Origin of the sequence: Dactylosporangium sp. NPDC006015, assembly GCF_040614215.1 — a bacterium.
GTDB classification, from domain to species: Bacteria; Actinomycetota; Actinomycetes; order Mycobacteriales; family Micromonosporaceae; genus Dactylosporangium; species Dactylosporangium maewongense.
This window is the reverse complement of sequence record NZ_JBEXUD010000071.1, coordinates 1-42,463: the sequence shown is the minus strand read 5'-3', so window position 1 is coordinate 42,463 and position 42,463 is coordinate 1. Positions and strand designations below refer to the sequence as shown.

Annotated in this window: 47 protein-coding genes and 1 pseudogene; 24 read left to right on the top strand and 24 right to left on the bottom strand. The window is 73.1% G+C overall.

The genetic code is table 11. The annotated features are described in order from the left end of the window. The first annotated feature begins 100 nt into the window (after positions 1-100). From ABZ321_RS54860 to ABZ321_RS54845, 4 genes are all read left to right on the top strand, one after another. Positions 101-562, top strand: a complete 462-nt coding sequence (locus ABZ321_RS54860; RefSeq protein WP_354904473.1) for a hypothetical protein — start codon at positions 101-103, stop codon at positions 560-562. Between the two features lie 117 nt (positions 563-679). Next, positions 680-1,141, top strand: a complete 462-nt coding sequence (locus ABZ321_RS54855; protein WP_354904481.1) for an HAD domain-containing protein — start codon at positions 680-682, stop codon at positions 1,139-1,141. 126 nt (positions 1,142-1,267) lie between these two features. Beyond that, entirely contained in the window at positions 1,268-1,717 is a 450-nt protein-coding gene (locus ABZ321_RS54850; RefSeq protein ID WP_354904471.1) for a DUF427 domain-containing protein, read from the top strand. A 356-nt stretch (positions 1,718-2,073) separates the two neighbouring features. Beyond that, positions 2,074-4,386 carry an Hsp70 family protein gene (locus ABZ321_RS54845; protein ID WP_354904469.1) on the top strand — a complete coding sequence of 771 codons (2,313 nt, stop codon included), beginning with the start codon at positions 2,074-2,076 and terminating at the stop codon, positions 4,384-4,386. Here ABZ321_RS54845 and ABZ321_RS54840 read toward each other — a convergent pair. The 5 genes from ABZ321_RS54840 to ABZ321_RS54820 all read right to left on the bottom strand — a co-directional run bounded on the left by ABZ321_RS54840 (position 4,383) and on the right by ABZ321_RS54820 (position 7,941). Continuing rightward, the gene (locus ABZ321_RS54840) at positions 4,383-4,724 is read right to left on the bottom strand and encodes a VOC family protein (protein ID WP_354904466.1); all 342 of its coding nucleotides are present in this window, start codon (positions 4,722-4,724) and stop codon (positions 4,383-4,385) included. The two genes, ABZ321_RS54845 and ABZ321_RS54840, sit on opposite strands and share 4 nt — an antisense overlap. Further along, on the bottom strand, positions 4,721-5,011 hold the full coding sequence (locus ABZ321_RS54835; RefSeq protein WP_344499586.1) for a metalloregulator ArsR/SmtB family transcription factor: 291 nt from the start codon (positions 5,009-5,011) through the stop codon (positions 4,721-4,723). Before ABZ321_RS54835 ends, ABZ321_RS54840 begins: the two co-directional genes overlap by 4 nt. 200 nt (positions 5,012-5,211) lie before the next feature. Then, the gene (locus ABZ321_RS54830) at positions 5,212-6,096 is read right to left on the bottom strand and encodes a DUF1996 domain-containing protein (protein WP_354904464.1); all 885 of its coding nucleotides are present in this window, start codon (positions 6,094-6,096) and stop codon (positions 5,212-5,214) included. Positions 6,097-6,205: 109 nt separating this feature from the next. Further along, positions 6,206-7,369, bottom strand: coding sequence for a PLP-dependent aspartate aminotransferase family protein (locus ABZ321_RS54825; protein WP_354904462.1), 1,164 nt, complete (start codon positions 7,367-7,369; stop codon positions 6,206-6,208). Between the two features lie 143 nt (positions 7,370-7,512). After that, on the bottom strand, positions 7,513-7,941 hold the full coding sequence (locus ABZ321_RS54820) for a hypothetical protein (protein ID WP_344499592.1): 429 nt from the start codon (positions 7,939-7,941) through the stop codon (positions 7,513-7,515). 108 nt (positions 7,942-8,049) lie between these two features. On the opposite strand from ABZ321_RS54820, the gene ABZ321_RS54815 reads away from it, so the two are divergent. Together ABZ321_RS54815 and ABZ321_RS54810 are read left to right on the top strand one after the other, a co-directional pair. Then, the gene (locus tag ABZ321_RS54815) at positions 8,050-9,153 is read left to right on the top strand and encodes an acyltransferase (protein WP_354904459.1); all 1,104 of its coding nucleotides are present in this window, start codon (positions 8,050-8,052) and stop codon (positions 9,151-9,153) included. A gap of 37 nt (positions 9,154-9,190) precedes the next feature. Next, entirely contained in the window at positions 9,191-9,799 is a 609-nt protein-coding gene (locus tag ABZ321_RS54810) for a LysM peptidoglycan-binding domain-containing C40 family peptidase (protein ID WP_354904457.1), read from the top strand. 7 nt (positions 9,800-9,806) lie between these two features. Here ABZ321_RS54810 and ABZ321_RS54805 read toward each other — a convergent pair whose 3' ends face one another. Further along, the gene (locus ABZ321_RS54805; protein WP_344499598.1) at positions 9,807-10,160 is read right to left on the bottom strand and encodes a hypothetical protein; all 354 of its coding nucleotides are present in this window, start codon (positions 10,158-10,160) and stop codon (positions 9,807-9,809) included. Between the two features lie 100 nt (positions 10,161-10,260). Beyond that, positions 10,261-10,632, bottom strand: a complete 372-nt coding sequence (locus tag ABZ321_RS54800; protein WP_354904455.1) for a hypothetical protein — start codon at positions 10,630-10,632, stop codon at positions 10,261-10,263. A gap of 127 nt (positions 10,633-10,759) precedes the next feature. Here ABZ321_RS54800 and ABZ321_RS54795 point away from each other — a divergent pair, with 127 nt between their 5' ends. Next, positions 10,760-11,041, top strand: coding sequence for a hypothetical protein (locus ABZ321_RS54795; protein ID WP_354904453.1), 282 nt, complete (start codon positions 10,760-10,762; stop codon positions 11,039-11,041). Here ABZ321_RS54795 and ABZ321_RS54790 read toward each other — a convergent pair. Then, positions 11,038-11,190 carry a hypothetical protein gene (locus ABZ321_RS54790; RefSeq protein WP_354904451.1) on the bottom strand — a complete coding sequence of 51 codons (153 nt, stop codon included), beginning with the start codon at positions 11,188-11,190 and terminating at the stop codon, positions 11,038-11,040. The genes ABZ321_RS54795 and ABZ321_RS54790 overlap by 4 nt on opposite strands. Positions 11,191-11,354: 164 nt before the next feature. Here ABZ321_RS54790 and ABZ321_RS54785 point away from each other — a divergent pair, with 164 nt between their 5' ends. Beyond that, complete coding sequence (locus ABZ321_RS54785) at positions 11,355-11,963, top strand: DNA-binding response regulator (protein ID WP_354904449.1); 609 nt, start codon at positions 11,355-11,357, stop codon at positions 11,961-11,963. A gap of 5 nt (positions 11,964-11,968) precedes the next feature. Here ABZ321_RS54785 and ABZ321_RS54780 read toward each other — a convergent pair whose 3' ends face one another. Together ABZ321_RS54780 and ABZ321_RS54775 are read right to left on the bottom strand one after the other, a co-directional pair. Next, positions 11,969-14,896 carry a TIR domain-containing protein gene (locus ABZ321_RS54780; protein ID WP_354904447.1) on the bottom strand — a complete coding sequence of 976 codons (2,928 nt, stop codon included), beginning with the start codon at positions 14,894-14,896 and terminating at the stop codon, positions 11,969-11,971. Positions 14,897-15,046: 150 nt separating this feature from the next. Next, positions 15,047-15,466 carry a DUF1810 domain-containing protein gene (locus ABZ321_RS54775; RefSeq protein ID WP_344499604.1) on the bottom strand — a complete coding sequence of 140 codons (420 nt, stop codon included), beginning with the start codon at positions 15,464-15,466 and terminating at the stop codon, positions 15,047-15,049. A gap of 55 nt (positions 15,467-15,521) precedes the next feature. Here ABZ321_RS54775 and ABZ321_RS54770 point away from each other — a divergent pair, with 55 nt between their 5' ends. The 5 genes from ABZ321_RS54770 (at position 15,522) to ABZ321_RS54750 (ending at position 18,200) form a co-directional block, all read left to right on the top strand. After that, positions 15,522-16,073, top strand: a complete 552-nt coding sequence (locus ABZ321_RS54770; RefSeq protein ID WP_354904445.1) for a hypothetical protein — start codon at positions 15,522-15,524, stop codon at positions 16,071-16,073. A gap of 275 nt (positions 16,074-16,348) precedes the next feature. Continuing rightward, positions 16,349-17,002 (top strand): SIMPL domain-containing protein, encoded by a 654-nt coding sequence (locus ABZ321_RS54765; protein WP_354904443.1) that lies wholly within the window; start codon positions 16,349-16,351, stop codon positions 17,000-17,002. A 42-nt stretch (positions 17,003-17,044) separates the two neighbouring features. Then, complete coding sequence (locus ABZ321_RS54760) at positions 17,045-17,344, top strand: metalloregulator ArsR/SmtB family transcription factor (protein WP_344499610.1); 300 nt, start codon at positions 17,045-17,047, stop codon at positions 17,342-17,344. Continuing rightward, positions 17,341-17,733: a VOC family protein gene (locus tag ABZ321_RS54755; protein ID WP_354904440.1), complete on the top strand. Its 393-nt coding sequence runs from the start codon at positions 17,341-17,343 to the stop codon at positions 17,731-17,733. The genes ABZ321_RS54760 and ABZ321_RS54755 overlap by 4 nt, the downstream gene beginning before the upstream one ends. A 35-nt stretch (positions 17,734-17,768) precedes the next feature. Beyond that, entirely contained in the window at positions 17,769-18,200 is a 432-nt protein-coding gene (locus ABZ321_RS54750; protein WP_354904437.1) for a cupin domain-containing protein, read from the top strand. A gap of 28 nt (positions 18,201-18,228) precedes the next feature. Here the strand turns inward: ABZ321_RS54750 and ABZ321_RS54745 are convergent, their stop codons facing one another. After that, complete coding sequence (locus ABZ321_RS54745) at positions 18,229-19,125, bottom strand: LysR family transcriptional regulator (protein WP_344499616.1); 897 nt, start codon at positions 19,123-19,125, stop codon at positions 18,229-18,231. Positions 19,126-19,191: 66 nt separating this feature from the next. Between ABZ321_RS54745 and ABZ321_RS54740 the strand changes: the two are divergent. Next, a pseudogene (locus tag ABZ321_RS54740) lies at positions 19,192-19,956 on the top strand (EamA family transporter); the annotation flags it as partial. Between the two features lie 72 nt (positions 19,957-20,028). Here the strand turns inward: ABZ321_RS54740 and ABZ321_RS54735 are convergent. After that, positions 20,029-21,222, bottom strand: a complete 1,194-nt coding sequence (locus tag ABZ321_RS54735; RefSeq protein WP_354904434.1) for a PQQ-binding-like beta-propeller repeat protein — start codon at positions 21,220-21,222, stop codon at positions 20,029-20,031. Between the two features lie 179 nt (positions 21,223-21,401). Between ABZ321_RS54735 and ABZ321_RS54730 the strand changes: the two genes are divergently transcribed. Continuing rightward, positions 21,402-22,046: a TRIC cation channel family protein gene (locus tag ABZ321_RS54730; protein WP_344499620.1), complete on the top strand. Its 645-nt coding sequence runs from the start codon at positions 21,402-21,404 to the stop codon at positions 22,044-22,046. A gap of 16 nt (positions 22,047-22,062) precedes the next feature. On the opposite strand, the gene ABZ321_RS54725 is transcribed toward ABZ321_RS54730, so the two are convergent. From ABZ321_RS54725 to ABZ321_RS54705, 5 genes are all read right to left on the bottom strand, one after another. Then, entirely contained in the window at positions 22,063-22,317 is a 255-nt protein-coding gene (locus tag ABZ321_RS54725; RefSeq protein WP_354904431.1) for a diguanylate cyclase, read from the bottom strand. A 61-nt stretch (positions 22,318-22,378) separates the two neighbouring features. After that, positions 22,379-22,840, bottom strand: a complete 462-nt coding sequence (locus ABZ321_RS54720; protein WP_354904429.1) for a hypothetical protein — start codon at positions 22,838-22,840, stop codon at positions 22,379-22,381. Between the two features lie 9 nt (positions 22,841-22,849). Beyond that, the gene (locus tag ABZ321_RS54715) at positions 22,850-23,800 is read right to left on the bottom strand and encodes a hypothetical protein (protein ID WP_354904426.1); all 951 of its coding nucleotides are present in this window, start codon (positions 23,798-23,800) and stop codon (positions 22,850-22,852) included. A gap of 21 nt (positions 23,801-23,821) precedes the next feature. Beyond that, the gene (locus tag ABZ321_RS54710) at positions 23,822-24,619 is read right to left on the bottom strand and encodes a metallophosphoesterase (protein ID WP_354904424.1); all 798 of its coding nucleotides are present in this window, start codon (positions 24,617-24,619) and stop codon (positions 23,822-23,824) included. Further along, positions 24,616-25,515 (bottom strand): diacylglycerol kinase family protein, encoded by a 900-nt coding sequence (locus ABZ321_RS54705; protein ID WP_354904421.1) that lies wholly within the window; start codon positions 25,513-25,515, stop codon positions 24,616-24,618. Before ABZ321_RS54705 ends, ABZ321_RS54710 begins: the two co-directional genes overlap by 4 nt. Before the next feature lie 162 nt (positions 25,516-25,677). Between ABZ321_RS54705 and ABZ321_RS54700 the strand changes: the two genes are divergently transcribed. From ABZ321_RS54700 to ABZ321_RS54680, 5 genes are all read left to right on the top strand, one after another. After that, positions 25,678-28,947, top strand: a complete 3,270-nt coding sequence (locus ABZ321_RS54700; protein ID WP_354904478.1) for a DUF5127 domain-containing protein — start codon at positions 25,678-25,680, stop codon at positions 28,945-28,947. 4 nt (positions 28,948-28,951) lie between these two features. Then, positions 28,952-30,706: a glycoside hydrolase family 76 protein gene (locus tag ABZ321_RS54695; protein ID WP_354904419.1), complete on the top strand. Its 1,755-nt coding sequence runs from the start codon at positions 28,952-28,954 to the stop codon at positions 30,704-30,706. 122 nt (positions 30,707-30,828) lie between these two features. Continuing rightward, positions 30,829-32,820, top strand: a complete 1,992-nt coding sequence (locus tag ABZ321_RS54690; protein ID WP_354904417.1) for a SpoIIE family protein phosphatase — start codon at positions 30,829-30,831, stop codon at positions 32,818-32,820. 49 nt (positions 32,821-32,869) lie between these two features. Continuing rightward, positions 32,870-33,238: an STAS domain-containing protein gene (locus tag ABZ321_RS54685; protein WP_354904414.1), complete on the top strand. Its 369-nt coding sequence runs from the start codon at positions 32,870-32,872 to the stop codon at positions 33,236-33,238. A 34-nt stretch (positions 33,239-33,272) separates the two neighbouring features. Then, positions 33,273-33,650 (top strand): SgcJ/EcaC family oxidoreductase, encoded by a 378-nt coding sequence (locus tag ABZ321_RS54680; protein ID WP_344499638.1) that lies wholly within the window; start codon positions 33,273-33,275, stop codon positions 33,648-33,650. Here ABZ321_RS54680 and ABZ321_RS54675 read toward each other — a convergent pair. Genes ABZ321_RS54675 through ABZ321_RS54655 form a run of 5 tightly spaced genes read right to left on the bottom strand, consistent with a single transcriptional unit; the run spans position 33,643 to position 38,205 of the window. Next, the gene (locus ABZ321_RS54675; protein ID WP_354904412.1) at positions 33,643-34,524 is read right to left on the bottom strand and encodes an NAD(P)H-binding protein; all 882 of its coding nucleotides are present in this window, start codon (positions 34,522-34,524) and stop codon (positions 33,643-33,645) included. The genes ABZ321_RS54680 and ABZ321_RS54675 overlap by 8 nt on opposite strands. Positions 34,525-34,533: 9 nt before the next feature. Further along, positions 34,534-36,477, bottom strand: coding sequence for a hypothetical protein (locus tag ABZ321_RS54670; protein ID WP_354904410.1), 1,944 nt, complete (start codon positions 36,475-36,477; stop codon positions 34,534-34,536). Positions 36,478-36,486: 9 nt separating this feature from the next. Then, positions 36,487-37,134 carry an ATP-binding cassette domain-containing protein gene (locus tag ABZ321_RS54665; RefSeq protein WP_354904407.1) on the bottom strand — a complete coding sequence of 216 codons (648 nt, stop codon included), beginning with the start codon at positions 37,132-37,134 and terminating at the stop codon, positions 36,487-36,489. Beyond that, positions 37,128-37,664: a PadR family transcriptional regulator gene (locus tag ABZ321_RS54660; RefSeq protein WP_344499646.1), complete on the bottom strand. Its 537-nt coding sequence runs from the start codon at positions 37,662-37,664 to the stop codon at positions 37,128-37,130. Before ABZ321_RS54660 ends, ABZ321_RS54665 begins: the two co-directional genes overlap by 7 nt. A gap of 34 nt (positions 37,665-37,698) precedes the next feature. After that, positions 37,699-38,205, bottom strand: a complete 507-nt coding sequence (locus ABZ321_RS54655; RefSeq protein WP_354904404.1) for a diadenosine tetraphosphate hydrolase — start codon at positions 38,203-38,205, stop codon at positions 37,699-37,701. A gap of 23 nt (positions 38,206-38,228) precedes the next feature. Between ABZ321_RS54655 and ABZ321_RS54650 the strand changes: the two genes are divergently transcribed. Further along, positions 38,229-38,747 carry a hypothetical protein gene (locus tag ABZ321_RS54650; protein ID WP_354904401.1) on the top strand — a complete coding sequence of 173 codons (519 nt, stop codon included), beginning with the start codon at positions 38,229-38,231 and terminating at the stop codon, positions 38,745-38,747. 4 nt (positions 38,748-38,751) lie between these two features. On the opposite strand, the gene ABZ321_RS54645 is transcribed toward ABZ321_RS54650, so the two are convergent. Then, the gene (locus tag ABZ321_RS54645; protein ID WP_344499652.1) at positions 38,752-39,462 is read right to left on the bottom strand and encodes an HD domain-containing protein; all 711 of its coding nucleotides are present in this window, start codon (positions 39,460-39,462) and stop codon (positions 38,752-38,754) included. Positions 39,463-39,536: 74 nt separating this feature from the next. Between ABZ321_RS54645 and ABZ321_RS54640 the strand changes: the two genes are divergently transcribed. Beyond that, positions 39,537-40,460 carry a zinc-binding dehydrogenase gene (locus tag ABZ321_RS54640; RefSeq protein WP_354904476.1) on the top strand — a complete coding sequence of 308 codons (924 nt, stop codon included), beginning with the start codon at positions 39,537-39,539 and terminating at the stop codon, positions 40,458-40,460. On the opposite strand, the gene ABZ321_RS54635 is transcribed toward ABZ321_RS54640, so the two are convergent. Next, a complete protein-coding gene (locus ABZ321_RS54635) occupies positions 40,457-40,801 on the bottom strand; it encodes a helix-turn-helix domain-containing protein (protein WP_344499654.1) in 345 nt (114 codons plus the stop codon). The genes ABZ321_RS54640 and ABZ321_RS54635 overlap by 4 nt on opposite strands. 69 nt (positions 40,802-40,870) lie before the next feature. Here ABZ321_RS54635 and ABZ321_RS54630 point away from each other — a divergent pair, with 69 nt between their 5' ends. Both ABZ321_RS54630 and ABZ321_RS54625 read left to right on the top strand, forming a co-directional pair. Next, positions 40,871-41,347 (top strand): group II truncated hemoglobin, encoded by a 477-nt coding sequence (locus ABZ321_RS54630; protein WP_354904398.1) that lies wholly within the window; start codon positions 40,871-40,873, stop codon positions 41,345-41,347. Between the two features lie 34 nt (positions 41,348-41,381). Next, positions 41,382-42,463, top strand: a 1,082-nt coding sequence (locus ABZ321_RS54625; RefSeq protein ID WP_354904396.1) for an Hsp70 family protein, incomplete at its 3' end; no start/stop codon positions are given.

The window sequence follows — 42,463 nt, the reverse complement described above, 5'->3', positions numbered from 1 at the left end:
GGCCTGCCGATCGCCACCGTGGTCGTCGCGTTGATCACCACACTCGGTGCCGCGGCCCAGCTCAACGACCCCGACGTCCTGGAACGGTTCCGGCGTCGCCGTGCTCGACCCCGGTGGCCGGTGGGCCGCGTTCGCCCACGACCGCACCGTCGAGGTCCACACCGTCGACGACCGCCACCGCCTGGCGGCGCTGACCACCAGCCCCGCGACCCGCCTCGCGTTCAGCCCCGACGGCCAGACCCTGGCGGTCGCCGCGTTCACCGGTGGCGCGGCCGTCGTCGAGCTGTGGGACCCGGCCGCTGGCACGCTCACAGCCACCGCCGGCGACCTCGGCCACACCGCGCGCATCACGTCGCTCCTGTACGACCAGCGCGCCGCACTCATCGCTTCCGGCGACGCAAACGGCCGGGTCGTCCTCCTCGACGCCCGCACCCGCCGGCGGATCGCCACCACCGGCCCGACCGGCGCCCCGATCCAGGCCCTCGCCTTCAGCCCCGACGGCGGCTGGCTCGCCACCGGCGACAGCCGGGGCATGATCCGCCTGCACCCGATCCGCCGCTGAGCGGCAGGTCCTCCGGGTCGAGCTCGAGGATGTCGGCGAGCTGCCGCCGGGCGTGCGCCTCGGCCTCGGCCTCGGTCGAGCCGATCGCCGCGCGGCTACGCTGTCCAGGTGCTGCCGGTGCTGTTCCTCGACGTCGACGGTCCGCTGATCCCGTTCGGCGCGGTCGGCGCGCGCTCCGCCCCGGCGACCGGCGGCGGCAACCCGCTGCTGTCCCGCATCGATCCCGCCCACGGCACCTGGCTCGCGGCGCTGCCGTGCGAGCTGGTCTGGGCGACCACGTGGATGGACGACGCCAACGAGGTCGTCGCGCCGCGGCTCGGCCTGCCCCGGCTGCCGGTCGTGGACTTCCCCGACGAGGACCCGCCGGGCCGGGTGCACTGGAAGACGCCCGGGCTCGTGGCCTTCGCGGCCGGCCGGCCGTTCGCCTGGCTCGACGACGAGATCGGCGCCGCCGACCGGGACTGGGTCGCCGCCCACCACCCCGCCCCGGCCCTGCTGCACGCCGTCGACGCCCGGCACGGCCTCACCCGCGCCGACGTCGATGCCGTGGCGGCGTGGCTCGGGAGCCTCAGCCCGTGAACCGCTCCACGTCGCCCTCCGCCACGGCGTCGTCGGAGGCCTCGGCGTCGACCGACCGCCGCCGGTCGGTCGTCATTCCCGCACGCTACCGGGTTTTCTGTCGTACCCGGGCGGCATGATGGGGGTATGACCGAGTCGGTGTGGGACTATCCACGGCCTCCCCGGGTCGAGCGGACGGCGCGGCACATCGTCGTCCGGCACGCGGGGCAGGTCGTCGCGGACACGCGTGCGGCGCTGAGGGTGCTCGAGACGTCGCATCCGCCGGTGTACTACGTGCCGCCCGCCGACGTGGCGGTGCCCCTCCAGCCGACGCCGCACCAGACGTTCTGCGAGTTCAAGGGCGTCGCCACCTACTGGGACGTCGCGGGGGTGGCCGGCGGCGCATGGTCGTATGAGGAACCGGCGAGCGGATACGAGGCACTGCGGGGCATGCTCGCGTTCTACCCGTCCAGGTTCGACGAGTGCACGGTCGACGGCGAGCGGGTCACACCCCAGCCGGGCGACTTCTACGGCGGCTGGCTCACCAGCGACATCACCGGCCCGATCAAGGGAGGCCCCGGCACGCTCGGCTGGTAGGAGTGCGGTCGAGGGCGGCCCCTGGACGTGACCTCGGGTGATCCGGTGAGGGCAGTTCTCGCGGTGTCCCTTGGGACAGTGCCGCGGCGTCCGGTGGGGGCAGTTTCCGCGGTGTCCCGTGGAGGGCAGTTTTTTCGTGGTGTGCCGTGGGGCGGTCCCGCGGTGTCGGGTGGGGGCACTTTTGGGGGCAGTTTTTCGCGGTGTTCCGTGGGGCGGTTCCGCGGTGTCGGGTGGGGCAGCTTTTCGCCGTGTCCTGCGGGGTGGTTCGCGGTGTCCGGTGGGGGACTGTCCCGCTGCGTCAGGTGGAGGACAGTCCGGCGACCGGCGGGTGGTGGGACCGGTTAGGCTCGCCGACCGTGACAGGTTTCCGGCTCGGGGTCGACTTCGGCACGTCCACGACGATCGCGATGCTGCGGCGGCCCGACGGGCGGGTGCAGCCGTTGCTGTTCGACGGGTCGCCGTTGCTGTCGTCGGCGGTGCTGCTCGGGCCGGACGGGAGGCTGCACACGGGCCGGGACGCCGCGCACCTGGCGCGCAGCGCGCCGGAGCGGCTGGAGCCCAACCCGAAGCGGCGCGTCGACGACACCAGCGTGCTGCTCGGCGACGCGGAGGTCGGGGTCCGGGAGCTCGTGGCGGCAGTGCTGCAACGGGTCGCGACGGAGGCCGCCAGGGTCGCCGGGCCGGTCACGGCCGTCACGCTGACGCACCCCGCCAACTGGGGCGCCGGCCGGCGCGCGGTGCTGGTCGACGCGGCGCGGCAGGTGGGGTTCGCCGACGTGGACCTCGTGGGCGAGCCGGTCGCGGCGGCGACCTACCTGGCCGCCACCCGCGGCGGTGAACTTCCCGTAGGGGCCTGCGTCGTCGTGTACGACCTGGGCGCCGGCACCTGCGACGTCACCGTCCTGCGGCGATCGCCGCACGGCTTCGAACCGGTCGCGTCAGACGGGCTCAACGACGTCGGCGGGCTCGACGTGGACGCCACGGTCGTCGCGTTCCTGGAGGCCACGTACGGCACGCTGTGGTCCGACGCGGCCGGCCGCCGCCAGCTTTGGGACGACGTGCGCTCGGCGAAGGAGATGCTGTCGCGGGCCAGCGGCACGGTCGTCATGGTGCCCGCGCTCGGCAAGGAGGTGCCGCTGGGGCGCGAGCAACTGGAGGGGCTCGCCCGGCCGGTGCTGCGCCAGACGGTCTCGATGACCAGGTCGCTGCTGACCGAGGCGGCCGTGCCGGCGTCGGCGATCGCGGGGCTGTTCCTCGTCGGCGGGTCGAGCCGGATCCCGCTCGTGGCGACCATGCTGCACGAGTCGATCGGGATCGCGCCGATCGTCGCCGAGCAGCCGGAGCTCGTCGTCGCCGAAGGCGCCCTGCACGCGACGGGCAGCCCGGCCGGCGCGGTCCCGGGCTCCCCGGTGTCCGGCCTGCCGGCGACGCCGAACCGGCCAGGTCCGGGCCAGCAGCCGTTCCAGCCGGCGGGGACGCAGCCTACCGGCTCGCCGGCGCACGGTTTCCCGGGAGCGGCGCCGGCCTCGCCCGCACCGGTCGCGTTCCAGCCCGGCCATCAGACCACCGGCGTCCCCGTCTCCGGCACCCCGTTCTCAGCGGCGCCGTTCCCGGCAGGCCCGGCGGCGGGTCCGCCCGCGACAGCCCCGTTCCCAGGACGCCCGACGTCGGGTCCGCCGACGACGGCGCCGTTCCCGGGAGGGCCGACGTCGGGTCCGCCCGCGACGGGGGCGTTCCCGGGGCGCCCGACCTCGGCGCCGCCGACGACGGGGATCTACGACACCGGCGCGTACACGGGTGGGATGCCCGCCGCCGCGTTCCCCGACTCCACCGTCGCCGGCGGCATGCGACCGGCGCCGATGCCGGTGTCCGCCAGCCCGTACGCGTCCGCGCCCACGTCCGCGACGCCCGGCGGGCCGCCGTCGGCGACGCCCACCCCGCTGCCACCGGCGGCGCCCGGGTGGCAGCCGCCGGGTCAGCGGCCGGCCAGCAGCGGCAGCCGGGCCGGCGGGATCGCGGTGGGCCTCGGGCTCATCCTCGTCGTCGTGCTGCTCCTCGGCGGCGGCGTGGTCGCGTACGTGCTGCTCAAGAGCGGCGACAAGAGCGGCGGCGGGCCGGGCGGCACCTCGACGACGGGCGGGCAGGCGAGCGGGCCCGGCAAGTTCCAGATGACGAAGCTGCCCCAGAACATCTGCCCCACCGTCGACCTGGGGCCGATCACCAGCCAGTACGAGGAAGCCGTCGGCGACCCGACGCCGTCGCGCAACCTGAACACGTACGCCGGGACCGCCTCCTGCACGGTGAGCCGGATGCACAAGTCGGGCAATACGGTGACGACGGCGTCGGTGATGGCGATGCCGACCGTCTACAAGGACGTGGCCTCCGGCTCCGCCGCCGCCAAGCAGCTGCGGGACTCCGCCGCGCTCAACGGCACCGTCACCGACGTCCCGGGCGTGGGGGAGCAGGCGTTCACCTACGCCGACCTGCAGCAGCCGGCCGCGCCGACATTCACGCTCGTCGGCGTCGACTCGAACCTGGTCTACACCATCACGCTGGTCGCCAGCACGGGCGGCAAGGCCCTCACCGACGCGCAGGTCCGCGACATGCAGAGCCGCCTGATCCAGGTGGGGAAGGGCACGTTCCCGAAGCTGGTGGCGGCGATCTCCTAAGCCCGGTCCTGGATGAGCGTCACCGGGTTGCCGGACGGGTCGGTGACCTGCGCCTTGACGACCCAGCCGTTGTCGGTCGGCGGCATCGTCACGGCGCCGCCGAGCGCGACGGCCCGCGCGACCGCCGCGTCGAGGTCGGCCACGGCCACGCCCACGGTGACCGAGGGCGTCTCGGCGTCGACGAGCGCGCCGCGAAGACCGCCCTCGCCGGTGCTGACCTGCGCGTACCCGGGCCCGCGCGGGCTGACCTGCCAGCCGAAGAGGCCGGCGTAGAAGCGGTGCTGCGCGCTCTCAGGCGCGGCGCCGTGGATGTCGAAGTGGACGATCGGACTGGTCATGGCTGCTCCATAAGTGCGGCGTTGGGAAAGTCACGCAGCCAGGCGGCGAGGTCGGCCACACGGGCGCGGTCGGTGCTGTACCACCGGAACGTGCCCTCTTTGTGCAGCGTCACCAGCCCGCACTTGCGCAGCACCTTGAGATGCTCCGACACGCTGGCCGCGGCGAGTCCCGACGCGGCCGTGAGCGCCCCCGCCGACTGCCGCTCGTGCCAGCAGTGCCGCAGAATCTCCCGCCGCGCCGGATGGGAGAACGCCCGCAACATCTCATCAGCGTCGTCCTCCGTCACGCCCCGACTATTTCGTGTCAACCCGAAATAGTCAAGCACCCTGCTCCCGCCAGTGTCCTGCCGTCAGCGGAGGAGCCGGGCCTCCGGAGCGACGCCGGGCATGCCGCCCCCGAGCGGCGATGGCGACCGGATTCCCCAAGTCGCCAATGCGTACGTGCCGGATGGGCCCGGAGGCCGGTCGGGCCTCCGGGCCGTCTTCGTCAGGGATTCTTCGGGTCCTCTCCGTAGCCGTTGCACTGGCGCCCGCCGTTGATGCAGTAGGTCACCAGGTACGCCTGCCGTGCCGCGTCCCACCCGTTCATGAAGTCGTAGTGGAACGTGTAGCTGGCCCCCGACGAGTACGCCAGGTTCGACGTGTTACCGCCGGGCAGCTTGTACGGCAGCTTGATCTCCAGCATCGGCAGCGGCACCGGGTGCGTGGCCGGGCACACCCCGCTGACCGGCCACGCCATGTGTGACTTGTGGTCGGCGGTGTCGAGGTGCACGCCGTCCCAGCAGCTCGGCGCGGTCATGCGGACGACGAGCGACGAGCCCGACGGGCAGGACGCGGGGATCTCGTTGCCCTTGTACCCCGGGCACTGCCAGTTGCCGGTGAAGTGCGCCGCGTCCGGGGTGCGGGCGTCGCCGACGAGCAGCTTGAAGCCCGCCGGGAACGGTTTGACGGTGCGGTAGTCCTTGACGTCGGACTTGTAGTACACGGTCGGCTTGTCGGGCAGCACGGGGTTGCCGTTCTGCAGCAGGGTCGGGAACCAGTAGCCGGACGCGTCCTCCTGGTCCTCGCAGGAGGTGGCGCCGCCGACCAGCGACGCCGGGGTCGAGTTGGCGTTCGTGGCGGGGTTGCCGATGAACGAGTGGTTGTGGGAGGCGCCGGCGAGCCCCGGGAACACGATGGGGTCGTCGCCGAGCCGGTGGGTGACGGTGCAGTTGGCGTGCATCTCGTGGTACTGGGCGCGCGGCGGGTCGTCCGCCGCGGCTGCGGTGCCGAGCCCTCCGACGGTGGCGATGACCGTCGCCGCGAGGACGACGGTGAGGATGCGCCGCGCCGGACTTCGCAGGGCACGGGGCAGCATGGACCTGATGCTCATGGCAACTCCTTGGCGGTGGAATCGAGCATCTCCAATGGGGATGAAACCCGACGCTAGCAGCGCGTTCTTCACGCCGACAACCGTTTGCCACCGCTTGCCAGATGGATCATCAGTCCACTGTGGACAGCGCCGCGGCGAGGTCGGCGACGATGTCCTCGGGCTCCTCGAGGCCGACCGACAGCCGCAGCATCGTCGCGTCGACGCCCGACGCTGCGAGCTCCTCGGCGCTCTGGTGCGCGAACACGAGCGACGCCGGGTGCGTGATGAGGGTCTCGGGGCCGCCGAGGCTGACCGCGTTGCGGCAGAGCTTGGTCGCGCGCAGCACCCGTACCGCCGCATCGGCATCCGCCACGGTGAAGGCGAGCATGCCGCCGTGCCCGCGCATCTGCCGGACCGCGAGGTCGTGCTGCGGATGGCTGGGCAGCCCGGGGTGGTGCACGGCCCGCACCGCCGGATGCTCGGCCAGGAACCGCGCGACCGCGATCCCGTTGGCGTTGTGCCGGGCCATCCGCAGCGGGAACGTCTTGAGCCCCCGGGCGAGCAGCCACGCCTCGAACGGATGGCAGACCGGGCCGAGGACCCGCGCGGTCTCCCACGCCTTCGCGATCAGGGCGGCCGACCCGGTGACGACGCCGGCGGTGACGTCGCTGTGCCCGTTGAGGTACTTCGTGGCCGACTGCACGACCAGATCGACCCCGAAGTCGAGGGGCCGGGTGTTGTACGGCGTGGCGAAGGTGTTGTCGGCGATGATGATCGCGTCGGGGGCGGCCGCCCGCACAGCACGCAGGTCGGTCAGGGTCATCGTCGGGTTGCTGGGCGTCTCGACGTAGACGACCCGGGTCTGCTTGCCGGCCGCGGCGGCGAGCTCCTCCTGCGGCACCAGCCGCACCTGCCTGCCGAACGCGGGCAGCATCTCCTGCAACAGCGTCAGCGTGCCGGTGTAGTGGCTCTTCTGGGCCAGGATCTCACCGGGGTCGGCGGCCACCGTGGACAGCAGGGCGGCGCTGACGGCCGCCATGCCGCTGCCGACCAGCAGGGCCGCCTCGGCGCCGTCGAGGTCGGCCAGCATCGCCTCGGCCTCGCGGGCGTTGGGCGAGCCATACCGGGTGTAGTAGCCGGTCGGCGCCACCGCGGCCGCGATCCGCGCGGCCTCGTCGGTGCGGGGCAGCTCATAGGTGCTGGTCTGGTGGATCGGCGTGACCAGCGGCGCCCCGCCCGCCTGCGGTGCGACGTGCGGGTGCAGCAGCCTGGTCATGCTCGCGTGCTTTTCCATGCGTTCAGCCTGGCACGGGCGGGTCGGTCACGGCCTCGGGCCTTGGGCCCGCCGGCGTCTAGGTCTTTGGGCGTGGGTCTCGGGCCCCGGGCCGACACGGCCGGCAAACCCCCGACACGGCCGGCAAGCCCCGGCACCGGTGCTCAGCCGTGCACCCGCCACGGCTCGGCGCGCAGGCCACCCCGCTGGTTGATGCCGTCCTTGATGCGGTTGCCGAGGTCGCCGGAGATGCCGGGCGCGAGATAGGCCGGGATCTCCACGGCGTCGGCGGTGTACGCGTCGCCCTCGCCGTTGTACTCCACGCGCAGTGCGACCGGCCCGCGGTCGGTCTCCAGCACGACGAACACGGTGCCGTCGGGGTCGCCGCCCGGCGGGGTACGCCGGCCGAGCATCATGCAGGAGGCGACCACACCGTAAGGGGCGTTCGCGCCGGCGGTCAGCAGCCCGCACGTGCCGGGCTGGTGCGCCGCGAGCGCGTCGGACCGGGCCGGGAAGTCGGTCGCGAGCAGGTATCCGGTCACCAGGACGACCGCGCCGACGACCCCGCCGCACCACCACCAGAGACGATTCATGCCCACCTTGGTACCGGACGCCGTCCAGCGATGTAGTACCGGGGTGGTACTGCGATGCAGTCCCGCAGCGTGACGACGGTGCGGGTGCGCCGACCGTAGCGTCGCCGCATGGCTTTGCTCGCCCTTGCGCAGCGCTTGGAAGACAGGACCCCGCCGACCCGCGACCGTGCGGTCGACGGGCTGCGCGCCCTCGCGATCGGCGGGGTCGTGCTCGGCCACTGGATGGTGACGGCGCTGGTCACCGACGGTGGCGAGGTGCGCGGCGCCAGCCCGCTGCGGTTCATGCCCGACCTGGCGCCCGTGTCCTGGCTGTTCCAGACGCTCGCCGTGTTCTTCCTCGTCGGCGGGTACACCGCCGGCCGGCCGCGGACGCTGCCCTACCGTCGGTGGCTCGCGGCGCGGCTGGCCCGCCTGCTGCGGCCGGTGCCACCGCTGCTCGGGGTGTGGGCGGTCGTCGTCGCGGCGATGCTGGCCGCCGGCGCCGCCGACCGGACCGTGCACACGCTGGTGAAGCTGGTCCTGTCGCCGCTGTGGTTCCTGCTGGTCTTCGCCGCGCTGACCGCCGTCGCGCCGCTGGTGTCGCGGCTGCACTGGCAGTGGCCGCTGAGCGTGGTGATCGCCGTGGACGTGCTGCGCTTCGGGCCGCTCGGCGCCGAGTGGCTCGGCTGGGTCAACCTGGCCGCGGGGTGGCTGGTGCCGTTCTGCCTCGGTGCGGCCTGGTCCCGCGGCGCGCTCGACGTGCGGCGGACCGGCTGGACGCTGCTGGCCGGCGGGGCCGTGGCGACGGCGGTGCTGATCCGCTGGTTCGGCTACCCCGCGTCGATGGTCGGGGTGCCCGGCGAAGGCCTGTCGAACCTCAACCCGCCGACCCTCGCGGCGGTCACCTTCGGTCTCGCCCAGTGCGGGCTGGCGTTGCTGCTGCTCGAGCCGCTCCGGGCGCTGCTGCGCCGGCCGGTCGCGTGGGCCTGCGTCGCGCTGCTGAACCTGTCGGCGATGACGGTGTTCCTGTGGCACCAGACGGCGATGATCGCGGTGTCGCTGCTGGTCGACGGTACCCGCCCCGGCCTGCACACGATCCCCGACACGCCCGGGTGGATGGCGGCGCGGATCCTGTGGCTGCCGGCGTTCGCGGTGGTGCTCGCGGTGTGCTGGGCGGCGTTTCACCGCTTCGAACGCGGCCGCCCGCCCGCTGATGCGAATATTCGGATATGAGGGACATTCCCGAGTATTGCTCGTTATGTTCCGTTGCATGGATGCACCCTGGCTCAAGGCATCAGCCGTCCTCACCGCGGCCCTGGCTGCCCTTGCCCCGGCGGCGATCGCGCACGCGGCGCCGGCTCCCGCTCAACCCGTCGTGCAGACGGTGGTCGTACAGGCGGGAGACACGCTATGGGGGCTGGCGCGGCGCAACGGGACCACGGTCGCCGACCTGCAGCGGCTCAACAACCTCGGCACCTCGACCCTGATCAGGATCGGTCAGACGCTGACGATCACCGGCTCCACCCGGGCCGCCCGCGCCGCCACCGCGATCGCCTACGCCAAGGCACAGGTCGGCAAGCCGTACAAGTTCGCGACCGCGGGACCTGAGACCTTCGACTGCTCCGGGCTGGTCATGCGAGCCTGGCAGGCCGCCGGTGTGCAGCTGCCGCGCATCACGTACGACCAGATCAAAGTCGGACAGCGGGTGACCCGGGAAGCCCTGGAACCGGGCGACCTCGTCTTCACCAACAACGGCGGCCACGTGATGCTGTACATCGGCGAGAACCAGGTCGTGAACGCCGGCCACACGGGCGTCTCCGTGCACCTGCAGGCGCTGCCGCGCACGGAGAACGTGGTGGCGTTCGTCCGCCTGCCGTAGCTCCGCGCTACCTGGCGGTCTTCTCGTCGAGGTACTGGAGGAGGTCGTGCGCGGCCAGCTCGACCTCCTTGTGGCGCCACTCCGACGCCCGGTACACGCAGGCGATCAGGCCGGTGCGGTGCAGCCGCCGCAGGTCCCCGTAGGCGAACGCGTAGCGCGCCTTCGTCTCCTCACCGGGGCCGACGGTCAGCCCGAGATGCCACCGCGCGTACTCGTCCCACGTGTGCTTCTCCAGGAACGCGTTGTCGTCGGCCGCCTTGGGCTGCGCCGCGCCCCAGTCGCTGTCCAGCACGTACTGCCGCGCGTCGATCAGCTTCCGCGCGTACGCCACCGCGTCCTCGTTGACCTCATACTGCGCCATGGGTCAGCGATACCCGCCGGTCGCGCCTCCTAAGCGCGGGCATGGCGAAGGCCGGTCACCGTGGTGGTGGCCGGCCTCACGCCAGGGGCTTCGCTTGCTGTTACGCCGAGACGCCGCTGATCTGGGTCGACGAGGCGAACGCGCTGTCCAGGCGGGCCTGCAGGGCCTCGAGCTCGTGGAACTCGCTCGAGGACGCCGACTCGGAGCCCTCCGCGGCGAACACGTGGTCCGTCTCGGCCACGCTGTGGTCGTAGGAGGTGTAGTCCGACTCCTCGTACTGCACGCCGCTCGGGTCGGTGTAGGAGACGTGGTGGCCCTGGTCGAAGCTGGTGCTCTCGGCGGAGGCGTGGTCCTGCTCGTACACGCCGAACTGCGAGTCGTAGTTGTTCTCGCTGGCGTCGACCTGGTGCAGCTGGTCCAGCGCCTCGTGGTTCTCGCCGGTCTCGACGTGGCCGAAGTCGTAGTCGCTCATCGTGTGCTCCCTGGAAAGTCTGTGTGCTGTTGGAATTGAAGGTAGGCAACTCCGTACGCGGACAAATCCCGGAAACGTGCCAGTGCCTCGACCCTGCTCCGGCGTGCGCCCGCCGTACCATCGGGAGGTGGCGCGGGTCGAGGTCGAGATGATGACGGGTCAGCACAACTACGCGGTGTTACGACTGCCCGGCCGCCGCCACCCCGGCGTCCTGGTGCAGGGTGACTCGCTGTCCGTCCTCACCGGCGAAGTCCAGCGCGCCCTGGACCTGCTGCGCTCCGGCGACACCGCCGCCGCGGAGGAGGAGCTGTCCTACGCCGCGAACCACCTCGCGGCCATCGTCGACGGGTACGTCCGCGTCCTCGACGCCGCCGGCATGCCGCTGCCCTTCGAACGCCCCGCTGGCTAGCCGCCCTTTTTCTTCTTCTTTTTCCGAATTGGCCGCCCGTGCTCGTCGCGTTCCCACGGATCGTCTTCAGGCGGCGGCCAGTTGTTGTTCGGGTCGGCGTCCCAGATCCGGTCGTCCGGTGGACGGTTGTCGTCATCGTCGTGAACCACGATGCCTCCCCACATCACGCTGAGGAATCTCGCGGTGACCGTACGGTGGCGGGCTTGCGCAGATCCATGACGTCTTGCGGCGGTGCCTGCCACGAAACTCAGTTCGGCTCCGGTTAGGTGGAGCCGGTGGACTGGGCGGGAGCGGGGAAGGTGGGTGACCGCACGTGCGGCGCATCGCGGTCGTCGATCCACTGCCAGTGTTCCGGGTCGGGATGGCCGCTGTGCTCGGAGACGAATACACGGTCGACACGCCGGACGATGTCCTCACCTGGGCGGTGGCTGTGGACCGGCCGCTGGTCATGCTGACCCTGTGGTCCACGCAGAGCTGGGCCACCTTGACCGCGCTGGCAGAGCTGCCCGCCGTGCTCGTGGTCGCGCTGCTCGACGAGGTGACCGTTGCCGCCGCCGTCCGGGCCGCCGCGCTGGGGGCCGTCGGGGTGTTGGACCGGGCCGCGCCCGGGCCGCACATCAGGCGTGCGGTGCACGCCGCGGTCGACGGCGCCGCGATCCTTCCACAACGGATCTTGGCGGCCCTCGCCGCCGAACTCGCACCGGAGCTCGACGCGTCGTCGTGGGAGCCGCCGTCGGACACGCAGTTGCGCTGGCTGCGCGAGCTGGCCGCGGGCAGCACGGTCGCCCACATCGCCGCCGACGCGGGCTACTCCGAACGAGCGATGTTCCGGCTCCTCCAGAGTCTGTACGCGCAGCTGGGCGTACGGAGCCGGACGGAGGCGCTGATGAAGGCGCAGCAGCGTGGCTGGCTCAGGACGTAACCGCTTCAGCCGTCGACAGGGGCGGTGCCGACCGCCCGTTCGACCGCCTCGTGGAGCACGCCGGCAGCGCCGCAGCGCTCCAGGTCGCGCAGCAGCCCTCGAAGGCGGCGGATCGGGCCGACCGCGGTCACGGTGATGGCGCGGGCCTTGTCGAACGCCTCATACGCGGTGTCGAGCGGGACGCCATCGGACAGGTGCAGGCCGCAGACCGCGAAGCCTTCCATGTCGAATGCGGAGAAGTCCCTTCGGTCCGTCTGGTGCCGCCGGAACGACTCCTCGCGGAGCTGGCCGAACGTCGCCGCCGCGTTCCACGTAGCGCCATCGCGCAACTGCAGGTAGCCGTGCAGCGCAAGCGCGATCAGCGCGTGTCGTCTGGTCCGGTAGCGCTCCATGCGGACGATCATGTCGGCGGCCGCCTTCCAATGACCGCCGGCCGCGTACGCGAACGCGAGTGTCGTCCGCGCCTTCCGAAGTGCGGTCGGATCACCCAGATGCGCGGCGCGGCGGTCGACCGAGCCGGCGAGGTCGATCGCCGCGCCGATCTCACCGGTGCTGAGCAGCAGGTCGGCGACAGCGTCGTCATGGTCGCAAGCTAGGACGGGTTCCGCCTCCGCACGGATGAGCGGACCGCAGTCGTCGAGGTATCGGCGGGCCGCCCGATGGTCACCGAGGTCCAAGTGCCGGCGGCCGAGTCGGATCAGCAGTGCCGCCCTTTTCGCCGGGTCGCCTTCACCAGCCGGCCCGAGCGCTTGCGTGAGCCGCTCAATGCTCCGGGGGATGTCACCGTGGTGGCGGTCGCAGTCGGACAGCCCGATCAGAGGCGTCACGGTCTCGGCCGGCAGGCGATGCCGCTCGGCGAGAGCCAGCGCGTCGGTGTAGTACTCCTCGGCACGTGGCATGTTCATGTCATCGCAGTGCACGCCGGCGAGGCTCACCAGAATCCGCTTCTCGTAAGCAGCCTGACGGAGCCTGCGGGCCAGGTCGAGCGCCTCGATGTACGCGGCTCGGGCGGGCTCGAGCTTCCCTCGCGACCAGTAGGAGTAGCCGATCCCGTCGAGGTTGAGCGTGCGCCGCATGTCGTCGGCGAGATCGTCCTGCAACTGTTCCCGTTGCCACGTGAGCAGCGAGCTGAATCCCCACCGATGCAGGTAGTCGTGATCGATCATGGAGATCAGGTCGAACGCCGCGGCGTGCTCGTCGGCTCTGCGCAGCAGGTCGATCTCATAGCGGTGGATCGTCAGGTCGGCGACCGTGGCGACGGGCTCGGGGCGCTGCGTGACCAGATAGCGGGCCGCGGCACGGTACAGCGCCCGGCGGCTCGGGCCGTCCGCGGCGTCGGGTGGGAGCCCGCTCAGGATGTACCGGTCGTCTGGCGGTGGCGCGAAATACCGCTTGTCCCAGGTCTGCCGGAGGATCTTCAGCTCCACCAACTGTTTCAGCGTGCTGTGTGCGAACCGCTCGCCGACGTCGAGGACGGCCGCGACGTACGCCACTGGCACCGGAAAACCGAATGCCGCCACGACCTGGGCCGCACGCCGGCGGTCGTCGTCCATGCCTTTGACCAGCCGCTCGATCAGCCGGCGGCGGACATGTTCGGGGCTGCCGCCGGGCAGGTGCCGCTGCAGGACGGGGAGTTCGAGTTCGTGCCGGGTGTTCATGAAGATGGCGTAGATCAGCTCGCCGGCGCGCGGTGAGCCGTCGGTGAGGGTGTGGAGCGCGGCGAAGTGCTCCGGCTCGGCGTCGCCGAACCAGACTCGATGCCGGTCGAGCCCCTGCAGGAAGCGCTTGAACGGCTCGGGGCCGAGACCCTTGATCACTGGCAGCGAAGAGGCATCCAGCGGCCAACTGTTGCGCTCGGTCGGATCCGGCCGGATGCGGCTGATGAGGAGGACCTTGACCGGCTGCGGCAGCCTGCTCCTGCCACCACCGAGCATTTGCAGCGCGTCGTCGAGGTCGTCGTCCATGATCTGGTGCGTCCGCAGGTCGAGCAGGTGTTCCGCACCGTCGATGACCAGAATCACCGGTTCGGTCGCTGGCTTCTCGAGCAGGATTCGAAGCTTGATCATGACTGGGTCCATCGGTCGGTATTCCGGTGCGTCGTCCGTCGACGGCAACCGCCTCTCCAGGGAGCTGATGAAGTCGCCAGCGCCGAAGGCTCGGGACGGGTACACCTCGTGCCGGATGATCTGTGCTTCCCGGTGCAGCCGGTCGAGCACCTTGTCGATCAGGCTCGTCTTGCCGACACCGTCATCGCCGAGCGCGAGGATCACGTCACTACCTTCGGACCGCAGCAGGGCGAGCAGTTGCTCGCGCTCCTTGTCCCGGTTCTGGAAGTCGTCGGTGGCCGCCGGTGTCCCGGTGGCCGTGCCGCCGAGAAGCCTGTTGGTCAGTGAGTCCTGGGTGAGCAGGCCGCGGGTCGCCTCGAGCCGTGCCTCGAGAGTGGCGATGTTGCGTTCGTTCGCCGCCTGATCGACGCTCGGCCGGCGGCGCCGGTCCTTGAACTGCATCAGCACGTGCTCCAGCAGCGGCACCCGTCCTTCCGGCGTCTCCAGGTGCGCCAGCCGTTCGGAGATCCGGCGCAGGAGAGCGTCCCGGTCACCGTCGAACGAGATGTCGGAGTACTGCGACAAGATGTCGTGCTCGAGCAGGTCGGAATGGAGCCGGACCGGAAAGATCAGCAGGCCGTGCTTGAACGCGGTTCTCAGTTCTTCGGCGCAGTACGGCGCATTGGTCGAAATGTCGGACCAGAGGAAGAACAGGAAGTCGCAGCCCTTGAGCAGCGAGTGGATGACCGGGTGGAACGGGACGCCGTTGGAGATCGAGTGTTCGTCGCGCACCACGTCCAACCCGGTGGCGGCAGGGAGTCGCTCGTCGAGCCAGACCGCGAGATCCCGATCGGGATCAGTGTGGGCGTAGGAGATGAAGGCGCGCATGAACCGCCCCCTTCAGACGGGTGACGACACAGCGACCCTGACAGGCATGGTGTGGCAGGGTCAAGACGTCGTTTGTCAGGTTCCCGCCAAGTACTACATCGACTGTCGTCAAGCCGACCGAAGAGGCGACCCGCTCGATTTCTGCCTGACTCAGACCCGGCGGATCGTCTCGGCGTCGGGGGCGCCGTCGAAGAAGCGGTCGACGACCCGGGCGAAGACGTTGTCCTCCGGCGCGGCGAGCTGGAACAGGGTCATCGACGAGCGCAGCTTCATCGCGTCGATGTCACCGAGGACCTGCCGCGCGGTCGCCTCCGTGTTACCGAGCATCGCCTCGGCGCACTCGTGCAGGCGCGGACCGAGGACCGGATGCTGCAGGTACGCGCGCGCCTCGTCCAGCGACGAGATCGCGAAGCGCTGCGCCATGTGGCTCGACCCGAGCCCCGCCACCTGCGGGAACACGAACCACATCCAGTGGCTGCGCTTGCGCCCCCGGCGTAGCTCGTCGAGCGCTTCGTCGTAGGTGTCCTCCTGCGCGACCACGAACCTGGCCAGGTCGTACGGATCATCCATCCCAGAATTGTCGTACCCCGGGGGCATGATGCGTGTGACGGGGAGGGGTGTTTCCATGGCGGTGCATGTGGCGAGCAGGCGGCGGGGCGCGGCCTCGCTGGCGGCGGCGTTCCCGGGAGCGACGGTGCTGGACGTGACGTCGCGGGGGCCGCAGCCGTGGGTGCGGCTCAGCCCGTTCTATCCGCACGGCAGCATTCCGGTGCCGTTCAGCCCGGGGACGGACGGGGCGTCGGTCGAGGGCATCTGGCAGGCGCTGAAGGTGTTCGACACCGCCGACGTCGACCCGGCGAAGCTCACGGCGACGGGCATGACCGGGCTGAAGCGGACGGTCCGCCGGTTCGGCCAGGTCCACGGGCACCGGCGCGGCCTGACGGGTGACACGCTGCTGGACTACGAGACGGCCCGCCGCCAGATCTACTTACCGGTGTATCGCTGGGTGCTGGAGCATCGGGCGGCCGAGCAGGTCGAGGAGCTGCTGCGGCTCACGGAGGGCGGCGAGGTGGTGCTGCTCGACTACACGACCAACGGCGACGTGACGGACCTGTCGACGCCGCTGTCCCACGCGGCCCTCATCCGCCGCTACGTCCTCGACGACTGGCCCGCCTGACGACTGGCGGCCCGTGCCCGCGCGCGGGGCGAAGCGGGGCCGGCTGGCGGGGCAATCCCTGCGCCGGGTCACCCGGCGCTTCACCAGGGAGGATGACGGAAGGGGCGGCTCTGGGAGATTGGCCCTTGGCATCCCGCGCCGCGCCGGCACCCGCGCAGCGCGTCGCTAGTTCATGATCCCGAGTCGTTCTGGCGGCTCTGGCTGCCGGAATCGCACGGGATCATGGGGCGCTGGTTTGGGCTGATGGTGTTGGGGGTGGTGGTTAGGCTCGCGGGATGACGGTGGTTGCGGTGCGTGGTGAAGCGGTGCGTGAGGTCGACCCCGAGTTGGCCGAGTTCACGGTGACGGTGGTCGCGCGAGACAAGGATCGGGAGGCGACGCTGACGCGGCTGCGGGAGCGGGTCGAGGCGTTGCGGGGGCTGTTCGACCGGTATGGCGACGGGATCGAGCGGCGGGAGACCAGCGGGCTGCACGTGCACCCGGAGATGGGCAAGAAGGGTGAGCGGGTCACCGCGTACTCCGGCAGCGTGTCGACCACGGTGGTGGTGAGGGACTTCGCAGCGCTGGGGGAGATGCTGCTGACCGTCGCGAACCAGGACCAGACGCACGTGCACGGGCCGGTGTGGTCGCTGCGGCCCGACAGCCCGGTGTTCAAGGAGGTGCGGCGGGACGCGGTCGCCGATGCGATCGTCCGGGGCAAGGAGTACGCCGACGCGCTCGGGGCGCAGGTCGTCGACCTCCTCGAGCTGTCCGACCCGGGGCTGAGCCGCGGCTCGGAGTCGTTCGCGCAGTTCCAGGCGTACGACGCTGGGGCGATGAAGCGGGCGTCTTACGGCGGACCGGCGCCGCTCGAACTGGATCCGCAGCGGCAGCGGGTGCGGGCGGAGGTCGAGGCGCGGTTCACGATCACGGCACCGACGGTGCTGTGAGACTTGATATGCAAGTAGCTGCTTGCCTATCATGGGTGGGTCATGAGCGAGATGAGTGGCGACGTCTTCAAGGCGCTCGCCGATCCGACCCGCCGCGCGATCGTCGACGAGCTGACCGACCGCGACGGGCAGACACTGTTCGAACTCTGCGGCCGCCTCACCATGAAGCACCACATCAGCTCGTCGCGCCAGGCGATCTCCCAGCATCTGGAGCTCCTGGAGGCGGCCGGGCTGGTCGTGGCGCGCCGGGAGGGGCGGTACAAGTACCACCACCTCGACACGCGCCCGCTGCGGGAGATCGTCGAGCGGTGGCTGATCCCGAGAGAGCCGGAGCAAACATGATCATCAACCTGGCGAGCGTGTTCGTCGACGACCAGGCCAAGGCGCTGAAGTTCTACACCGAGGTGCTCGGCTTCGTGAAGAAGCACGACGTGCCGATGGGGGAGTTCAGCTGGCTGACCGTGGTGTCGCCGGAGCGCCCCGACGGCACCGAGCTGCTCCTCGAGCCGGCGAACCACCCGGCCGTCGCCCCGTTCCGGGCGGCGCTCAACGAGGACGGCATCCCGTTCACGTCGTTCGCCGTAGAGGACGTGCACAAGGAGTACGAGCGGATGCGCGCCCTCGGCGTCGTCTTCACCCAGGAGCCGACGGAGATGGGCCCGGTCACCGTCGCCACGTTCGACGACACGTGCGGCAACCTGATCCAGATCGCGGCCCAGCAGGCGCAGTAAGGAACGTACAAGACGGGGCGAGGACCATGGGAGGCATGCAGCCCGTGAACCTCACCGATGCCCTCGCCTCCTTCGACGACGTCTACAGCCCGCGGATCGTCGCCCGGGTCAACGACTACGACGTGCGGATCGCGCACACCCTCGGCGAGCACGTCTGGCACGTGCACGAGCACACGGACGAGTTCTTCCTGGTGCTCGACGGGCAGTTCGACGTCGCCGTCCGCGACGAGCACGGCGAGCGGGTCGTGCGGCTGCACAAGGGCGACACGTTCGTCGTGCCGCGCGGCGTCGAGCACCGCCCGTCGTCCCCGGGCGGCGCGATCCTCATGTTCGAGCCGACCGGCACCGTCACCACCGGCGACCGCCACGACGGCACGGTCCCCGCCCACGTCGACAGCACCACCGGCCACGCCCTGCGAGAAGACCCCCTGCGAGAAGAGGACGGCGCCACCGGCCAACCGCGATGATCGAGCGGCTCTCAGTGAGCCGCGGGAGTCAGTGAGCCGGGGTGGTCAGCAGGTCGAGGAGGACGGCGAGGGGTGGCCAGGCTCGGCGGCCGAGGCGGGTCACGGCGAACGCGCGCATCGTCACGTCGGGGGAGCGCAGCGGCACCAGCGTGACACCGGGGATCGTGGGCTGGTCGGCGGGCAGGAGGCCGATGCCGAGGCCGGCGACGATCAGGTCCTGGATCAGGTCGAGGCTGTCGGCGCGGTGGGTGATCAGCGGGGTGTGGCCGGCCATCGCCGCGACGGTGTGGACCACGTCGTCGTCGGCGGTGTTGCGGGAGTTGACGAGCCAGTGGGTGCCCTCGAAGTGCCGGAACACCTCCAGCGCGCTGCCCTGAACGGCGCGGCCGGCGCGGCCCGCGGGCACGCCGAGGCTCCACTCGCTGGTCCACAGGGCGGTGGCCTCGACGGTGTCGGGGAGCGGGGCGGGCGCGAGGTTGTAGTCGTACGTGAGGCCGAGGTCGACCCGGTCGCCGGCGAGCAGCTGGAGCACCTCGGCCGGCTCGTGCTCGTGGATGAGGACGCGCAGCGCGGGATGCCGGGACGGCAGGGCGGCGACGATCGGCAGCAGGGAGCGGCGGATCGCGGTGGCGAAGCCCGCGACGCGGACCGTGCCGGCCGGCTCGGCGGACGGGTCCAGGTCCAGCCGGGCGGCCTCGACGGCGGCGAGGATCGTCACCGCGTGCCGGGCCAGCCGGCGGCCCGCCGGGGTGAGGCGGACCCGCCGCCCGTCGGGCTCGGTCAGGGCGGTGCCGGCCTCCTTGGCGAGGACCGCCAGCTGCTGCGACACCGTCGACGTGGTGGTGCCGAGCTCGTCGGCGACCTCCCGCATCGAGCCGAGCCGGGCCAGCTCCGCCAGCAGCAGCAGGCGGTCATTGTTCAGCATTCGCGAACGGTACATCAGCGAATCACACGTGGACGTGGACGATCCGGATGGCGTCTACTTCGCGGTATGTTCGCCGCGATCGCTTCCATGGTCTGCATCCAGATCGGGCTGGCCGCCTCGGTCGGCCTGTTCGACAGCGTCGGCCCGTCGGGTGCCGTCTGCCTGCGCCTCGTCTGCGCCGCGCTGCTCCTGCTCGTGCTGGTGCGGCCGCGGCGGCGGGACTTCACCCGCGCCAGCATCCTGGCCACCGTCGCGCTCGGGGTCGTCACCGCCTGCCTGATGCTGTCGTTCATGGCCGCGGTCGCGCGGATCCCGCTCGCCACCGCGGCCGCCCTGGAGTTCCTCGGTCCCCTCGGCGTGGCGGCGGTCCGTGGCCGGCGCGCGACGCTGGTCTGGCCCGTCCTGGCCGGCGGCGGCGTCGTGCTGCTGACGGAGCCGTGGCACGGCGGCACCGACCCGGCCGGCGTCGCGTTCGCCCTGGCGGCCGCCGCGTGCTGGGCCGGGTACATCCTGCTGACCCAGCACGTCGGTGACCACGTCAGCGGCTACGCGGGCCTCGCCGTCTCCACCGCCGTCGCCGGTCTCGTCTCCACCGCCGTCGCCGGCCCGGCGGTCGTCGCCGGCCTCTCCTGGCCCGTGCTCGCCGCGGGGCTCGGACTGGCGGTCCTGCTGAGCGTCGTGCCGTTCAGCCTGGAGATGTACGCGTTGCGCAAGCTCACCGCCGGCGCTTTCGGCACGCTGATGAGCCTCGAGCCGGCGTTGGCGCTCCTGGCCGGCGCGCTCCTGCTGCACCAGGCGCCCGGACCGGTGGCGGTCGTCGGCGTCGCCCTGGTGGTCACCGCCGGCGTCGGCGCCACCCGGACCGGCGCCCGCACTCCGCAGGACGCGGACGCGCAGGCCGGCTCACGGGCTGTAGGCGCGCAGGGTGGTGCCGTCGGTGGTCCAGATCCGGCCGCCGGAGACGACGACGTGCCCGACGGCGCCCTCCAGCCGTGCGGCGCCGGGCACGTCCCCGCCGGTGACCGGTGACAGGATCGCGACGGGTCTGCCTTCGACGGTGACGTACAGCAGGCCGCCCGCCCGCACGGGACCCTGCGCCGCGCCCGGCAGGCTCCGCGACCAGAGCCTCGAACCCCGCCCGGCGTGGAACGCGGTGACGCTGCCGCCGCTCGCCGCGTAGACCCGCCGCCCGTCCGTCGCGACCGAGTCCACCGCCTCGGTCCGCTGCCACGCCACGCCGCCCGAGCCGGCCCGGATCGCGACGAGGCCCCGCAGGTCGCCCTGCGCGACCGGGTCGGGGATGGCGAGGAACCGGTCCGCGGTCGCCGCCAGGGGCTTCCACCGCACCTTCGACCGCCACAGCGCCGCCCCCGCGGCCACGGTCACCGCGGTCGTGCCCTTCGCGTCGTGCAGCAGCACCCGACCGGCCGACGAGACGGGGCCGGCGAGCGCGGCACCGGTGCGGTCCCACCGCCGGTGGCCGTCGCGGATGTCGTACGCGATGACGGTGTCCTCGTTGGTCGCCGTGGCCCACCCGGACGTGAGGACGGTGCCGGCGTCGACGACGAGCGCGTTGACCGGCGGCTCCTGCGTCAGCGTCCACCGGCGGGCCCCGGTCGCGGCGTCGAGCGCGACCACGCGCCCGTCGGGGTCGCTGTTGGCGTAGCACGACGTCCCGGTGGCGATGAGCAGGCCGCCGGCGACGACGAGCTGCCGGAAGTCGAGGCTGTCGAACAGTTTCGGGTCCCGCCACAGCCGCTTGCCGGTCGCCGCGTCGAGCGCCGTGACGCCCTCGCCGTCCAGCACGTACACCCGGCCGCCGGCGACGAGCGGCGGGGGCAGCGCGGGCGCGCACCCTTCCGCCCCGGCGGCGGGCCGCACCGACCAGCGCTGCCCGAGCCGGCCGACGCTGCCGGCGTTGACGACCGCCTCGGACGGGTTGTATCCACTGTTCCCGGCGTCGAACCCGTCGTGCGTCCAGTCGGCCGCGCGCCCGGCGGGTGCCGCTGTGCCCGGTGCTGCCGCGGTGGCGACGATGGTGACGGCGGTGCCGATGGCGAGCATCAGCCGGGTCAGCCGCCGCGATGGCATGGTCATGCGGGAGGTCCCTCTCGGTCCGCACCGGGGGAAGCGCTCGACACAACCAGGCGATTGTACTCCAATATTTACGGAAAATAAGCATTTATCGGCATGAAATGGACTACGCCGCATCCAGGGGAGCCTCCTGCTGCCGGTCGGTGCCGCCCACAAGTTCTGAACAGGCGACACTGGTCGGCATGTCAGCAGGTGCCGTCGTCACCGTCCTGGAGCTCGTCGGGCTGTACGTGTTCGCGACCTCCGGCGCGCTCATGGCCATCCACAAGGGGTTCGACGTCGTCGGCATCGTGATCCTGGCGTTGCTGACCGCCCTCGGCGGCGGCATCCTCCGCGACGTCATCATCGGCGACACGCCGCCGCCCGCGTTCGCGCACCTCACCTACCTCGGCATCCCGCTCGCCGCCGCGGCTGTCACGTTCTTCATCCACCCGCTCGCCCAGCGCCTGTCCTTCACGGTCCTCGTCTTCGACGCCGCCGGTCTGGGCCTGTTCTGCGTCACCGGCACGCTGAAGGCGTTCGAGCACGACCTGGGCCCCATCCAGGCGGTCCTGCTGGGCATCACGACGGCCGTCGGCGGCGGCGTGCTGCGTGACATCACCGCCCGCGAGACGCCCGCCCTCGTCAAGGCCGACACCCACCTGTACGCGATCCCCGCCGCCGCGGGCGCCGTCGCGGTCGCCGCCGCTCACGAGGCAGGCCTGCCCATGCCGCCCGTCGCGGTCGCCGCGGCCGTGTTCGTCTTCGCCTTCCGCCTCGCCGCGATGCTCCGCAAGTGGACCGCCCCCCGAGCCTGGCAACGCCGCCCCCCGGCCGACCCGAGCTGAGCCCGCGCCGCCTGCCTCACGCCCGTTCCGGCACCGCAGTGCCAGCGCGGCGGGCCCGGTTGCGGCCCGCGGCCTTCGCCTCGTACAGGGCGTCGTCGGCGGACTTGAGCAGCCGGTCGAGCGGGTGGCCGGGGCCGCGGGCGAGCGCGATGCCGGCGCCGGCCCCCACGCGGAGGTCGCGGCCGTCGAACGGGACCGGCTCGGCGGCCCGGGCGACCAGGCGGGCGGCGATCTCGTCCGCCTGCGCCGGCGAGTTCAGGGCGGCCAGCACGACGCCGAACGCCCGGTCGGCAGCGCACCCCCGCGACCTGAGCAGAATCGTCAGGCGACGGTCAGGGTCCGGACCACCACATGTACATCCCCAGGTCCGGGCGGGTGACCTCGCGGGCGAGGTCGCGCAGGCCGAGGACGGTGTCGTCGAGCTCGCCCGGCTCCCAGTCGCCGATCCACTCCTCGCACCTGGACCAGACGGCCGCGACGGCGGGGATGCGGTCGTCGGCCAGCCCGGCGAGGGCCCGCACGAACCCGTCGGCGATTCGCAGGACGCCGTGGCCGTAGTCGTCGGCCGCCCCGACGATCTCGCCCGCGGCGTCGTTGCGGTCCAGGTCCAGCGGCACGCGGTCACCCTCGGCGGGGACGCCCTCGATGATGGCCCACAGGCTGCTGCCGAGGACCGCCGGCTCGACCCACTTCATCTCCAGCGTCGGCAGGTCGGGCTCGCCCGCCGGGCCGTGCTCCACGACGGCCGCCGCGCGCCCGGCGGTGGCCACGAAGTAGTCGGTCATGATCCCCATGCCGGGAAGCTACTGCACGGCGACGGTCAGGGTGACGGGGAGTTCGCCGCCGCCGCTGAGCTGGGCGGCGAGGGTGCGGGCGTTGGACTCGGTGAAGTTGCCGGTGACCTGGACGTCGCCGGGGATGACGCCGGCGATCTGCGGGGCGGAGATGACGGTGTTGTCCAGGACGATGGCGAGGCGCTCCTGGGCGTCGAAGAGCTGCTTCGACAGGTTGGTGAACTTGGCCTGCGCGTCGGGGCGGAACGACGCGACCACGACCCACATGCCCTGCTCGGAGCGGGCGGCGTCGGCCGAGGCGATGTCGGCGCCGGTGATGGCGGCCGGGTCCAGCAGCAGCTTGGTGGGGCCCTCGCAGGCGACGACGGGCTCGCCGGCGACGTCGGCGGGGCGGGCCGAGAGCTGCTCGCAGCGGATCTCGGGGATGAGCAGCCGCATCCGGGCGGGGAGGGTCGCGACGTCCGCCGGCGGCAGGGCGGCGAAGGCCGCCCGTACCGGGGCCGGCAGCGCCTGCGCCTCCTGCTCGGTGGTGACCGAGGACGCCGCGGTGTAGGCGTCGCCGAGGGCCGCGGCGACCGGTGGGGTCGACGTCGGCGCGGGCAGGGAGGAGGTGGCGGCGCCGGAGCCGTCGGCGGCCGCGGCGACCCGCCGGAGGTGCAGCCGGCCCGGCGCGGTCAGGGCCTTCAGCTGCGCGGCCGTGGCACCGCGGGCGGTCAGGACGAGCTTGCGGTCGCCGTCGCGGGTCACCGACGGGTCGCGCAGCTTGGCGGCCTTCATCCGGGCCAGGAGCATCGCCCGGGTCACCTCGAGGTCGCCGTCCCCGGTGGCGGTCGCGGTCACGCTCACGGGAGCCCCGCCGCCGACCTTCGCCAGCACCAGCACGATCCCCGTGACGGCGAGGGCGACGGCCGCCACCACCGCCGCGACCAGCACGAGCACCTGCCGACCCCGCAACGCCATGCCGACACTCTAGAGCGTCGATCAAGCGATGGTCCTCCATCGGTGGTTGTCGCGGATGTACGCGTCGTGCCGGCCCGACTCGAACCGGTCGCCGGACCAGCGCCGTGCCGTGACGGTCAGCTGGTCGCCGGTGGCCTCGATCAGGTTGAAGCTGTTCGGTTCGCCCTTGAGGCGGTCGGAGAACGCGGTGCCGGACTGCGCGACGACGAGGCCGTCGACGAGGCCGCTGTACGCGAGGTGCACGTGCCCGCCGAGCAGCAGGTCCGCCCGCCCCCGCAGGTGCCGCAGCGCCGGACCGGACCGTCCGACCAGGCCGCGGGCGCGCCCGGCGGCGGTCAGCAGAAACGGGTGGTGCGCGACGAGCACCCGCAGGTCGCCGCCGGGCGCCCCGTCGAACGCGGCGGTGACGGCGGCGATCTGCCGGGCGTCGAGCCGGCCGCGTGACCAGTCGTGGTGCGGGCCCCACCGGCGCGCGGTGGTGACCCCGACCGCGGTGACGCCTTCGCCGGACCAGGTGACCAGGCCGTCCGGGTCGGTGCCGAGGTGGCGGCGCCACGACCGCCACGGCCGGGCGAACCGCGTCCACACCCGCCAGCCGGGCAGGTCGTGGTTGCCGGGGACGACGACCGCCGGGGCGGGCAGCTCGTCGAGGAACGCGCGGACCGCCCGGAACTCCGCGTCGCTCGCCGTCTGGGTCAGGTCGCCGCACACCGCGACCAGCGCCGGCGCGGCGGCGCGCAGCTCGGCCAGCACGGCCTGCGCCATGGCCGGGACGTGCCGGCCGAAGTGCAGGTCGGAGATCTGCGCGATCGTCGTCACGGCCGGTCCCTCGGGGCGAGCACGGCGAGCGCGCGCCGCCGGAGCTCGTAGTGCAGCGGCACCGTCAGCTGGGCGATCTCGCCGTCGCTCATGACGCTCATCATCGCCAGCGCCGGCGTCTTCACGCGCACGGTTTCGCCGATGTACGTGTGGACCCCGGGATCCCGCTGCCAGGTGCCCCGCACCAGCTTGCCGGCGACCCGCAGGAGGTCCCAGCCGGTCCGGTCGTCGGTCACGTAGACGGCGAGCGTGCCGGCGTCGAGCCGCTGCCGGCCCGGCATCGGGGCCGGTCCGGCGTCGAGAGGGTTGCAGGAGACCACGACGGCCCTGGTGCGCGCCTCGTACACGCGCCCGTCGACGTCGATCGTCAGCCGCAGCCGGGGGTACCGCCGCAGCAGCCGCCAACCGCGTCCGAGCAGCCGCACCGTGCCGGCGCCGCGCCGCCCGCGCGCGTGCTCCCGGAGCCGCCCGAGGTGCGGCATCATCGCCAGCGTCGAGCTGCACAGGAACGGCACGCCGTTCACCGTCGCCACGTCGATCCGGCGGACCGGCGCCGCCAGGAGCGCCCCGACCGCGCGGTCCAGGTCCTCCGGCACGCCGAGGTCGCGGGCGAGCACGTTCATCGTGCCGGCCGGCAGCACCCCGAGCGGGACGTCGCCGCCCAGCATGCGCTCGGCGACCGCCCGGACGGTGCCGTCCCCTCCGGCGACGAACACCGCGTCGGGCTCGCCCTTCAGCAGCTCCTCGACGTCGGCGGCGAGGGTCTCCGGGGCGAACGCGCGCACCTGCGCCGTCACGCCCGACTCGCCGAAGCGCCGGACGAGCCGCTCCTCCGGCGGGTCGCCGCCCAGGAACGCCCCGGACCGGCCGTTGTACACCACCGCGACGCGCTCCACGGGCGGATCGTACGAACCTTGCCGGGCCGGCCGCTGTCGCGCGGGTGGCCGTTGGCTTTCGTGAATATTGATAAGGACTGTTGACAGTATGCGTGCGGAATTGTTTGCTGATGTCGAATCCGTCGGCCCTTCCACCGCCATGGGGAGCCCAACGTGACATCGATGCCACACGCGTCCCGCCGGGACGTCCTCCGGCTCGCCGCACTCGCCGGGCTGGCCGGCGCGGCCGGGGTCACCCTGGACGCCGAGGCGGCCGAGGCGTTGGCGGCGTCCACGTTCAGCCCGATCCGGCCGCCGGCGACGCCCCTGGCGGTCCGGTCGCCGTACCTGTCGACGTGGCTGCGCGCCGACACGCTTGCCGGCAACTGGCCCACGTTCTGGGCCGGCGCCGCGACCGCGATGACCGGCATCGTGCGGGTCGACGGCCGGCCCTACGTGTTCATGGGCTCGCCGAGCGGCGGCTGGCCCCTCGCCACGCAGACCGCGCTCGTCGTCACCGCGACCCGCTCCACGTTCACGATCACCGCCGGCGCGGTCCGCCTCGAGGTCGAGTTCCTGTCGCCGGTCGACCCCGCGAACCTGCGCCGCCAGTCGGTGCCGATGAGCTACCTGAGCGTCACCGCGACCGCCACCGACGGCGGCAGCCACGCCGTCAGCGTCTACCTCGACATCTCCGGCGAGTGGGCGCACGGCGACCGGACGAAGCAGATCGGCTGGAGCACCGCCGTCGTCGGCGACCAGCGGGTCCACACCTGCGCACCGACCAGTCCGACGGTCCTCGGCGAGGCCGGCGACCAGGCGTCCTGGGGGACCGTCGTCTTCTCCACCGACGAGGTCGCCGGGCTCACCTGGCAGACCGGCGCCGACGCGACCGTCCGCGCCCGCGGCGCGGGCAATGCGACCCTGCTCAACACCGCCGACACCAACCAGCCGCGGGCCATCGACAACGCGTGGCCGGTCCTCGCGTTCAGCCGGGACCTCGGCCAGGTCGGCGCCGCCGGCAGCCCCGCGGTCGTCTGCGTCATCGGGCACGTGCGCACGCCGGCCGTGTCCTACCTGGGCGCCGACCTCGACCCGTACTGGCGCACCCAGTGGGCGACCTGGCAGGACATGCTGCGCTGGTTCCGCGCCGACCGCGACGCGGCCCGGGCCGGCGCCGCCGCGACCGACGCCGCCGTCACCGCGGCCGCGCAGCAGGTGGGCGGCACCCAGTACGCGGCGCTGTGCTCGCTCGTGCTGCGGCAGGCGTTCGGCGGCACCGAGCTCGTCAGCCGCGGCGGCGCGCCGTGGGTCACGCTGAAGGAGATCTCGTCCAACGGCGACTTCAGCACCGTCGACGTCATGTACCCGGCGTTCCCCGCGTACCTCGCGCTCAGCCCGCGCTACCTGGAGCTGCTGCTCGCGCCGCTGTTCGACTACACCGAGCTGCGGGGGTTCGACAAGCCGCACGCGCCGCACGACCTCGGGGTCTACCCCAACGCGTTCGGCCGGATCGGCACCGACGAGGAGGACATGCCGGTCGAGGAGTCCGCGAACATGCTCATCATGGTCGCCGCGCTCATCGCCCGGATGCCCGCCGCGAAGGCCACCGCCTACGCCACCGCGCACCTGGCGAAGCTGCGGCAGTGGGCCGACTACCTCGTCGCGAACCTGCCCGACCCCGGCAACCAGAACCAGACCGACGACTTCACCGGCTTCATCGCCCACAGCGTCAACCTCGCGCTGAAAGGCATCGTCGGCATCGCCGCGATGGACTCGATCGCCCGCGCCGCCGGCGTCACCACCACCTACGCCGCCACCGCGAAGGCCTACATCGGACAGTGGGCGACGATGGCGCAGAACGGCGGCCGCACCCACCTGAAGCTCACCTACGACGGCGCCGACACCACGTGGAGCCTGAAGTACAACGGGTTCGCCGACCGGCTGCTCGGCACCAACCTGGTCCCGCCGGCGATCGCCGCGGAGGAGGCCGCCTGGTACCTGTCGCAGCAGCACGCCTACGGGGTGCCGCTCGACCCGCGGCACGGGTACACGAAGGTCGACTGGGAGCTGTGGACCGCCGGCTTCCTCGCCGCGCAGCCGGCCGCCCGCGACGCGCTCATCGCCAAGGCGTACCTGTACGCCAACACCACCACGTCGCGGGTGCCGTTCTCCGACTGGCACGACACCGACTCCGGCAACCAGCAGGGTTTCGCGGCGCGACCCGTCATGGGCGGTGCCCTGGCGCTGATGACGCTGCGGTCCGTGCCGAACGGCCTCACCGGCGCGTGGCCCTTCACCACCGGGCCGTCGGACGCCAGCGACAACGGCAACGACCTCGGCGCGGGCGGCACCGTAAGCGGCGGCGCACTGAACCTGACCGGCTCGACGGCGCCGGTCACCGCGCGGCAGGTGGTGCGCACCGACACGAGCTTCACCGTGATGGCCCGGGCCAACCCCGGTAGCCTGGCGGGCTTCCGCACCGTCGTCAGCCAGGACGGCACCCGCCTGTCCGGCTTCTACCTGCAGTACTCCGCCGCCGACAACCGGTGGGCCTTCACGATGCCCGCCGCCGACACCGACAACGCCGCCGCGACCCGCGCACTGTCCACAGTGGTCCCAACGCTCAATGCCTGGACGCACCTCGCCGGTGTGTACGACGCCGACGCCGGCCAGCTCCGCCTGTACGTCGACGGCGTCCCGCACGGCAGCGTCGCCTACACCACCGCCTGGCGCGCCGCCGGCGGGCTCGCCGTCGGTCGCGGCAGGTGGAACGGCGCGCCCGCCGACTTCTTCATCGGCGGCGTCGACGACGTCGCCACGTTCGGCCATGCGCTCACCGCCGCCGAGATCGCCGCCGCCGCGGGGATCAACGCCGGCCTGGTCCGCGCGTTCGAGCTCGACGCCGCCGAGGCCGGCCTCACGGTGTCCGGGAGCGCCGCGTACAGCGGCGGCGCCCTCACCCTCACCGGTGGTTCGGCGGCGACCGCGGGGTCCCTTGTGGACACCGCCGGAAGCTTCACGGTCGCCGCGTGGGTCAACCTCACGTCCACCGCCAACTTCGCGACCGTGCTGAGCCAGGACGGCGCCCAGGGCAGCGGCTTCTACCTGCAGTACTCCGCCGCCGACAACGCGTGGGCCTTCGCCATGCTCGCCTCGGACACCGCCGGCGCCGCCGCGACCCGCGCGGTGTCGCCGTTCCCGCCGCAGGCCGGCGGCTGGACCCACCTCGTCGGGGTCCGCGACGCCGCCGCCGGGCAGCTGCGCCTCCACGTCAACGGCGTCCTCGTCGCGACCGCCACGAAGACCTCGGCGTGGGCCTCGAGCGGGGCCTTCGCGATCGGCCGCGGCAGGTGGAACGGTGCCGCCGCCGACTTCCTTCCCGGCCAGGTCGACCGGGTCAGGGTCTGGAACCGGGCCCTGACGACCACCGATGTCAGAGTGCTGAGGTGACCTCATGCGACGCGTCCTGGTGTCCCTGCTGCTGCTCGGGTTCATCGTGCTGCCCGGGCCGGCCGCGCACGCCGCGGCCGCGATCTGCGCGCTCTACTGCGACACCCGCGACCCGTCGCTCGCCCGGCAGGAGACGTTCCCCGTCCCGACCGTCGTGATCAACGGCCGTCGTCTCGTGCTGCACGTGTCCGATGTGGACGGCATGGCGTGGGGCAGCATCGACGCCGGCGTCGTCGGCGACTCGGTGTGGCTCGACCGGTCCTTCGACGGCGGCGCCACCTGGGACGGGCTGCTCGGCAAGGCGTCGATCCCGGGCACCTGGACCGGCACCCGCACCCTCATGTACAACGTGGGCGACCCGTCGCACCACCGGCGGGGCGTGATCCGGGCGTGCGGCGACGCCGGCGGGGTCACCTGCACCGGCTGGAGCCACCTGCCGCTGTGCGCACCGACGTGCGACGGGGCCTCCGGCGGTACCGACGCCGAAACCGTCAGGACGACCAGCCTCAACGGCCGGACGTTCGGGCTGCACCTGGACGCGGCCGGGATGGCGTGGGGCACCATGTCGGGCGCGCAGGCCGGCGACGAGGTGTGGCTGGACCGCTCCTGGGACGCCGGTGCGTCCTGGCCCGGCGGCTCGCTGCTCGGCCGCACCACGGCGGCGCGCACCGCCAGGTTCAACACCGCCGATCCCGTGTCGCTGCTGTACGGCGGCGCGATCCGGGCCTGCGGGCGGGCCGGCTCCGTCACCTGCACCGCGTGGGCGCGCCCGTCCTCGTACCGTCCCTCGGCGATGGCCGACGCGCTGATGTACTCCTACGACCCGAGCACCGCGTGGTGGCCGTCGAGCTGGTGGAACTCCGCCGTCGCGCTGCGCACCGTCATCGACTACACCCGCCGCACCGGCGACAACCGGTACCTGTGGACGGTGCGCCGGACGTTCGACGTGAACCGGGTCGCGTTCCCGGCCGGCGCCCGCTCCTCCGACCCGATCGACGGGCACTTCATCAGCCGCTCCATCGACGACAGCGCCTGGTGGGGCCTGACCTGGGTCGCCGCCTACGACCTCACCGGCGACCGCGCCTACCTCGACGAGGCGGTCACCATCGCGTCCTACGTCCACGGCTTCTGGGACACGTCCACCTGCGGCGGCGGCGTGTGGTGGGACCGGGAGCGCACCTACAAGAACGCGGTCACGATCGGCCTGTACGTGCGGCTCACCGCGGCCCTGCACAACCGCCTCGCCGGCGACACCACCTGGCTGCAGCGGGCCGTCACGTCGTGGAACTGGTTCACCGCCAGCGGCATGATCAACGCCTCCGGGCTGGTCAACGACGGGCTCACCACCGGCTGCGCCAACAACGGGCAGACGGTGTGGAGCTACAACCAGGGCCTCGCGATCGGCGCCGCCATGGAGCTCTACCGGGCCACCGGCACCGCCGCCTACCAGGACCGCGCCCGCCAGCTCGGCACGGCGGCGCTCGCCTCGCCGCTGGTCCGCTCCGGCGTGCTCACCGAGGCGTGCGACGTCGCACCCTCCACCTGCGACGACAACGGCAAGCAGTTCAAGGGGATCTTCATGGGGTACCTGGCGGAGGCGGGCACCCAGTTCCAGTCGTTCCGCACCACGCAGGCGAACACCGTGTGGAACGGCCGCGACTCCCTGAACCGGGTCAGCTCCCGCTGGGCTGCTTCCTCGTCCGCCCCCGCGGACTGGCGCACCCAGGCCAGCGCCCTGTCCGCCGTCCTGTCCGGCTGACCGGGCCCCGCCCGGATCGTCGCCCGATAGGGCGCCCGGCCTGAGCTGTCCAGCGGCCCGGCCGCAGAAGTGGTAGAGAAAGAGGGGAGGCGCATCGGCCGTCATACGGGAGGCTGTGGGAAGTGCCTGATCAATTGCGGGACGAGGACGAGCTGTCCGCCGTGGTCGGCGACCCGGGCGTGGTCCGGTCGGTGTACGAGGAGCTGCCGGTGGTGTCGTACGCCACCGAAGGGCCGGACCACCGGATCGTGGCGACCAACGCCGAGTTCCGGGCCTACACGGGGCGCGGCCGCATGATCGGGATGTCGTTGCGGGAGGCGTTCCCGGAGTCGATGGGCCAGCAGATCGTGCCGATCTTCGATCAGGTGCTGGCCTCGGGGCAGCCGGTGCATCTCCGCGGCTTCCGGGCGCAGCTGACGCGGCAGGACACCGGGGAACTGATCGAGGTGTTCACGGACCTGAGATGGCATCCCCGGCACGGACCGGACGGCGCGGTCATCGGGGTGATCGTGGACCTGGTCGACGTGACCGAGCAGGTGCGGGAGCAGCAGGCCGAGCAGCAGCGGACGGCCGACGCCGAGCGCCGCTACGAGCAGGCGCGCGACGTGATCACGGCCCTGCAGCGCGAGCTGCTGCCCGCCGGGGTGCCGGTCCTGCCCCGGCTGCAGGTGGCCGCCAGCTATCTGCTGGCGGACGCCGACACCGCCGCCGGCGGTGACTGGTTCGACGCCTTCACGCTGGCGGACGACAGGGTCGCCCTGATCGTCGGGGACGTCGTCGGGCACGGCGTGACCGCGTCGGCGACGATGGGTCAGCTGCGCGTGCTGGTGCGGGAGCGGCTCGCCGCCACCTCGGACGTCGTGGCGGCGATGACGGCGCTGGATGCCGCCGCTGCCGGTATCCGTGGGGCGCGGGCGGCCACCGTGTGCGTGGTGGTGATCGATCCGGCCGGCGGGGAGCTGCGGTACTGCACCGCCGGCCACCCGCCGCCGCTGGTGGTCTCCACCGCGGGGCAGGCCAGGTTTCTGCCTGCCACCGGCGCCGGTCCGGTCGGCGTCGGCGGGGCGTTCACCGACGCGTCGGTCGGCAAGGATCAGCTGGCCGACGGGGAGCTCGTCCTGCTCTACACCGACGGCATCCTGGAGCGGCCGGGGCGGGAGCTGGCCGGCACCTCGGTCGAGCTGGCCGAGGCGGCCGCCGACATCGCCGCCGACCGGGCATTGCGGGGTGACTTCGACTCCCCGGCCGAGCGCCTCTGCGTGCAGACCCTCGAACTGCTGACCCGGGCCACCGGGCACACCGACGACATCACGCTGCTCGCCGCGCAACGCGTCAGCCCGCCGCCGGCGCTGGACCTGCCGGTGGTCGCGGACCAGCGGTCGCTGGCGCCCCTGCGCGAGCGGATGTGGGCCTGGCTTGCCGGGGCGCGCGTCGGCGGGCCAGACGCCGACGCCCTCATGCACGCCGCGATGGAGCTGGCCACCAACGTCGTCGACCACGCCTGGATCGACTCGGCGGACGAGCACACGTTCACCGTCACCGCCGCCCTGACCGACACCGGCCACGTCGACGTGCGGGTCGCCGACCGGGGCCGCTGGCGGGAGCCCGCCCCGTCCGCCGATCGCGGGCTCGGCCTGCAGATGGCCTCCCGGCTGGTCGACAGCCTGCGCATCGAGCACGACGAGCAGGGCACCACCGCCACCGTGTCGCACCAGGTGAGCCAGCCGGCCCGGCTGCTGACCGTCGGCGACCTCGCCTGGGCGTCCGCCCGGCCGCCCGCCCGCACCGAGCTCCTGCTGGTCCTGGAGCAGCCATCGGCACCGGGCCCGCGCATCCGCGTCGACGGCCCGGTCGACGCCGCCACCGTCGCCGAGTTCGACCGCGCGATCCGCAACGCCGGATCCACCGGCACCCGGTCGCTGACCGTCGACCTGACCGGCGTCACCCACCTGGCCAGCGCCGGCGTCGCCGCCCTGCACCGGCTGACGGCCCTGCACCGCGACAACGACACCAGTCTGCGGCTCTACGCGCCCGTGGGGGCTCCCGCGGAAACGATCATGTCGCTGGTCGCCCTCGACCACGACACCCTCGACCCCGACGCCGAGGCCGACTGAGGAACCGCACCGTGACCGGCTCCACCCAGCACGTCAGAACGGTGAAACCATGGAACCTGACCGTGCCCAGGCCGTCGTCACACCGGTCATCACCCCCGAGGCCCTCATCCTGCGGATCGTCGGCGACGTCGACGCCGACACCAGCTGGGACGTGCACGCCGAGTGCTGGGCGGCGGTGGCGTCCATGCCGCCGCCCAGCCTCGTCATCGTCGACCTGCTCGCGGTCGAGTTCCTCAGCGCCGCCGCGGTCCGGCTGCTCCTGCAGTTCGCCGACGCCTGCGGCGCCAAGGGGCTGCGGCTGTGCCTCATCGTCACCCCCGGCACCTTGCAGCTGCGGATCCTCATGCTGGCGGGCCTGCACCAGCGCGTCCCCATCTTCCCCGCCGTCAACGACGCGTTCGGCGCCGACGAGGCTTGACCTGAAGCCCGGTTGAGGTCGGATGGTGTCCGGCATGGACACAGCGATCGCAGCGATCCGGGACGTCGTCGGCAGGGTGCAGGACGCGCAGCGGCGGGAGGCGGTCGACGACTTCGTCGCGCTGTTCCGCCACGACGCGGTCTGGACCACGGGGCACGGGAAGCGGCTGACCGGCCGGGACGAGATCGGCGAGTTCACGCGGAAGGTGCTGCCCGGCGCGATGCGCGGCACGACCGTCACGTATGAGCTGGTCGACGTCCTGTTCATCCGGCCCGACGTGGCCGCCGCGCGGGTCCGGCAGACGACGGTGTCGCCGGACGGCACCGCCGAGGGCAGCCCCGTCTACGTGATGGCCCTCGAGGACGGCCGCTGGCTGCTGACCGCCTGCCAGAACACCCCGGTCGTCAGCTGAGGTCCCTGAGGTCCGCCGCGTGGTCGCGGGCCCACTCCGCGAACGTGCGGGCCGCCCGCCCGGTCACCGGCGTCGCCGTCGGCAGCTCCACCGGGACCGGCGCAGTGGACTCGACGGTGGCCTCGACGTCGGCGGAGGGCGCGTTGCCGGAGTAGTCCTCGAACCCGAGCAGGAAGTCGGCGTTGGCCGCCGCGAAACCGCCCTGCGCGCGGTACAGCTCCCGGGCCCGCCCCGCGGTCACCACCTCGAGCCGCACCGGCCGGCCGGTCGCCGCGGCGATCGCGTCGACCTGCTCCCGGCGGGTGATCACCGCGGGGCCGTTCACGTCGTACGCCCTGCCGTGGTGCCCGTCCTCCAGCAACGCCACGGCAGCGACGTCGGCGATGTCGGCCTCGTGGACCGGGCACCACGCGGCGTCGGGGAACGGTTCGCGGACGACGCCCTCGGCACGGATCGACGGTCCCCACAGCCACAGCTTGTTGAGCATGAACTCGCCTGGGCGCACGTGCGTCCACCGCAGGCCGGAGCCCTCGACGGCCCGCTCGACCGGCAGGTGGAAGTCGGTGTCGTATCCGCCGGTGACGGCGCCCGAGGACAGGGTGACGATCCGCTCGACGCCGGCCCGCGCCGCCAGCTCCACCACGTCGTGGGCGGTGCGGGCGACCGGGAACAGGTACATCCGCGAGACCCCGCGGAGCGCGCCGGTGAGTGACGCCGGGTCGTCGAGGTCACCGCCGAGCACCTCGACACCATCGGGGAACCGTGCCGTGCCGGGCGAGCGGGTGAGGGCGCGGACCCGCGCTCCCTGTGCGGCGAGCCGCTGCACCACGAGCCTGCCCACGTTGCCGGTCGCGCCGGTCACCAGGATCGTCACGCCACCATCCTAGGCGCGGCGCAGGTCGGTGGCGGTGGCCCTGCGGCGGACGGCGGCGGGCGCGATCGCGGCCAGGACGCCCAGCAGCGCGGCCGCGACCCACAGCGCCGGGGCCGTGGCGCCCAGGACGTCCGATGTGGACAGTGACAGCGTCCGGGTCCAGGCGGCGAGCACAACGCCGGCGCAGCCGCCGGCCAGGGCCAGGGCGACGGCGAGCGGGACCGCGGCGGCCAGGAACTCCGCCGCGGCGACCGTGCGCCACGGCGCGCCGAGGACGAGGAGACGGGCGTTGCGCCGGCGGTGCTGCAGGAACCGTTCGATGGCGCCGACCCCGAACGCGGCCCCGGCGAGCAGCGCGGCGACGGCGAGCGTCACCGACAGCAGGACCAGCCCGGCGGAGCGGTCGAAGCCGTGCGCCGACTCCAGCGGCCCGCCGAGCGGGACGGGCCGGACGTCGCCGGCTCGCTCCAGGTAGGTCGCCGGGAGGTGCGCGGCGACGTACGCGGCGAACGCCTCAGCGTCGGCCGGATCGGTGGAGACGGTGACGATGGCGTGTCCGCCGCCGCTGGACGACCCGATCACGCGGTCGACGCCGGGTGCTTCCGCCAGCCCGGCCTCCGGGCCGACGATCACGTAGGTCGCCTCCGGGGTGCCGTTGCGCGGGCTCGGGCCGGTCCATTCGGCGTAGCCGGCAGCGGCGGCGAGGCCGACCACCGACAGGAACATCGCCACGGCGACCGACGCGACCTGCCGCGGCGCGTGGGACGGCGTGTGGTCCAGGCGCCGGCCGGCCAGGCGCACCTGCACCGGGCCCACGGCGGCGAGGCGGCGGCCGAGCCAGGCGGTGAGCACGGGCACCGCCGCCGGTAGGCCCGCGGCGCACAGCAGGACGCCGCCGGCGAAGAGGGTTGCCTGCGCCGCGAAGGGCAACCCCGGCACCAGTACCGACGCCGCCGACGCCACACCGAGCACCGGGGTGAGCAGACGGCCCGCGCTCGGGCGCGGCGCCGGAGAATCGAGGGTCGGCTGAGGCCAGCCGTAGTCGTCGAGATAGACGGCGAGCAGCGTCAGCCCGGCCACCACCGCGGCGATCATCGCGGGTGGGGTGTGCACGTCGGCGGCGAACCAGTGGAACCGGCCCAGGTGCCAGCCGCCCGACAGCGGCCGCAGCAGGAGCAGGAACACGCCGGTGCCCAGCAGTGCGCCGAGCGCGGAGACGACGCCGATCTCGGCCGCCTCGACCAGCTCCGCCTGGCGGCGGCTGGCACCCATACGGTGCAGCGTGGTGGATCGGCGGCTCGGCACGCCGGGGGCCACCGCAGAGCAGGTGGCGAGCAGCACGCCGAGCGGGAACAGCAGGAACAGGGTGAGCGCGGTGGTGACGATCCGCTCGCCGATGTGGTACTTCTCCCACGGGATGGGCGGCTCGCCGTGGGGGCCGAAGCCGATGATGACGGGCGCGCCGGCGAGCGCCGCGGGGTCGACACCCACCCAGGCGCGCAGCTCGTCGGGGGCGACGAGGCCGGCGGGGCCGATCGTGCCGACGATCCGCTGCGGGAAGCGGGCGCGGGCCCGCGGGTCGGTGCGGATGAGCTCGGCGAGCGCGGGCGAGACGACGGCCTGGTCGGGCAGCGGGACCTTCGCCAGCCCCGGTGGCACCTGCGGATCCCGGCTTCCGACGGCCGCGACCGCGAACCGGACGAGCTCCCGCCCGCCGATGCTGTCCTGGATCATGGCGAAGCGCGTCCCGCCGTCCTTGTCGACCGGGCCCGCGATGATGTCGCGTGCGGTCTCGCGGTGGTCCTGCGCCTCGATGACGCCGGGGGCGGCGAGCGCGCCGAGCAGCAGCACGGCGCCGATCGCGGTGCCGGACGCCATCACCGCCATCCGGGCCCACGCCCGGCGTCCGCCGGTGAAGGTGAGCCGGATCCCGAGGCGCAGCCAGGGTGCCATGTCACGTCCTCAGATCGGGGAGTCGGCGGGCCGACCGTCGTGGAGGAAGACGGTGCGGTCGGCGTACGCGGCGACGCGGGCCTGGCGCGTGGCGAGCACGATCGCGGCGTCGCGGCGGCGGGCCGCACCGGTGAACGCGTCGAGGAGCAGCTCGCCGGCGGCGTCGCCGACGGCCATGACCGGCTCGTCCGCGAAGACGACGGCGGGGTCGTGGACGAGCGCCCGCGCGACGGCGGCCCGCAGCACCTGGTCGCCGGGCGCCTCCCAGGGCCGCCGGTCGGCGACGTCGGCGAGATCGAGCTCCTTGAGCAGCCCGGCCGCGGAGTCGCGGCGGCCCTGCAGGCGCAGCGGCAGCTCCACGTTCTCCAGCAGGGACAGCTCCGGGATCAGGTCGCCGGACTCGAACACGAAGCCGAAGCGGCGCAGGCGGATCGCGCTGCGGGCGTCGTCGGGCAGCCCGTTCAGCTCCTGGCCCTCGAAGGTGACGAGGCCGCCGTCGGGGACCAGCACCCCGGACAGCACGTGCAGCAGCGTGGACTTGCCGCTGCCGGCGGGCCCGACGACCGCCACGACCTCGCCCGGCGCGACGGACAGGTCGACGTCGTCGAGCGCCTGCGCGGCGCCGAACGCGAGCCGCAGCCCCCGGCCCGTCAGCACGGGTGCTCTTGGAGGCTCGCCCGGATGCGGTCGATGCGGGGGCCGGCGGCGTCGATCCAGCGCAGGTCGGCCTCGAGGTGGAACATCTCGAAGTCGGCGTCGAGCTGCTCGATCGGCTCGCCCGCCGTGCGGACCTCGCGCAGCTGCCGCATGCGGGCCATGTGCGTCTGCCGCTGCCGCTCCAGGATCCGCTGCGGCTGCCGGCTGGTCAGCAGCGCGACCACGATCTTGGCGAACAGGACCTGCCGGGCGGCGCGCAGGTCGGGCAGCTCGGGCTCGGCGAGCCAGCGCTCCAGCTCCTCGACGCCGGCGCCGGTGATGCCGTAGAGCCGCCGGTCCGGGCCGCCGCCGGGCTCGACGCCGACCTGCTCGGTGAGCCCGGCGTCGGCGAGGCGGCGCAGCGACGAGTACACCTGGGCGGAGGCGACCGGATGCCCGCCGGCGAACCAGCGGTCGTACCGCTGGCGCAGCGTGTACCCGTACTGCGGCTGCCCTTCGAGCAGGCCCAGCAGGGATCGACTGACCGACATGTGTCGGACAGTACCGCAACTAGCAACCGCGTTGCTAGAGTCCTGGGAAGTCCTCCGGGACGCGGGCCGGCTCGTCGTACTCGGCGCTCAGCCGGGCGATCTCCGCGGCGAGGTCGGCCCGCAGCTGGTCGTGCCCCGGCCCGAGCGGCACCGTGTGCGCCGCGGCCGGGTAGTGGCTGACCGGACCGCGCAGCAGCTCCGGCGGCTCCCACCCGTACCGCGGGTGGATGTGCGCGTGCAGGATCGGGTCCAGGTTGCCGAGCACGCTGTAGTTGACCCGCCGGAATTGCGGATCGTGCCGCGCGCACACGGTCTGCACCGCCTCACCGATGAGGTCCACGTCCGCCAGGAAGGCCAGGCGCCGGGAGCGCGACAGGTCGGCCAGGCGGTCCGCGGAGGGGTCGTCGGACAGCAGGAGGCAGTAGCCCGGCAGGAACTGCGTGTCGCCGATCACCGCGAACCCCGACGACAGCCGGGCCAGCACGGTTGGGTTGCGACCTTCCAGTGCCGACCGGATACGGTCTTTGCGCCAGTCGTCCATCGCCGTCACGGTACCGTCAGCGCATGGGGACGAGCTACCAGACGCTGCTCGTGGCCGCCGCGCTCGGACCGGTCTGCGACGCGCTGGCCGTGGCCGGCGTCGACGCGATCGCGCTGCCCGCCGCGCCCGACCGGACCGCGGTCATCCCGCGCGAGGGCGACCTCGAGTTCGCCGACCCCGGCGACCTGGCGGAGCGCATCGGCGCCGGCACCGGCTGGGCCACCCTGGCCAACGTGGTCGAGGACTCCGACTGGCTGCAGCTGGAGGCCTACCGGGAGGGCCGGTTCGTGCACCGGTACCGCTCCGACCGCCCCACCCCCGACGACGCCGCCCGCCTCGCCCCGTTCGGCACCGGCGAGGTCGACACCACCCGCCTCGGCCGGGCGCTGCGCGGCGAGTTCGACGGCACCGGCCCCGTCTACGCCGAGTTCCAGCACCGCCTCATCCTCAACGCCCTGCACCTCGACCCGCGCGGCCTCACCACCGCCTACCGCTGGGCCGATCCCGGCGACCTCCCCGGCGCGGTCAGGGTGGCCCCGTAGCCGGTCACGCCGGGTCCAGGATCGCGGCGAAGCGCTCCTCGGCGAGGTCGAGCTGGCGGAAGATGTGCTGCTTCACCAGCCGCGACAGCGGGGTGTCGGGCCGGGCCACCAGCTCGCGCAGGACGGGGACCAGCGGCCGGTACTTCGCCGCGGACGAGGCGACCTTCGGCCCCGTGGTGTGGATGACCCCGACGCCGTTGTCCGTGAAGTCGGAGACCTTCAGCACCCGCGCCCACGGCTCCCGTTCCAGGCTGTCGCGCACGTGCTGCCGGTACTGCGTGTGCTTGTCGACGGCCGGGTCGTAGACCGGGTTGGTCACGGCCGCGACGAGCCGCGCCGTCCGCTCGCCGAAGCGCGCGGCGAGCACCGCCAGGGCCGCCTCCGCCGTCGCGCCGGGCGTGCCGGCCAGCTCGTCCGGGTGGTCCTCGACCGCGTCGTGCAGCACCGCCGCCACGATCACGTCGACGTCGCCGACCTCGTAGTGGTGCATGATCCGGATCGCCACGCGCAGCAGATGGTTGACATACGGCTCCCGCACCCGCCGGTCGTCCTGGTGCAACCGCGCCGCCAGCTCCAGCGCCTCGACCAGCCGCTCCCGCTCCTGGGGCGCGAACCGCTGCACCTCGAGCCGGTACCGCTCCCGCAGCCCGTCCTCCCCGTAGACCTCGGTGATCGCGTGCATCGGCATCGTCGCGAGATACGCCGGATAGTCCATCGTCAACTAATACCGGATCACGGCAACCGCCGGGTTGACCTGAACCCAAGTTGAGGTTGCACGATCGCCGGGTGATGCGAGCTGTGTGGTGGCGTGCGGTCGGTCCCCCGTCGGTGCTGGAGCTGGGGGAGGCGGACGAGCCGGTCCCCGGGCCGGACGAGGTGCTGATCCGGGTGGAGGTGGCCGGGATCACGTTCATCGAGACGCAGACCCGGGCCGGCCGGGCCCCGAAAGCGGGCGCGGTCCCGCCGGCCGTGCTCGGCAACGGGGTCGGCGGGACCGTCGCCGCGGTCGGGCCGGGCGGCGACCCCTCGCTCGTCGGGCGGCGGGTCGTGGCGAGCCTGAACGGCACCGGCGGCTACGCCGAGCTGGCCGTCGCCGCGGTCCGCGACACGGTCCCGATCCCGGACGGCGTGCCCACGCCGGACGCCACGGCGCTCGTCGCCGACGGCCGGACCGCGCTCGGCCTGCACGAGCTCGCCCGCCCGCGGCCGGGTGAGACCGTGCTCGTCGAGGCGGCCGCGGGTGGCGTCGGCAGCCTCCTCGTGCAGCTCGCCCTGGACGCCGGCGCGCGCGTCATCGGGGCGGCGTCGGGGGAGCGGAAGCTGGCCCTGATCCGCGACCTCGGCGCCGAGGCCGTCGACTACACCGCGCCCGGCTGGACCGAGCCGTTCAAGGACCTCGACGTCGTGTACGACGGGGTCGGCGGCGCCATCGGCCGCGCGGCCCTCGCCGTGACGGCCGGCCGGTTCGTCGTCCACGGCGCCGCGGGCGGCCCGCCGACCCAGCCCGGCGACGGCGTGACGGCCTTCGGCTTCCCGAACCTGCTGGCGATCGGCCGCCGCGCCCCGGAGCTGGCGACCCGCGCCCTGCGCGCCGCCGCCGAGGGCCGCCTGCGCCCGGTCATCGGCCAGACCTTCCCCCTCGCCCGCGCCGCCGACGCCCACGCCGCCATCGAGTCCCGCCAGACCATCGGCAAGACCCTGCTGGCGGTCTAACCGACGGGGGTGCCGGTGCGGGCGGCGCGGGCGGAGCCCCAGTCGTAGAGGGCCTGCAGGACCGGGGCGAGGCTCGCGCCCTCGTCGGTGAGGCGGTATTCGACGTGCGGCGGGACGGTGCCGTGGTCGTGGCGGGACACCAGGCCGTCGGACTCCAGCTCGCGCAGGCGCTGCACCAGCATCTTCTCGCTGATCTGCGGCATGCGGCGGCGGAGCTCACCGTACCGGTGCACGCCCTCCTTCAGGTGCGCGAGGATCACCGGGCGCCAGCGGCCGCCGATCACGTCGACGGCGAGCTCCACCGGGCAGTGGTAACGCTTGTCCGCCACGGGTTTGTTCAAGCCGGGCCCCCTACTCACCAGAAGGTGCGTACTTGATCGATAACCGCGGGGTGTGGTCGGGTGTTCCCCATGAGCGATGTTGACTCATCCAAGACACCGACGCTGTACGAGTGGGCCGGCGGCACCGAGGCGCTGAAGAAGCTCACCGAGGCGTTCTACCGCAAGGTCCCGCAGGACGAGGTGCTCGCGCCGGTCTTCGCGCACATGAGCCCGCACCATGCCGAGCACGTCGCGGTGTGGCTGGCCGAGGTGTTCGGCGGGCCGGCCACCTACACGGAGCGGCACGGCGGCTACCCGTACATGCTGAGCCAGCACCTCGGCAGGGCGATCACCGAACAGCAGCGGCGCCGCTGGGTGAACCTGATGCTCGACACCGCCGATGAGGTCGGGCTGCCCGGCGACCCCGAGTTCCGGGCGGCGTTCGTGGGCTACCTGGAGTGGGGCACGAGGCTGGCGCGGGAGAACTCCCAACCGGGCGCGCAGCCGCCGAAGGAAGCGCCCGTCCCGCGCTGGGGGTGGGGTGTCGCGCCTCCGTACCAACCGTGAGACAACGGGCCTGTAGGACATTTAGCCTGAATGGGTGGGAGGCTATCAGCTGAGCGTCGACCTCGGCACCTCGAACACCGTTGCGGTGCTCGCGGGGCCGGACGGCGTGCACCATCCGCTGCTGTTCGACGGCGAGGAGTTCATGCCGTCCGCGACGTGTCTGGACAACGCGCCGCACCTGCTCGCCGGCCGTGACGCGCTCGCCCTCGGCCAGTCGTTCCCGGACCGGCTCGCCGCGTACCCGAAGCGCTGCGTCGACACCGGCGGCGTCGTCCTCGGCGGGGTCGAGTGCCCGGTCACCGACCTGTACGCGGCGGTCCTGGCCCGCGTGGCGGCCGAGGCGCGGCGCGTCGCGGGCGAGCCGATGAGCACCGTGACCCTCAGCCATCCTGCCTGCTGGGACCGCCGCCAACAGCAGACGCTCACGCGCGCCGCCGCGAAGATCGGTCTGGGCCCCACCAGGCTCGTTGCCGAGCCTGTCGCGGCGGCCCTGCACGTCGTCGACTCCGGCGTCCTCGACGTCCCCGACGGCATGTCCCTCATCGTGTACGACCTGGGCGCCGGCACCTTCGACGCCGCCGTCGTCTGCCGGACGGGCGCGACGTTCGAGGTCCTCGCGCAGCGCGGCCTGCCCGACGCGGGCGGCCTCGACCTCGACGCGGCCATCGTCAGGCACCTCGGGGCCGTGCTCGCCGACGACACCATCCGGTGGGAGCGGCTCACCCGCCCGCAGACGGTCGAGGACTGGCGGGCCGGCCGGCGCCTGCTGGACGCGGTCCGCGCCGCGAAGGAACTGCTCTCCGTGGCCGAGTCCACCACGATCCAGGTGCCGCTGTTCGAGGAATCGGTCCTGTTGGACCGGAAAGATCTGGAGAAGGTCGCCCGCCCGCTGCTCGACCGGACGGTCGAGGCCACCTGCGGCGCGATCACGGAGGCGGGCATCATGGCCGAGGAGGTCGCCGGCGTGCTGCTCATCGGCGGCGCCTCCCGCATCCCGCTCGTGTCCCGGCTGCTGCGCGACCGGCTCGGCTTCGAGCCGACCCTGGACCGCCGGCCGACGCTCGCGGTCGCCGACGGCTGCCTGCCGGTCCGCCCCCGCAACGCCGCCCGCCGCCC

Bases quoted from the DNA above. Each gene is read 5' to 3' on its own strand.
- ABZ321_RS54850 (WP_354904471.1), top strand. From the start codon at position 1,268: ATGACCGAGTCGGTGTGGGACTATCCACGGCCTCCCCGGGTCGAGCGG.
- ABZ321_RS54840 (WP_354904466.1), bottom strand. From the start codon at position 4,724: ATGACCAGTCCGATCGTCCACTTCGACATCCACGGCGCCGCGCCTGAG.
- ABZ321_RS54830 (WP_354904464.1), bottom strand. From the start codon at position 6,096: ATGAGCATCAGGTCCATGCTGCCCCGTGCCCTGCGAAGTCCGGCGCGG.
- ABZ321_RS54825 (WP_354904462.1), bottom strand. From the start codon at position 7,369: ATGGAAAAGCACGCGAGCATGACCAGGCTGCTGCACCCGCACGTCGCA.
- ABZ321_RS54820 (WP_344499592.1), bottom strand. From the start codon at position 7,941: ATGAATCGTCTCTGGTGGTGGTGCGGCGGGGTCGTCGGCGCGGTCGTC.
- ABZ321_RS54815 (WP_354904459.1), top strand. From the start codon at position 8,050: ATGGCTTTGCTCGCCCTTGCGCAGCGCTTGGAAGACAGGACCCCGCCG.
- ABZ321_RS54810 (WP_354904457.1), top strand. From the start codon at position 9,191: ATGGATGCACCCTGGCTCAAGGCATCAGCCGTCCTCACCGCGGCCCTG.
- ABZ321_RS54805 (WP_344499598.1), bottom strand. From the start codon at position 10,160: ATGGCGCAGTATGAGGTCAACGAGGACGCGGTGGCGTACGCGCGGAAG.
- ABZ321_RS54800 (WP_354904455.1), bottom strand. From the start codon at position 10,632: ATGAGCGACTACGACTTCGGCCACGTCGAGACCGGCGAGAACCACGAG.
- ABZ321_RS54780 (WP_354904447.1), bottom strand. From the start codon at position 14,896: ATGCGCGCCTTCATCTCCTACGCCCACACTGATCCCGATCGGGATCTC.
- ABZ321_RS54775 (WP_344499604.1), bottom strand. From the start codon at position 15,466: ATGGATGATCCGTACGACCTGGCCAGGTTCGTGGTCGCGCAGGAGGAC.
- ABZ321_RS54770 (WP_354904445.1), top strand. From the start codon at position 15,522: ATGGCGGTGCATGTGGCGAGCAGGCGGCGGGGCGCGGCCTCGCTGGCG.
- ABZ321_RS54765 (WP_354904443.1), top strand. From the start codon at position 16,349: ATGACGGTGGTTGCGGTGCGTGGTGAAGCGGTGCGTGAGGTCGACCCC.
- ABZ321_RS54760 (WP_344499610.1), top strand. From the start codon at position 17,045: ATGAGCGAGATGAGTGGCGACGTCTTCAAGGCGCTCGCCGATCCGACC.
- ABZ321_RS54755 (WP_354904440.1), top strand. From the start codon at position 17,341: ATGATCATCAACCTGGCGAGCGTGTTCGTCGACGACCAGGCCAAGGCG.
- ABZ321_RS54750 (WP_354904437.1), top strand. From the start codon at position 17,769: ATGCAGCCCGTGAACCTCACCGATGCCCTCGCCTCCTTCGACGACGTC.
- ABZ321_RS54745 (WP_344499616.1), bottom strand. From the start codon at position 19,125: ATGCTGAACAATGACCGCCTGCTGCTGCTGGCGGAGCTGGCCCGGCTC.
- ABZ321_RS54735 (WP_354904434.1), bottom strand. From the start codon at position 21,222: ATGACCATGCCATCGCGGCGGCTGACCCGGCTGATGCTCGCCATCGGC.
- ABZ321_RS54730 (WP_344499620.1), top strand. From the start codon at position 21,402: ATGTCAGCAGGTGCCGTCGTCACCGTCCTGGAGCTCGTCGGGCTGTAC.
- ABZ321_RS54720 (WP_354904429.1), bottom strand. From the start codon at position 22,840: ATGGGGATCATGACCGACTACTTCGTGGCCACCGCCGGGCGCGCGGCG.
- ABZ321_RS54715 (WP_354904426.1), bottom strand. From the start codon at position 23,800: ATGGCGTTGCGGGGTCGGCAGGTGCTCGTGCTGGTCGCGGCGGTGGTG.
- ABZ321_RS54700 (WP_354904478.1), top strand. From the start codon at position 25,678: ATGCCACACGCGTCCCGCCGGGACGTCCTCCGGCTCGCCGCACTCGCC.
- ABZ321_RS54695 (WP_354904419.1), top strand. From the start codon at position 28,952: ATGCGACGCGTCCTGGTGTCCCTGCTGCTGCTCGGGTTCATCGTGCTG.
- ABZ321_RS54685 (WP_354904414.1), top strand. From the start codon at position 32,870: ATGGAACCTGACCGTGCCCAGGCCGTCGTCACACCGGTCATCACCCCC.
- ABZ321_RS54680 (WP_344499638.1), top strand. From the start codon at position 33,273: ATGGACACAGCGATCGCAGCGATCCGGGACGTCGTCGGCAGGGTGCAG.
- ABZ321_RS54670 (WP_354904410.1), bottom strand. From the start codon at position 36,477: ATGGCACCCTGGCTGCGCCTCGGGATCCGGCTCACCTTCACCGGCGGA.
- ABZ321_RS54660 (WP_344499646.1), bottom strand. From the start codon at position 37,664: ATGTCGGTCAGTCGATCCCTGCTGGGCCTGCTCGAAGGGCAGCCGCAG.
- ABZ321_RS54655 (WP_354904404.1), bottom strand. From the start codon at position 38,205: ATGGACGACTGGCGCAAAGACCGTATCCGGTCGGCACTGGAAGGTCGC.
- ABZ321_RS54650 (WP_354904401.1), top strand. From the start codon at position 38,229: ATGGGGACGAGCTACCAGACGCTGCTCGTGGCCGCCGCGCTCGGACCG.
- ABZ321_RS54645 (WP_344499652.1), bottom strand. From the start codon at position 39,462: ATGGACTATCCGGCGTATCTCGCGACGATGCCGATGCACGCGATCACC.
- ABZ321_RS54640 (WP_354904476.1), top strand. From the start codon at position 39,537: ATGCGAGCTGTGTGGTGGCGTGCGGTCGGTCCCCCGTCGGTGCTGGAG.
- ABZ321_RS54630 (WP_354904398.1), top strand. From the start codon at position 40,871: ATGAGCGATGTTGACTCATCCAAGACACCGACGCTGTACGAGTGGGCC.